Annotated in this window: 46 protein-coding genes and 6 pseudogenes (1 of these 52 only partly in view); 30 read left to right on the top strand and 22 right to left on the bottom strand. The window is 70.6% G+C overall.

Going from position 1 to position 57,552, the window contains the following annotated elements; all coding sequences use genetic code 11:
- From ACH4KB_RS31630 to ACH4KB_RS31605, 6 genes and pseudogenes are all read left to right on the top strand, one after another.
- Positions 1–363: the final stretch of a tyrosine-type recombinase/integrase gene (locus ACH4KB_RS31630; protein ID WP_398069442.1), read on the top strand. The gene continues 690 nt to the left of window position 1, outside the view; only the last 363 of its 1,053 coding nucleotides appear in the window; its start codon lies beyond the left edge, outside the window; its stop codon occupies positions 361–363.
- A pseudogene (locus tag ACH4KB_RS31625) lies at positions 360–684 on the top strand (helix-turn-helix domain-containing protein). Before ACH4KB_RS31630 ends, ACH4KB_RS31625 begins: the two are co-directional and overlap by 4 nt.
- Complete coding sequence (locus ACH4KB_RS31620) at positions 681–1,289, top strand: hypothetical protein (RefSeq protein ID WP_398069440.1); 609 nt, start codon at positions 681–683, stop codon at positions 1,287–1,289. Before ACH4KB_RS31625 ends, ACH4KB_RS31620 begins: the two are co-directional and overlap by 4 nt.
- Positions 1,290–1,673: 384 nt before the next feature.
- Positions 1,674–3,017, top strand: a complete 1,344-nt coding sequence (locus tag ACH4KB_RS31615) for a hypothetical protein (protein ID WP_398069438.1) — start codon at positions 1,674–1,676, stop codon at positions 3,015–3,017.
- A 168-nt stretch (positions 3,018–3,185) separates the two neighbouring features.
- Positions 3,186–3,932: a hypothetical protein gene (locus ACH4KB_RS31610; RefSeq protein WP_398069436.1), complete on the top strand. Its 747-nt coding sequence runs from the start codon at positions 3,186–3,188 to the stop codon at positions 3,930–3,932.
- Positions 3,933–4,109: 177 nt separating this feature from the next.
- Complete coding sequence (locus ACH4KB_RS31605) at positions 4,110–4,652, top strand: hypothetical protein (protein ID WP_398069434.1); 543 nt, start codon at positions 4,110–4,112, stop codon at positions 4,650–4,652.
- Here the strand turns inward: ACH4KB_RS31605 and ACH4KB_RS31600 are convergent.
- The 3 genes from ACH4KB_RS31600 to ACH4KB_RS31590 form a co-directional block, all read right to left on the bottom strand.
- A complete protein-coding gene (locus ACH4KB_RS31600) occupies positions 4,649–5,839 on the bottom strand; it encodes a M15 family metallopeptidase (RefSeq protein ID WP_398069432.1) in 1,191 nt (396 codons plus the stop codon). The genes ACH4KB_RS31605 and ACH4KB_RS31600 overlap by 4 nt on opposite strands.
- Before the next feature lie 74 nt (positions 5,840–5,913).
- Positions 5,914–7,398: an NUDIX domain-containing protein gene (locus tag ACH4KB_RS31595; RefSeq protein ID WP_398069430.1), complete on the bottom strand. Its 1,485-nt coding sequence runs from the start codon at positions 7,396–7,398 to the stop codon at positions 5,914–5,916.
- 60 nt (positions 7,399–7,458) lie between these two features.
- Positions 7,459–7,926, bottom strand: a complete 468-nt coding sequence (locus tag ACH4KB_RS31590; protein WP_398069428.1) for an NUDIX domain-containing protein — start codon at positions 7,924–7,926, stop codon at positions 7,459–7,461.
- A 315-nt stretch (positions 7,927–8,241) separates the two neighbouring features.
- Here ACH4KB_RS31590 and ACH4KB_RS31585 point away from each other — a divergent pair.
- The 3 genes and pseudogenes from ACH4KB_RS31585 to ACH4KB_RS31575 form a co-directional block, all read left to right on the top strand.
- A pseudogene (locus ACH4KB_RS31585) lies at positions 8,242–8,658 on the top strand (ISAs1 family transposase); the annotation flags it as partial.
- 272 nt (positions 8,659–8,930) lie between these two features.
- Positions 8,931–9,380, top strand: coding sequence for a translationally-controlled tumor protein (locus ACH4KB_RS31580; RefSeq protein ID WP_398069426.1), 450 nt, complete (start codon positions 8,931–8,933; stop codon positions 9,378–9,380).
- A gap of 210 nt (positions 9,381–9,590) precedes the next feature.
- Positions 9,591–10,430, top strand: coding sequence for an IS5 family transposase (locus tag ACH4KB_RS31575; RefSeq protein WP_398069424.1), 840 nt, complete (start codon positions 9,591–9,593; stop codon positions 10,428–10,430).
- 26 nt (positions 10,431–10,456) lie between these two features.
- Here the strand turns inward: ACH4KB_RS31575 and ACH4KB_RS31570 are convergent, their stop codons facing one another.
- The 6 genes and pseudogenes from ACH4KB_RS31570 to ACH4KB_RS31545 all read right to left on the bottom strand — a co-directional run bounded on the left by ACH4KB_RS31570 (position 10,457) and on the right by ACH4KB_RS31545 (position 14,956).
- The gene (locus tag ACH4KB_RS31570) at positions 10,457–10,858 is read right to left on the bottom strand and encodes a hypothetical protein (protein ID WP_398069422.1); all 402 of its coding nucleotides are present in this window, start codon (positions 10,856–10,858) and stop codon (positions 10,457–10,459) included.
- A gap of 178 nt (positions 10,859–11,036) precedes the next feature.
- Positions 11,037–11,327 (bottom strand): annotated as a pseudogene (locus ACH4KB_RS31565) (HNH endonuclease); the annotation flags it as partial.
- Between the two features lie 889 nt (positions 11,328–12,216).
- Positions 12,217–13,323: an RICIN domain-containing protein gene (locus ACH4KB_RS31560; protein ID WP_398069420.1), complete on the bottom strand. Its 1,107-nt coding sequence runs from the start codon at positions 13,321–13,323 to the stop codon at positions 12,217–12,219.
- A 363-nt stretch (positions 13,324–13,686) separates the two neighbouring features.
- On the bottom strand, positions 13,687–14,001 hold the full coding sequence (locus ACH4KB_RS31555; protein WP_398069418.1) for a hypothetical protein: 315 nt from the start codon (positions 13,999–14,001) through the stop codon (positions 13,687–13,689).
- Between the two features lie 233 nt (positions 14,002–14,234).
- Positions 14,235–14,405, bottom strand: coding sequence for a hypothetical protein (locus ACH4KB_RS31550; protein WP_398069416.1), 171 nt, complete (start codon positions 14,403–14,405; stop codon positions 14,235–14,237).
- Complete coding sequence (locus ACH4KB_RS31545; RefSeq protein ID WP_398069414.1) at positions 14,402–14,956, bottom strand: recombinase family protein; 555 nt, start codon at positions 14,954–14,956, stop codon at positions 14,402–14,404. The genes ACH4KB_RS31550 and ACH4KB_RS31545 overlap by 4 nt, the downstream gene beginning before the upstream one ends.
- 533 nt (positions 14,957–15,489) lie before the next feature.
- Here ACH4KB_RS31545 and ACH4KB_RS31540 point away from each other — a divergent pair.
- Together ACH4KB_RS31540 and ACH4KB_RS31535 are read left to right on the top strand one after the other, a co-directional pair.
- A complete protein-coding gene (locus ACH4KB_RS31540; protein WP_398069413.1) occupies positions 15,490–15,927 on the top strand; it encodes a hypothetical protein in 438 nt (145 codons plus the stop codon).
- Positions 15,928–16,254: 327 nt separating this feature from the next.
- Positions 16,255–16,473, top strand: a complete 219-nt coding sequence (locus ACH4KB_RS31535; protein WP_398069411.1) for a hypothetical protein — start codon at positions 16,255–16,257, stop codon at positions 16,471–16,473.
- 76 nt (positions 16,474–16,549) lie between these two features.
- Here the strand turns inward: ACH4KB_RS31535 and ACH4KB_RS31530 are convergent.
- From ACH4KB_RS31530 to ACH4KB_RS31495, 8 genes and pseudogenes are all read right to left on the bottom strand, one after another.
- Positions 16,550–19,674: pseudogene (locus ACH4KB_RS31530) on the bottom strand (Tn3 family transposase).
- A gap of 352 nt (positions 19,675–20,026) precedes the next feature.
- A pseudogene (locus ACH4KB_RS31525) lies at positions 20,027–21,011 on the bottom strand (ISAs1 family transposase); the annotation flags it as partial.
- The gene (locus tag ACH4KB_RS31520) at positions 20,983–23,064 is read right to left on the bottom strand and encodes a hypothetical protein (protein ID WP_398069409.1); all 2,082 of its coding nucleotides are present in this window, start codon (positions 23,062–23,064) and stop codon (positions 20,983–20,985) included. The pseudogene ACH4KB_RS31525 and the gene ACH4KB_RS31520, both read right to left, overlap by 29 nt.
- Before the next feature lie 267 nt (positions 23,065–23,331).
- A complete protein-coding gene (locus ACH4KB_RS31515) occupies positions 23,332–23,676 on the bottom strand; it encodes a helix-turn-helix domain-containing protein (RefSeq protein ID WP_398069407.1) in 345 nt (114 codons plus the stop codon).
- Entirely contained in the window at positions 23,673–24,863 is a 1,191-nt protein-coding gene (locus ACH4KB_RS31510) for a site-specific integrase (RefSeq protein ID WP_398069405.1), read from the bottom strand. The genes ACH4KB_RS31515 and ACH4KB_RS31510 overlap by 4 nt, the downstream gene beginning before the upstream one ends.
- 127 nt (positions 24,864–24,990) lie before the next feature.
- A complete protein-coding gene (locus ACH4KB_RS31505) occupies positions 24,991–25,692 on the bottom strand; it encodes an NUDIX domain-containing protein (protein WP_398069403.1) in 702 nt (233 codons plus the stop codon).
- A 403-nt stretch (positions 25,693–26,095) separates the two neighbouring features.
- Positions 26,096–27,865: an ATP-binding cassette domain-containing protein gene (locus ACH4KB_RS31500; protein WP_398069596.1), complete on the bottom strand. Its 1,770-nt coding sequence runs from the start codon at positions 27,863–27,865 to the stop codon at positions 26,096–26,098.
- A gap of 821 nt (positions 27,866–28,686) precedes the next feature.
- Positions 28,687–29,430: a hypothetical protein gene (locus ACH4KB_RS31495; RefSeq protein ID WP_215104228.1), complete on the bottom strand. Its 744-nt coding sequence runs from the start codon at positions 29,428–29,430 to the stop codon at positions 28,687–28,689.
- 106 nt (positions 29,431–29,536) lie between these two features.
- Here ACH4KB_RS31495 and ggt point away from each other — a divergent pair, with 106 nt between their 5' ends.
- Complete coding sequence (gene ggt / locus ACH4KB_RS31490; protein WP_398069401.1) at positions 29,537–31,354, top strand: gamma-glutamyltransferase; 1,818 nt, start codon at positions 29,537–29,539, stop codon at positions 31,352–31,354.
- Positions 31,355–31,490: 136 nt separating this feature from the next.
- Positions 31,491–32,234: a glycoside hydrolase family 75 protein gene (locus ACH4KB_RS31485; RefSeq protein WP_398069399.1), complete on the top strand. Its 744-nt coding sequence runs from the start codon at positions 31,491–31,493 to the stop codon at positions 32,232–32,234.
- A 21-nt stretch (positions 32,235–32,255) separates the two neighbouring features.
- On the opposite strand, the gene map is transcribed toward ACH4KB_RS31485, so the two are convergent.
- Positions 32,256–33,023: a type I methionyl aminopeptidase gene (map, locus tag ACH4KB_RS31480; protein WP_398069397.1), complete on the bottom strand. Its 768-nt coding sequence runs from the start codon at positions 33,021–33,023 to the stop codon at positions 32,256–32,258.
- 73 nt (positions 33,024–33,096) lie between these two features.
- Here map and ACH4KB_RS31475 point away from each other — a divergent pair, with 73 nt between their 5' ends.
- The 7 genes from ACH4KB_RS31475 (at position 33,097) to ACH4KB_RS31445 (ending at position 40,360) form a co-directional block, all read left to right on the top strand.
- Positions 33,097–33,366 (top strand): helix-turn-helix domain-containing protein, encoded by a 270-nt coding sequence (locus ACH4KB_RS31475; protein WP_018961443.1) that lies wholly within the window; start codon positions 33,097–33,099, stop codon positions 33,364–33,366.
- A 54-nt stretch (positions 33,367–33,420) separates the two neighbouring features.
- The gene (locus ACH4KB_RS31470) at positions 33,421–33,801 is read left to right on the top strand and encodes a PPOX class F420-dependent oxidoreductase (RefSeq protein WP_398069395.1); all 381 of its coding nucleotides are present in this window, start codon (positions 33,421–33,423) and stop codon (positions 33,799–33,801) included.
- Between the two features lie 127 nt (positions 33,802–33,928).
- Positions 33,929–35,488 (top strand): hypothetical protein, encoded by a 1,560-nt coding sequence (locus tag ACH4KB_RS31465; RefSeq protein ID WP_398069393.1) that lies wholly within the window; start codon positions 33,929–33,931, stop codon positions 35,486–35,488.
- Positions 35,489–35,711: 223 nt separating this feature from the next.
- Positions 35,712–36,554 carry a nitrilase-related carbon-nitrogen hydrolase gene (locus ACH4KB_RS31460; RefSeq protein WP_398069391.1) on the top strand — a complete coding sequence of 281 codons (843 nt, stop codon included), beginning with the start codon at positions 35,712–35,714 and terminating at the stop codon, positions 36,552–36,554.
- Entirely contained in the window at positions 36,551–37,834 is a 1,284-nt protein-coding gene (locus ACH4KB_RS31455) for an aspartate aminotransferase family protein (RefSeq protein WP_398069389.1), read from the top strand. The genes ACH4KB_RS31460 and ACH4KB_RS31455 overlap by 4 nt, the downstream gene beginning before the upstream one ends.
- 100 nt (positions 37,835–37,934) lie before the next feature.
- Positions 37,935–39,335 carry a dihydropyrimidinase gene (hydA, locus tag ACH4KB_RS31450; RefSeq protein ID WP_398069387.1) on the top strand — a complete coding sequence of 467 codons (1,401 nt, stop codon included), beginning with the start codon at positions 37,935–37,937 and terminating at the stop codon, positions 39,333–39,335.
- 11 nt (positions 39,336–39,346) lie between these two features.
- Positions 39,347–40,360, top strand: a complete 1,014-nt coding sequence (locus ACH4KB_RS31445; protein ID WP_398069385.1) for a TIGR03842 family LLM class F420-dependent oxidoreductase — start codon at positions 39,347–39,349, stop codon at positions 40,358–40,360.
- A gap of 91 nt (positions 40,361–40,451) precedes the next feature.
- Here the strand turns inward: ACH4KB_RS31445 and ACH4KB_RS31440 are convergent, their stop codons facing one another.
- Positions 40,452–41,213, bottom strand: a complete 762-nt coding sequence (locus tag ACH4KB_RS31440) for a hypothetical protein (RefSeq protein ID WP_398069383.1) — start codon at positions 41,211–41,213, stop codon at positions 40,452–40,454.
- A 221-nt stretch (positions 41,214–41,434) separates the two neighbouring features.
- Here ACH4KB_RS31440 and ACH4KB_RS31435 point away from each other — a divergent pair, with 221 nt between their 5' ends.
- Together ACH4KB_RS31435 and ACH4KB_RS31430 are read left to right on the top strand one after the other, a co-directional pair.
- Positions 41,435–41,812, top strand: a complete 378-nt coding sequence (locus ACH4KB_RS31435) for a hypothetical protein (protein WP_398069381.1) — start codon at positions 41,435–41,437, stop codon at positions 41,810–41,812.
- A gap of 140 nt (positions 41,813–41,952) precedes the next feature.
- Entirely contained in the window at positions 41,953–43,464 is a 1,512-nt protein-coding gene (locus ACH4KB_RS31430; protein ID WP_398069379.1) for an amidase, read from the top strand.
- A 10-nt stretch (positions 43,465–43,474) separates the two neighbouring features.
- Here the strand turns inward: ACH4KB_RS31430 and ACH4KB_RS31425 are convergent, their stop codons facing one another.
- On the bottom strand, positions 43,475–44,446 hold the full coding sequence (locus ACH4KB_RS31425; protein WP_398069377.1) for a carboxymuconolactone decarboxylase family protein: 972 nt from the start codon (positions 44,444–44,446) through the stop codon (positions 43,475–43,477).
- A gap of 167 nt (positions 44,447–44,613) precedes the next feature.
- Here ACH4KB_RS31425 and ACH4KB_RS31420 point away from each other — a divergent pair, with 167 nt between their 5' ends.
- The 4 genes from ACH4KB_RS31420 to ACH4KB_RS31405 all read left to right on the top strand — a co-directional run bounded on the left by ACH4KB_RS31420 (position 44,614) and on the right by ACH4KB_RS31405 (position 50,548).
- Positions 44,614–45,777, top strand: a complete 1,164-nt coding sequence (locus ACH4KB_RS31420; RefSeq protein WP_398069375.1) for a sensor histidine kinase — start codon at positions 44,614–44,616, stop codon at positions 45,775–45,777.
- Entirely contained in the window at positions 45,774–46,496 is a 723-nt protein-coding gene (locus ACH4KB_RS31415) for a response regulator (protein ID WP_398069373.1), read from the top strand. The genes ACH4KB_RS31420 and ACH4KB_RS31415 overlap by 4 nt, the downstream gene beginning before the upstream one ends.
- An 86-nt stretch (positions 46,497–46,582) precedes the next feature.
- Entirely contained in the window at positions 46,583–48,805 is a 2,223-nt protein-coding gene (locus ACH4KB_RS31410) for an NADP-dependent isocitrate dehydrogenase (RefSeq protein ID WP_398069371.1), read from the top strand.
- Between the two features lie 123 nt (positions 48,806–48,928).
- Positions 48,929–50,548 carry a molybdopterin-dependent oxidoreductase gene (locus ACH4KB_RS31405; protein WP_398069369.1) on the top strand — a complete coding sequence of 540 codons (1,620 nt, stop codon included), beginning with the start codon at positions 48,929–48,931 and terminating at the stop codon, positions 50,546–50,548.
- A gap of 48 nt (positions 50,549–50,596) precedes the next feature.
- On the opposite strand, the gene ACH4KB_RS31400 is transcribed toward ACH4KB_RS31405, so the two are convergent.
- Positions 50,597–51,661, bottom strand: a complete 1,065-nt coding sequence (locus tag ACH4KB_RS31400) for a biotin/lipoate A/B protein ligase family protein (RefSeq protein WP_398069594.1) — start codon at positions 51,659–51,661, stop codon at positions 50,597–50,599.
- Between the two features lie 111 nt (positions 51,662–51,772).
- Here ACH4KB_RS31400 and cobF point away from each other — a divergent pair, with 111 nt between their 5' ends.
- Positions 51,773–52,561, top strand: a complete 789-nt coding sequence (cobF, locus tag ACH4KB_RS31395) for a precorrin-6A synthase (deacetylating) (protein ID WP_398069367.1) — start codon at positions 51,773–51,775, stop codon at positions 52,559–52,561.
- 89 nt (positions 52,562–52,650) lie between these two features.
- Here the strand turns inward: cobF and ACH4KB_RS31390 are convergent, their stop codons facing one another.
- Positions 52,651–52,848, bottom strand: a complete 198-nt coding sequence (locus ACH4KB_RS31390) for a hypothetical protein (protein ID WP_398069365.1) — start codon at positions 52,846–52,848, stop codon at positions 52,651–52,653.
- 556 nt (positions 52,849–53,404) lie between these two features.
- Here ACH4KB_RS31390 and ACH4KB_RS31385 point away from each other — a divergent pair.
- The 3 genes and pseudogenes from ACH4KB_RS31385 to ACH4KB_RS31375 all read left to right on the top strand — a co-directional run.
- Positions 53,405–53,965, top strand: a pseudogene (locus tag ACH4KB_RS31385) (5-methyltetrahydropteroyltriglutamate--homocysteine S-methyltransferase); the annotation flags it as partial.
- Between the two features lie 436 nt (positions 53,966–54,401).
- Entirely contained in the window at positions 54,402–55,940 is a 1,539-nt protein-coding gene (locus ACH4KB_RS31380; RefSeq protein WP_398069363.1) for a pyridoxal phosphate-dependent decarboxylase family protein, read from the top strand.
- A 61-nt stretch (positions 55,941–56,001) separates the two neighbouring features.
- On the top strand, positions 56,002–57,393 hold the full coding sequence (locus ACH4KB_RS31375) for a lysine N(6)-hydroxylase/L-ornithine N(5)-oxygenase family protein (RefSeq protein ID WP_398069361.1): 1,392 nt from the start codon (positions 56,002–56,004) through the stop codon (positions 57,391–57,393).
- The last annotated feature ends 159 nt before the right edge of the window (positions 57,394–57,552 follow it).

Below are 57,552 nucleotides of genomic sequence, written 5' to 3'. Positions count from 1 at the left end.
ACCGACACGTGGGACTACTGGCTGACGGAGCTGCGCCCCCTGTTCACGCCCGGCCGGCATCCGGCGATATGGGTCAACGAGCGGGCAGGGCGCTTGTCGCCGCGGTCCATCAATGAGGCGTTCACCCGGGCACGGGATGACGCGGGCCTGGAGCCGTCCCTTGACCTGCACTGTCCTCGCTACTCCTACATCACGCATCTGATCGAGTTCGGGTATCCGACGCAGTTCGTGCAGGAACAGGTCGGGCACTCCCACGGTTCGACCACGGCGATCTACACGGCGGTGTCGAATGACTACCGCAACACGTTGTTGGAGGCGGCGATGAGGAAACGGCTGGGCGGCGACTGGGACGTGACGACATGATCAAGAAGATGGGGTATCGCTGGTTGCTGCGGCAGGTGATGGCCCAGCAGGAGATGTTCCAGACGTCGGACCTGGTCCCGTTGCTCGCGGAGCGCGGAGTCACCCTTTCGCGTGAGCAGGTGTACAGGCTCGTGACGCAGGCTCCGCAGCGGCTGAGCATGGACACCCTGGCCGCGCTGTGCGACATCCTCCAGTGCACCCCCAAATGACCTCATCAAACCCGAGGTCGCCAACGCCCAGGTCCGCCGCACCGCCGGCGAACCTGCCGGGCCTACGCCCCCGTCGCCGCGGCGCACTGTCGTGCGGCGCCCCTCGACATGACCCCGTCCCGCAGGCGCGGCGCCGCCCGGCAGCACGCCCTCGCCGAGTCCCGGACCTGGCTGGTCGCCTTCCTCCAGCAGTCCCTGGGGCCGGAGGTCGGGGAGGTACGGGCGCGCGATCTGCTGCAGCAGGCAGAAGCCTGGGAGAGCATTCCGGTCGTCTACGCCCTGGCCGCGCACGTCCAGTCCCGCCCCCAAGCCCTGACTTCTCCTTCCCCGCAGGCTCCCCTCGCGTTGCTGCGGCTCCTTCGCGTACTGGATGCCGCCGAGTACGGGGCCCAGATCACGCACCTGGGCTGTGCGGTCTGCGGTCGGACCGATGTCCTGCTGCGGGTCAACTCCGCGGCGGGACGGTGCTGCCCGACGTGCGCGGCCAGAGGTCGGCTCAAGGAATGCTCGCGCTGCGGCCGCATCCAACGCATCGTCACCCGCGACGCCGTGTGCCGGCGCTGCTACCTGGCGGACACCGACAGGTGGGAGACCTGCGCCTACTGCGGGCGCAGCCGGCCCGTCCACACCCGCCGCGGCGACGGGTCCGTCCTGTGTGAACGCTGCGCCCCGAGGCCGGAGCGGGCCTGCGTGCACTGCGGCAGAGTCTCGAAATGAGCCAGGGTCCAGCAGGGGGTCGGGGCGGTGTGCCGCCCCTGCTACGCCGCCCGTCACGCCCCACGGCGGGCCTGCGGCCGCTGCGGGAAGATCCGCCCTGTGCATGCTCGCGCCCTTAATGGCGAGAGCGACCTCTGTGCCGACTGCTACCAGCAGGCCCACGTCGGCTGGTGCCACCTGTGCGGGCGGCACCGAGCGGGTTACGGCCAGGGAGCGATGTTCCGCTGCAACGCCTGCCGGCCCCGCCGCCGAGCGCTGTGCGCCGACTGCGGCCGCGACCGCCCCGTCGAAGCCACCTACCCCGTCGGCCTCTTGTGCGGAGGCTGCCACCAGCACCGCCGCCGGCACCCGATACCGTGCGAGACCTGCGGAACCACCCGCATCATGGCCGGCCGTCTGCCCGACGGCACCGACCAGTGCGGTCCCTGCTCCGGAGTGGACTCCATCGACTTTCGATGCCGTCGCTGCGGCTACCCCGGCGACATCTACACCGACAAGTCCTGCAGCCGGTGCGTTGCCCGTGACCGCGTCACTCACCTCCTCTCCGGCCCCGACGGCACTGTCCCCGAACAGCTGCAGCCGCTGGCCGAAGCCCTCGGCAACGCAGAAGACCCCTGGTCGGTCCTCGCCTGGATCCGCGCCCGGGGTGGGCGCCTCCTGGCCCAGCTCGCCGCGCAGGGCCACGAGATCAGCCAGCACACCCTCGACGCGCTTCCGCCCACCGGGGCCGTCCAGCGGGTCAGGGCAGTCCTCGTCTCCACCGGCGCACTTCCCTGGAGAAACGAGAACCTGGCCGGCCTGAGCCTGTGGTGCGCCCGCACCACCAGCCAACTGGCCCCGCACCACGCCCAGGTGATCAAGCCGTTCGCCGAATGGCAGATCATCCGCGATGCCCGTCGACGTGCCGCCCGAGGCCGCTACAGCGCCGGCGCCGCACACGCCGACCGCAGAGACATCAAGGCATCCATCCTCTACCTGACCTGGCTCGACGCACAGGGACGGACCCTGCGTACCGCGACCCAACACGACCTGGACCTCTTCTTGGCCACCCATCCGCCCAAGCGCCGCACCCTGGGCCCCTTCGTGCGCTGGGCGATCGCCCGACGGCTGACCGCCCCCAGGCTCACCGCACCGAAGAAGCCCTGGAGCCGGCCCTCCCGCTTCCTGACCGAGCAGCAGCAACTCGACCAGCTGCGCCGATGCCTCAGCGACGACACGCTCCCCCTGGAGGTCCGCATCATCGGAGCGTTCGTCCGGCTGTACGCGCAGCAGGTCACCCGCGTCGTCAACTTCACCACCGACCGCTACAGCACCCACGACGGCCGGGCCTACTTCACCTTCGCCGCACACCCAGTCCTGCTGCCTCCCACCCTGGCCACCCTGGTGCAACGGCAGATCGCCGCGCCGCGGCTCAGCGACATCCTCGCCCCGGTGTCCGACCGCACGTTCCTCTTCCCCGGCCGCCCACCGAGCAGACCACGCACCGCAGCGTCGGTCCTGACCCTGATGCGCGCCCACCACCTGCCGATCCTCAGCGCACGGAACACCGCCATGATCGAGGCGGTCACCGAACTGCCGCCTGTCGTAGTGAGCGACCTCTTCGGCATCACCGCCTCCACCGCGGCCCGCTGGGGTCACCTGGCGAGCGCCAGCTGGGCCGCATACCTGGCCGCCCGAGAGACGGAGTCGCCAGAACAACCGGATGTGACCTGCGAAGACGAGGCATAGGCACATCTCGGCACGGATGGCGCGGCGGTGCCGTTCAGCAGGAGGCGGCAAACGCTGCGTGGTGCTGCGGGTGAGGCAGTCGTCCGGAGAAGTTCTGAAAGACCAGTGAACGGGACCATCCGGAGAAACAGTGCGACACCTCGAGCTGGTAGGCCGGACAATCGTTCGATGACTGCCAGGAAGCGTTGCCTCACCCTCCATATTGTCGTTCCTGACCCTCCGCAGAGGGGCGCAAGCGTGGAGGTCCGACCGCTGGTCGACAGCGAGGACATCTTGGCTGATGTATTCGCAGAAGGGCCGGGCGAAGATCCCGGGTACCTCTTGCTGCCGGACGGCCCTCTCACGGCTGGCCCTGAGCCGCACGAGGTGCGGCTGGCCGAGGCAACGTGCACCGAAGGGTGCTGCGGCGCTCTCTATGTGACCATCCGGCGCGACGGCGACCACGTGGTCTGGAGCGAGTGGCGCAACCCTGATGAGGACAACGTCGACCTGCCTGAGTTCTGGTTCGATGCTCGGGAGTACCAGACAGAGGTAGAGCGAGCCGTTGCGGACCACAGCTGGGAGTGGCCAGCACGGACCGTTGCCCGACTGCTGGAGCTGGACCTCAGAGAGCACGCCGGCTGGCTTGCACGATGGGAATGTGAACTCGGCGGTGTGTCCGCCTGGCTTTGGGAGCCCGACCAGATCAACCTCTTCCTCTTCCATCCGGGCCGCTCGGCCATCGGAGAAGACCGCCCATGGCTGCAGTTCCGCATGGTGCTTCACGTCTCCAGTGACGACCCTGAAAGTCAGGCCGCGAGACTTGCAGAGCAACTCGTGGCGGGTGACCCACGTCAGACAGCCGAAGTCTGCGGCGGATCTACGGAGTACGCCAGGCAGCTTGGTTATCCGTGGCCGCAGGGCCGGGGGGCCTGAACGCGAGGAACACCGCATGCAGGGAGGAACAGTGCAGGGTTGGAACACTGCCTCTTCACCAGTCGGCCGGTCGTGCTCGTCGCGGATGTACAGGCAGCCGTACACCGTGTGGTGGGGGACGGTCTGCGCGTACGCCTGGGGCGTCATCGGCATGGGGCGGCCGGGCCGTGCGGGGCGGTGACTGAAGGCGACGGCGAGAACGCCGAGGGCTTCCCTGTCCGGCGGGTAGATGCCGCGGAGGACGGCGAGCAGCTCTCCGGGCGGCGCGTCCGGGTCGATGCGCGCAGGGTTCTCCGAGCTGAGCAGGTCCTCGAAGGAGCGGTAGGGGGCGATCCGCTGCACGATGACATCGAGTTCCCGCCCGGTGTCCCGATCCCGGAAGACGACCGTGTCACCGACCGCGACGGCGTGCTTCCGCGGAGCGGCCACCATCACCTCGACCGTCTTGCGGCCTGCTTCCACTTGGCGGTAGTAGCGCCCGAGCAGGTGGATGTGGTGTTCGTGTGGTTCGTCTCCGGCCGCCGGGCTCGGGACAGCTGGATTCGCTTGCTGGGTGTCGTCGGGCACGCGTGCCTCCCTTCGATGTGGTCCGTCCGTTGCGGTCCTGGGATCACTACCGGGTCGGGGGTGTGGTGGCCACGCTCCTGCGTTGCCGGATCGGCGTGGGCGGCGTGGAAGGTGGGCGGCGTGGAAGCGGACGAGAATGTCGACAGCCTTTAGGGAAGTTCGATCGCTCCGTAGAGCGCATGCGGCTCTTGCCGCATGAGCGCGTCATACCGGTCCGCTGCCGAGAAGTGCCAGAACTCGGTCGCATAGTTGGTAAAACCTGCGCCCTCCATGGCGTTGAGCAGCAGCGTGCGGTGGTAATGCGCGCGATCGCTGAGGTTCGGGGCGTGGGTGAAGCAGGCACCGTCGCTCTCCTCGGGGGAGGCATTGACACGGGTACCGAGGTCGAGTTCGTGGCCGTCCTGGTCGACGAGGGTCACGTCCACGGCCGCGCCCGCGGAGTGGGGCGCGATCTCCGGTGGTGACACGTACCGGCTGGCGGCGTGGTGCAGTTGTTCAGCCCCCCAGTCGGGGTGAGCGACGGCCAGCTCGTCCCGGTACGAGGTGAAGTAGCGCTGCTGGAGGGCCAGTGGCCGGTAGCCCTCGATGAACAGCAGGTCGGTGCCTGCGGGCAGGAGCGAGCGGGCGTGCTCCAGCCGGGCCAGGACGCCCTCGCGGACGTGGGTGAACGCGCTCAGCCGGTCCTGCTTGCGGGGATCGACGCGGAATCCGTGATCACGCACGTCGACGAGCGGCTCCCCGCACTCGCGCACCGGGATCGCGGCGACCCGCGGATCGGACATCAGCACCAGACTGTTCATTGAGTCTCCCTGCGACGGTTTGCACGGCGGCGGCGGTATGGACGAGGCAGACGCCAGGCCGGTTTCGCGCAGAATTCGCGCGATGGTGTCCCGCAGGGTGCTGTCGGCCGCGAGCACGGTTTCCAGACCGTCGGGCAGCAGATCCAGCTCGCGGTACCAGGAGGCGAGGTGGCTGTCGGTGACTTGCTCCAGATAAGCGGCATCAGCCTTCGACGCGTGTCGGGCAAACGTCGTCTCCAACGGCACGTCCAGGTAGTAGCAGCTGGAGACGCCGCGGTGGTCCCGTACCAGCGACGTGATCATCTGGCTGTAGCGGTCGGCGTACAGGATCCCTTCGAGCACCACGTGAAAGCCGGCGTTCAAGGCTTCGCGTGCGATGCTGCCCAGCACGGCGATGTTGGCGCCGCGAGCGGTGTCGTGTTCCCTGAGTACGTTCCGGCGGATCACGTCCTGGCTCACGATCGCGATTCCGCGGCCGTGGTGATCTCGCAGGCCATGGGCCACGCTCGACTTGCCTGACGCCGAGTTGCCTCGGATCACTACGAGACGAGTGTCCGGACGGCCGGCCGCAGCCGCAGTGGACACGCGACGGTGTGCGCGGCCCGGTGTGCCGGTCACGCGGGCCAGCCCGTCTCGCTGTACAGCTCCCCGTTCTGGATCTTCCCGATGGCCACCCTGGTGTAGGGGACGAGGTCGTCGGGGAGCGCGTCCGGGTCCCAGAACGCCCACTGAGTGCACTTGTCCGGCTCCCGTAGCTCCGGCTCGCCGCTCCAGACGCGGGCACGGAAGAACAGGCCCATGCGGGGCCGGTCCCCGGCCTGGTCGATGTGGTGGACGACGTGGACGAGTTCGACGTCCTGGCGCTCGATGTCGAGGCCGGCCTCCTCCCGTGCCTCTCTGATCAGGCAGGTGACGGCGTTCTCCTGCTCGCAGTGGCCGGCCAGGACGTGCCAGGTGGACGGCGCGAACGGAGAGTCGGGGTGGCGCAGCCCGAGCAGCACGGTTCCGTCGGGCCGTTCCAGGTAGAGATGGACACCGATGACGTTGAGGACCGTGCCGTGCGGTGAAGCGTAACGACGCTTCTCCTGCGGTGCGAGTCCGCGCTGGGACGCGGTGCTGGTCGGGCGGCTGGCGGAGTGGCGTCGCACGAGGCCGCTGGTGGTGTCCGTGATGCGGAGGCGGTGGAGATCCTCCGGGGCGAACCAGGCGAGCATCACCCCTTCCGTCACACGGAGTTCGCGGGGGTCACCGTTCCAGTGGCCGGCGTAGATGGCGATGGGCACGGTTCCGCCGGCGGCGTCGGAGGCGTACTCGGTGCCGAACGGGGTCAGATCGGCGATGCCGAGGCCGGCTTCCTCAGCCAGCTCACGCCGCGCGGTGTGTTCCAGGGTGGCGTCCTGGGATTCTCGTCCGCCACCCAGCAGGGACCACATGCCCGGCTCCCGGATCAGGCCGGGGAAGTAGTCGCGCAGGTGGAGCAGGTACTCGCCGCGGTCGTTGAAGATCAGAACGGAGGCGTTGGCCGTCGCCGGCTCCGCTGCCGGCGGGACCTTGAGCAGCTTCTCCCGCAGGGAGGGGGAGATCACCCTGTCCACGGACCGCCACTCGATGCCGCCGACCTGGTCCTCCTGCAGCACGACCGCCGGCGCGGTCGCGGTGTGCAGGCGGAAGAGAAACCGGAGGTCGAAGTGCTGGTGGCCGGGTTCCCCTTTGCCCGGGCGGGCGTCCATGTCGTGGATGTCGATGTCGAGCGGCACCGTCTCGTAGCCGGGCCACGGCGTGACGGCCTGAGGCGGAATCCCTGTCTCCTCGTGCAGTTCCCGCAGGGCCGTTGCTGCCAGGGACTCATCGGAAGGCTCGCTGTGTCCGCCAGGGGGGAGGACCTTGCCGCTTGCCAGGTGCAGCACGTGCAGAACGCGGCCGAGCGGATCGACGACGATCGCGCCGCAAGTGACGTGCCCGGTGAAGGTGGACCGGCTGGCGATGTCGGTGGGACGTTCGAGGGCGTCCAAGAGGGCGCCGAGCTGCTCGCGCTCGTGAGGGTGGTGCGCGAGGTAGGTCTCGACGGTGGTGCGGATGTGGTCGTGCGACAGCGGCATGGGGCTACCTCGGAGGTACATGGAGCGGGATGAGGCGGGCGGGCGTGCGATCAGCTCAGCTCAGCTCAGCCGCATCCCCTCCGCAGGAATCTCCTCGATGGCGGCGGTACGAGCGGCGGGTAGGCCCCATCGCTCGCGCGCCGTCTCCGCGGCGAGCCGGGCCTGCCGCTCTCCGGGCGGGCCCCATCCCAGCAGGGCGGCTGCCTGGGCGGGGGTGGCGAGCATGCGGGCGAAGGGGCGGCCTGTGGCGGGATCGACGGCGGTCGGCCCGATGGCGGCGATCCGGGCGGCGAGGCGGAGCCGGGCGTTGGGCCCCACCCCGCCGTAGACCTCGCCGGTCTCGTCCAGCACCCAGCCCAGCCGCACCGGATCGGTCAGGGTGAGCTGGGCCTCCTCGGCGGCTTCGCGGTGGAGGGTGGCCTCGGGCGTGGTGTCCGTCTTCTCCACGGTGCCGCCGGGCGAAGCGAGCGGGTTCGTCGGAAACTGGAGCGTGAATGCGCGGAACCCGCGCGGTAGTGGCGGCACCATCGGGAAAAGTATGGCGGGTTTGCCGAATCGCCAGGGGCGCAACGCTCAACCTGGGACACCGCTTTGATGAAGCATTCGCCATCTGCTCCGGACGAGGAATGTTTCTGCGGGCGAGGCATCCCACACTTGGAGGGAGGGGAACGGCAGGGCCCCGGCGAGTGCCTGGATCATCCCGGTCTGGGGTGTTGATCTCGGTGGTGGGCCCCGGAAGCAGGTGAACACGGCACCTGTGGATCATGGAGTTCTCTACGCTGCAAGATCCACGAGGGTGCCGTGTTCGATCCTCCATCATCCCCTGTCGCTGTCCCCGTACCTCATGCCACCTACCTGCACGAACGCGGTGCCCACTACCTGCTGACGATCAAGAACAACCAGCGCGGCCAGGCCCGTCACCTCCATGCCATGCCCTGGAAGGACATCCCCGTGATCCACCGCGACGACGCCCGGGGCCACGGCCGTCACGAGCAGCGGCTCGTGCAGGTTGTCACCGTCGAGGGCCTGCTCTTCCCGCACGCGGCCCAGGTCCTGCGGATCCAGCGCCGTCGCCGTCTCTACGGGGCGAAAGAATGGTCCAGCGAGACTGTCTACGCCATCACCGACCTGCCCGCCGAGGAAGCGAACGCAGCCGAGATCGCATCCTGGACTCGCGGGTACTGGACCGTGGAAAACACCGTCCACTGGTGCCGAGACGTCACCTTCAACGAGGACAAGTCCCAGGTCAGGACCCACAACCGCGCTGCGGGCGGCAAGTGCCGCGCCTGCCGAGGCAACCCTGCCCGTCCCGCGCCCACCCTCCCCGAACAACAGGCCCGCGCGCACGCCCGAGCGGTACGAGCGGGCCTGCTCCCGAAGTCGGACCGCCCCAAGCGCTGACGGCCCTGCCGTGCTTCCCGCATCGCCATCGATAGCGCTGCGTCATGTAATAATGACGCAGCGTCACACCATGTTGGACCCACGCGAAGTTGGGCCGGTGGCGCGGACTCATGGACCGAGAGGAATGCGGAGTGCTTCTCTACAGCGACATCATCACTGGCGACCACATCGTCAGCGACGGCTTCCCGATGCAACTCGTGGATGACGTCGTCTTCCAGGTCGGCTGCATGTCGGACGAGGACGAGGACGGGGACGGGGCGGTGGACAGCTTCGTGCACCACTTCAGGCTGCAGCCGGTCACCTTCGACAAGTCGGGCTACCAGTCGCAACTCAGTGGCTACATGAAGGCGGTGAAGCTGTATCTCACGGCATCCGGCGCCGGCGCGCACGAAGTGACCGCGTTCGAGAAGGGCGCCTCGGCCTACGCCAAGAAGATCTCCGCCAACTTCGGCTCGTACGAGTTCTACACGGGTGCGAGCAGGAGCCCGGACGGCATGGTGGGTCTGCTGAGCCACCATTCGGACGGCGTCACCCCGTACTTCACGTTCTGGAAGCACGGGTTGAGGGCGGAACAGGTCTAGGGGCTGTACCGGAGCTTGGGCGCCCGGGGCCAGAGGGGTGCGGCCGACCTGGCCGCCCGCTCGACCTCCGCACGGTAACGGCCCCGGGGAACATCGGTACAGCGGTTGGCGCTGAGAACGATCATGGTCGACGCCTGGGTATGTCCCGTGCTTCGGCGCGACAAGATGCACGCCTGGGCGCACGCCCCCTGGCGGCGGTATGACCGGGCTATGACGGAACGTCGCGCGTATCCAAGTGATCTGTCTGATGCCCGCTGGGAGTTGATCGAGCCGGTGCTGGCCGCCTGGCGCTTCGAACGTCGCGGCCGGGCCCTGGATTTTGGCCGACCACCACGGCATGATCTGCGCGAGATCATGAACGCGATCTTGTATGTGGACCGCACGGGCTGCCAGTGGGCGTACCTCCCGCACGACTTCCCGCCGCATCAAAGCGTTTACGGCTACTTCGCCAAGTGGCAGAAGGACGGTGTATTCGCCCAGCTGAACGGTCTCCTCAGGGAGCTGGTGCGACGGCAGGAGGGCCGCAAAGCCGCTCCGTCCGCCGGCGTGATCGACGCGCAGAGCGTCAAGACCTCCACGAGTGTCCCCGCTAGGGGCCAGGGCATCGACGCGGGCAAGAAGATCGTTGGCCGCAAGCGCAGCATCCTCACCGACACCCTCGGCCTGCTGCTGGCGGTGCTGGTCACCGCGGCTGGCGTCCAAGACTCCACCGCCGACCGTACTCTCCTGGAGCAGGCTGCTGCCGACCACCCGGGCCTGCGCAAGGTCTGGGTGGATGGCGGCTACCGCAAGCAGTTCGTCGAGCACGCTGCCACCTTCGGCGTCGACGCCGAGATCGTCCAACGCACACCCGGGACCAGGGGATTTACCCCTATTCCGAAGCGCTGGGCGGTGGAGCGCACCTACGGCTGGCTGATGCTGCACCGCCGCCTGGCCCGCGACTATGAAACCCACCCACACCGCTCCGAAGCCATGATCAACATAGCGATGATCGACCTCATGAGCCGCAGACTCACCCGCGAATCAACTCACAACTGGCGCGACAGCTGAACACCCGCAGAGCCGGCTCCTGTGAATCACAGCAGGTAGGGCCACAGGCTGACGCTGTTCCGCTCCACACTGATCTCGACCCACGTTCCATCGACAGCAGTCGACGGACGCGGGTCGGCGAGGTCGAACAGGATATGGGTTCCAGCTACTTCCAACGTAGCTCCGCCATCGCCCGTCAGGCCCAGCCGCCCCCGAAAGACGATCCGACCGCCTTCCTCCTCATCCACCCCGGGTGAAAATGAAGTGGCCGGTCGAGTGTTGCCGCCCCAGGACACGTCCTCTTCAACAGTCCACTCCACGTGATGTTCGCGGCCCACTCCCGTCGGACCGCCGCACCACACCGCCGCGACGGCACCCACCTCCGAGCGGACCCGAACGGTCGCGCGCCCGTCTGCGATCTGCCCCACCGCTTCCACCTGGACCAACACCCCGCAATCATCCACGACAGCACTGCGTTCCCAAACACTCCCGCCAGGACAAAACGCTCTTTAAGCGCGTCGTGCACGGTGGAGACCGAGGTGGAGCAGTCCTCCGCGATCTGCTCGGGGTCGACCTCCACCGTGCTGAAGAGGGCGCCGTTCTGGGTGAGCCATTCCAGGGTGGCGCGCCGCCGGTCAACTTGCATCCGGCCTCCACCGTCGGCGCCACAACCGCCTCGGCGATGAGGACCTCTGCGCGGGTGTTGCACCCGTCGCCTGAGTCGTCGCTGCCGTTCCAGTGCTTGAACTTGCTGCGGGTGTAGCCGGTGCGGTCCTCCTCGGTGACCTTCACCAGGCCGACCGCGTCGGCCAGCGTTGTCACCTCGGCAGCAGTGGTGGCCTGCGCGGCGGGGGCGGAGAGGAGAGGCACGAGAGCGAGGGAAAGGGCGCTGAATCCGCGCACGATGTTCTTGATCACCAGGGCGTTCTACCGGCCGCACCCCGTCCCCGGTGAAACCCTGCGCCCCGTGCTCACCCGCCCGGGGGACAAGGTGCACCGCAGAAACGCTCCGCCGCAGTCCGCCACCCAGCGGGACGTCGCGGTGCCCGGGGCCGGGGGCAAGGGCCGCCGCCAGCCCCGGGGGTCCGAGCCGTACTCCAGGAGACCCGGGCCTCACCCGCGTACCCATACGGCACAGGCTGACCCGCCCCTATCCGGCGCGGCCGCGCGCGCAACGGCCGGCTCAGGGCGTGACGGGAGGTGCTCGACAGGGTGGCGTCCTTGAAGCCCGCGCACACCGGCGCAGGCGGACCCAGCCCTACAAACTGACGGCCCCTGTCGGACCTGCAGGTTTCAGCAGGTCCGACAGGGGCCGTCGTGGTGCGGGGCGGCCGAGACGGGCTACGCCGAGAACGCTTCCGCGCCGCCCACGGGCGCGAGGACCCCGGCTCCGACCTCCGCCAGGGGCGCAAGGCAGAGGGGGTCGGCGTAGACCGTTACTGTGCTGGTCGTGAAGTTCCCCAGCTCATATGCGGACGCCGGCAACTTATGGCAACCCACCGGGTTCTCGTGCAACTCGCTTTCCCCCGCACCAAAATTGACCACGACGTAACCCGACGCGGCCTGTGTAGATCCCGCCAGGCCCAACACGGAAACGGTCGCACACAGGGAAACGAGAACTGCCTTTGCTCGCACGCTCATCCTCCACCACAAATCTTCCCGCATCACCGCAGGCTCACCTCACAGGTACTACGCCTGCACGTTCAAGATCCATCCGATCCGCCCAGCCTCACCTGATCAGCGCAGACGTCTGTACCCACGACGTGGATCCACCCCCGCGCTCCCAGGCCAGGATGCTGCTGGTCTGCTAACCCTGGGCCGGGTAGGCGTCGGTGATGGAGGTGTTGGGCTCGCGGGTGGTCCAGTCAATGACCACAGACCCGTCGAGGCGCTCCAGGACGTACTTGTCACTGCGAAACCAGATCGCTTCGGTGACCCGCTTCCCGGCCTCGTAGGTCCGTTTGTACTCCTCGGTCTTGGAGTGGGTCTTGACCTCCTCGTGGGTGGTGGTGACCTTCAGTTCGTGGCTGATGGTCGAACTCAGGGACGCGCTACCGTTCACGCCTCCGGCTGGGCCGGCGCTGAAGCCGAGCTCGGCCTTGGATGTGACCGAGATGCCGGTGGTCTTCTGCACGGCCTGGGAGTCGGTTCTCGTCAGACCCACGGTCGTCGAATCGGTGTGGGTGTAGTTCGAGGCTCCGCTGTGCTCGTAGGAGTAAACCCGCTCCCAGAAGCTGAACCGGCGCAGAATGTAGTAGGGGTTCTCCCGGGCCTGGCGGCGACGGTCGTTGGCAGGGTCGCGGACCAGCGGGAACGGGTAGGCCATCGCCCCGACCTGAACCGGCTCGGTCTTGTCGGACGGCGTCGGCTGGTAACTGGTCATCCGATGGATCTGACCGGGACCCACGGCACCGAGGTCGGCGAGAGCAAGTACGGGCTTGTACTCGTCCTCGACCTCGAAGAACCACCGCTGCGACCCGATCATGGGGCCGGTAGTGCGCGTGTACTGCTCAACGACGACCGAGGGGGCAGTACTCCATTCGGAGACGTTCAACACCAGCTGGCTTCGGTCGTTGACGACCTCGAAGGCTCCCTCAGGCTTGCTGTTCAGCATCCAATGCTGCGCGGGATTCGCGTTGGGCGCCTGAAACCGGAACTGCTCCACGACCGTCGACGGGGCGGTGCTGTTGTACTTGACGTTCATCACGAGGCCGCTGGACTTATTGGCAAACAGATACTTGCCGTAGTCGAGCGGGAACACGTGCCAGATCTGACTCGCCCGGTTGTTGCCGGTCTGCAGCCGATACTGCTCAACATACGCGGACTCATCGGGGCTGAATCCACTGACGTTCAGATACAGGTTGCTGCGCTGGTTCCTGATCCGGTAGGACCTGCCAGCCGGGATGCCGGACATCGCGGCCCCCCTTTCATGTGTGGACAACTCGGCACCACACGCGCGGGACGGCCCGCCCAGAACGGCTGGCGCGCAACCGCCCGTGGATGATCACGATGAGTCATCATGCCATTACTTGGAGTGCGATTGTCCAGGCCCGTGAGGTCCAGGGCGCGCTCGCGGTCGCGCTCGCGCACCCGCAGATGAGGTCCCCGGGTTTCGGGTATCGCCATCCCGAGGGCGATCGCGACCGACCGCAAGCCTGGAAGGGCTCGGGCAATCGGAGTCAGATCGAGGAACCTGGCCATAGAGCGCTGTTGATGGCCGCGACTGTGGCCTGGAGGCGCCTGCGTCCAAGGGTCCCCATATCCGAGGGGGGATTCTTCAGTCCTCGATCTCCTCCCGCCCCTCCTCGCTCATGACGGCAAAGCCGGGCTGGGTTTCCCCGACGGGGCCCAGCACGCCCGAGCTGGGGGTCGGGAGGTCGGCGACGGTGTCCCTGACCACGTCGAAGGGACTATGGATGTCCACCTGGTCCTGATTAACGTCGTTCAGGATCACCGGCTGGCGCTCGCCGCCGTCTTCGTGGTCGACCACGGCGGGTTCCTTTCCGGTGTCGGCCACGGCGGGCGCGGCAACGGCAAGGGCGGCGCCCGCAACGGCCGCGACGCCCAGGAATCGACTGAAGATCTTGTTCATGCCCGGACAACGACCTTGCACACCATCGGACACGAAACATCAGCGATCAGCGGCGCGTTGAGAAACAAGCACTACGGCCACGACCTCATCGTGGGGGATACCCGCACGCAGGGTGGCCCCTCAGAAGGCGAGAAGCGCGTCGAGCGGTTCCTGAACGGCGGATAGGCGTAGAGCTGGTAGTCCCAGTCGTACGGCGCCCGTCGGCCTCAAGGTGGCGGTGAGAACGATCATGGTCAGGGCAGGGTGATGGCGGTGACCCGGTTCTCGTACTCTCGGCGGGCCTTGCGCTGGGCCGGGACGCCGTGGCCGCCGTTGAGCGGCTGGCAGTGGGCGAGGAGCGCGAGGTGCACGGCGGGGAGGGCGCTGACGCGCAGGGTGTAGCCCTGGCCGCGTCGTACAGTCACCCCCCCCGGTCGAGCGCTTCGTGCTCGGCGGGCTCCAGTTCGGCGGCGCGCAGGTAGTCGGCGACTTTGCCGGGCATGTCGAGGGTGACCGGCAGCTCCGGTGCCGGGACGTCGTCCTCGGCGGCGGTGTCGTCGGGCATGAGGTCGGCGACGGCGGTGCGGATCGCGCCGCGGCTGACGTCGTGGTCGCGGGCGAGGGCGGCGATCGAGCGGCCTTCCAGGTACGCGGCACGGACGCTGCTGGTCTTCGCGGCCGCCACGGCGGGGCGGCGGCCGCCCTTGTTGCCCTTGGCCTCGGCGGCGCGCAGCCCGTCGTAGGTCAGCTCGCGCTGGAGGTCGCGCTGGAGCTCGCCGGCGGCGGCGAGGGTCTGCACCATGAACTTCACGGTGGACAGCAGCTCGCCGGTGCGCGGGTGGCGGGCGGTGAGGTCCATAGCGGAGAACGCGCCGTCGTGGATACGCAGTGCCACCTGGTCGTGGTGGAGGACGTCGAGCACGTCGAGGATGTGCCCGGTGCCGCGTACGAGGCGGAACATCTCGGAGATGTGCACAGTGTCGCCCGGCCGCGCGTATGCCAGCAGCTCGCCGAACTTCGGCCGCTGGAGGGGATGGAGGCGGCTGGAGGTGCCCGGGTGCTGGAGGTGCCCGGGTCCTCCTCGAAGACGACCGGGTCCTCGATTCCGGCCTCGGCCAGGACGAGGTTCTGCCGGGCCGTCGACTGCCGGTCGGTCGAGACCCGCTTGTAGACCAGGTTCACCATCGAAGGGTCCCTTCCGTACGGAGGATCGAACCGTATCTGTCGTCAAACCCTGTCAGAAATCCCCATCGGATCTGATTGGATTCGTGCCGCCTCGAACCCCCTGATTTAACGGGTTCATTGGACGCCGCGGCTGCCTGTCGTCATTCGATCCTTTGAAGACAGGCGCGGGAGGCGATTCCTTCTCGATAGGTGTTCTTCAACCGGGATTCGGCCCCCTGCCAGGCGGCGGGCAGCCGTCCGGGTGAATCGGGCCGTGGTGATCGGGACTGGATGCGGGGCGGCGGTTAGCTAGTCCTATACGCCACGTAATCAAGGAGAATCCGAATGCTCGGCAAGACCATGCTCGCCGCTTTCGCGCTCGCGGCCGCCGCGCTCACCGTTCCGGTAGCGCTCCCTGATGCCCAAGCGGTCTCGGAGCTCCCTCAGCCCGTGCATCTGTCCAACGATGACGCTGGGAAGACCTTTGACGTCACCGTCGGCGATCAGGTGACCGTCAAGCTCCAGCCGGTCGTGAGGGACGGCCTGGAGTTCACGTGGGAGGCACCCATGAGTTCTGACGAGGCAGTGCTGGCATCGCGCAAGCCGGATGAGGATGACGAATCCGGAACCAGCAACTTCGAGGCTGTCGCAGAAGGCACGGCCGACCTCATTGCAGTCGTCTCGTGCAAACCGGTCGACGCAGACCATGTTTGCCCTGAGGACGTTGACCCGTGGAAGGCCACCGTCACCGTCACCGCGAAGGAGCCTGCCCCGGAAGGCTGACAGCCCGACGACGGTGGGTGGGTGCGTCGCCACTGCTGACGGTCGGCGATGAGGTCACGAGGGCCGCGTGGCACGCACCGTGCGGCCCTCGTTGTTCCGCCTACCGCAGCCCGTCCGCCATCGAGCCGGGACCAAGATCAAATTCTGGCGGCTTCTGGGCTTACCTCGGCGCTACCCCGTTGTGGCTTGAGGGCGTTGACGCGGTTGGGGGGTGGGGTGCCGTACCTGGACAGCATCACCACCTATAGTGATCACCCGGCTGCATGCAGTCATCGCGGGTGCGGAGTTTCCCAATCAGCCGAGAACACATCACACAGGAGAACGATGATGGCCGACAAATCCAATGCCTCCACGCCGGGCCGGGCGCAGTCCGACGGTGACATGTCACTGAGCAAGCGGCTGGACGCCCTCTTGCAGGACGTCGAGTCCGCGGAAGAAGCCGACCTCCTGCTCACGCAGATGAAGAAGTACATCAACCTGCACTTCAGCAACGAAGTGGGCGCTCCAACCGAGGGACCGTCCAGCCTCAACATCACGACGCACTGAGCCGGTCTGCACCGTGGCTTCGCACATGGGGCCCATCCCACGGCGGATTTCTGTCGTATCTGGGTCATGCCCCTAGTCAGTCGGCGGCGGACTCGTCTTCGTCCTCGTCCAGCTCGGGCGCGTCCGGGTCGCGTAGCGGGCGCAGGGCGCCGGCGGCCGGGGTGGAGGCGGTGAAGCTGTAGCGGCCGAGCAGGTTCAGGTTGCGGTGCTTGAGCGGGGACAGGCGGGCGACATCCTCGGCCCGGATCTCGTGGCCCTCGGCGCGGAGCTGTTCGACGGCGGCGTCGATGTACTCCGTCGTCCACAGCACGATGGCGTTGAGAACCAGGCCGAGTGCGCCAAGCTGGTCCTCCATCCCGTCGCGGTACGCCTGGTGGATGGTGCCGCGCTTGCCGTGGCACACGTCCCGGGCCAGTTTGTGACGCGATTCCTGCACGGTGAGCTGCCGGTTCATCTGGCGGCGGTAGGTGTCGTCGACTGGGTCGACCACCGCAGCAGGTGCTCGGTCTTCGCGATCCGCCCGTACTCGGCGAACGCCGCGCCCAGCGGGGTTGGGCGGCCGTCGCGTCCGAACATGCGCAGCAGGTCGTAGGCGCGGACCTCGTTGGTGACCAGGGAACCGGCGACCTTCAGCATGTCCGGCCAGTGCGTGATCACCTTGTTCAGGTTCACGCGGTTGCGGGCCAGGTCCTCCACCGCGCCGTACGTTCCGGTCTCGACGCCGGGCATCGTGGCCCGCCAGAACCGTTGGTCGTCCAGGTCACGGAACCGCGGGCTGAAGTTGTAGCCGAGGATCTTGAACAGGCCGAACACCATGTCGGAGTACGAGGCGTTGTCGGTGGCCACCATCTCCGGCTTCACGCCGCCGTCCAGGTTCAACAGGGCGTCCAGGATGTGCAGGGAGTCGCGCGGTGTGCCCGGCACGACCATCTGCCCGATGCCCGCCACCTGGTCGTTGACGGCGTTGAGCCAGGTGATGCCCCGTTTGAATCCGAAGTACTTCGGCGACGGAGCGGCGTTGATGGTGCGCACCGGCACTTGGAAGCGCAGCCCGTCCACGGAGGCGAGCAGCCCGTCGCCCCAGTAGCGCACGATCGGGATGCCGGCCTGGGCGGTGATGAGCCGCGCGTTCGCCGCGGCGATGGTGTCGGCGCGCAGGTAGTACTGGTCAACGTGCACGAGCCGGGCCCGGGTCAGAGCCTCGTAGCCGGGGTTGACCACCGGGGTAAGGCCGATGTTGCACGCCTCGGAGACCAGCAGCGCGACCACCGAGGTGGGCAGGTCCTTCATCCGGGTCGTGCCGTCCCCGAGGTGCACGAAGGCGTCGAGGAAACCGGTCCAGGCGTTCACCTCGAACAACAGGTCCGGCAGGTCGATCTTCGGGAGCATCTTCTCGACCCGCCCCCGCAGCCAGGTCAGGGACTTCGGCTCGCCGAGCGCACCGAGCTTGTCCGCGTTCAGCTTCACCCGCCCGTCGTCCTGCACCTCGATGGAGACCTTCGCCGCCGGCCCCGCCTCTTGAAGGCGTTCGGCGAGCTGCTTCCATCCGGCGTCCAAGCCCCGCACCAGCTCCGCCAGGTGCTCGGTGACGGGCATGTCCAGGCTCAGGGCCGCCAGGACGTCCTCCTCGACCGCATCCCAGTCGGGCCCGTCCAGCAGGCGGGCCCGCGGGTTGGACCAGCGGTGCGACGGGGAGGCGAAGACATCGCGGTTGTTCAGGGCCCGGTGAAGCTGCTCCAGCACGCACACCACGTACGCGTCCCGGTCCACCGCGCCCTGCGGCAGGTCGGGGTTGGCGTACACCGCCTTGCGCCACGCCGGCGGCACGAGCTTGTCGTCCACCTCGCGCGGCAGCAACGGCTTGACCCCCACCTTCCGCCGCGCCAGCGCCGGCAGGCCCCGGACCCCGGCCAGGACCCGCTTTCCGGCACTCGCCGCGTCCAGCGCCTTCGACTCGCCCAGGAGCGAGAGGAACGGGCGCACCGTGGCGTACCGGTTCGCGAGCGCAGCCCGCATGGCGACCTCGGTCGAGTTCTCGTCCTCGGGCACCAGCGCGACCACCGTGGCCGCCGCGCTCATCACCGCCGCGCGCGGGGCGACCTCCTCCACCGCCGCCACGTCCATGTCCCCCTCCTGCTCCTCAACCAGCTCCAGCTCCTCGAACAGCACCTTCGCCGCCCGCGCGAGTACCCGTGACGCCTTCTCCAGCTGCGGCAGCGTGGACAGCCGCTCCTTCTCCGTCTTCCGCTTCGCCGCGTTCAGCAGGCGGGTGGCCATCAGGACCTGGAACAGGTCCAGGGCCTCGTCGATCGCCTTCGCCTCCAAGTGCCGCATCACCGCGGTAAGCATCGCCGTGCGCTTCGGCTCCGCCGCCCGCTCCAGCAGCGGCGCCTTCGACCCCAGCGCGTACCGGGCCAGCGCCGCCATCCGGTTCGGCGGGATCTGCGACAACTTCAACCTGCCGAGCTGGAACGCGCCGATCTCGTCCACCCGCTCCAGCGCACGGGCGAACGCCGTACCGGTGGTCCGCGTCGGCGGCCGGCGCAACCGCTCCAACTCCGAGAACCTCGAGCCCTCCGGCGCCTTCAGCGTCGCCACCAAATCTCCAGGCAACGCCGGGTCCGCGCGGCGGGCAGCGCCCGCGACCGTGGCGTGCAGCCGCTTGTCCGCGACCTTCCGCACCTCCGACACCTGCCGAGCCAGGACCGAGACGCCCGGCAGCAGGACCCGGTTGCGGCGCAGCCAGCCCACCGCGTGGTCGAACAGCGCCTTCGGGCCCTCGGCGTGCGTCCACGCCCGCCCGTGCAGGAAGGTGCGGAACCGCCGGGACCACTCCGCGTCGTCGTAGTCGTGGTACTCGTAGGCGTCCCGGATCTCCCACGCGTGTTCGTACGCCGTCTTCGGCCGCTCGGTGTACCGCTTCACCACCGACGGGTCCTCGATACCGAGCTGCGCGGCCAGGTGCTCGACCACCGGCCACGGCGCCTCCAGCGGGTCGTCCGGGAGGAAACGGCCGATGTAGCGCACCGTGCACATCTGGAGCGCGAAGCCGAGCTGGTGGTGCGCAGAGCGCCGCAGCGCGATCAGATCCCGGTCGACGTCGTCCAGGAAGAAGAACCGCTCCAGCTCAGGGCGGGTCGGCTCCTCGGCGAACTTCCCGTACGCCTCGGCCTGCTCATCAGTCAGAAACTCCACCGGCACGAGCGGACCGTAACCAGCCCCAGCACCCACCCGGCGATCTTTCCACGAACCCCAGCGGAGCCCTCAGACGGTGTGCTAGCCGACCATGATCAATCTCAGCGCCAACCGCTGTGCCGATGTTCCCCGAGGCCGGGTAAGCCGCACGGCCCCGTCGTCCCCGCGCTCCTCGTGTTCGGCCCGCAGCATCGGCGGCGCCGTAACCGTTGCGGTGCCGAGCGTCGGCGCCGCCATCACGGGGCGGCGAGTGCGGGCGGCACGTAAGCCGGGGGCACGACCGCAGGTGAGCAGAATCCTCGTCGCAGCGCTGTATCACATCCAGGGCCCCGGCGAGTGCCCGGATCATCCGGTTTGATCATGTGATGCCGCAGAAGGCGAGGACGCGGGGGCGTTCGGTGTGGGCTCGTCCGGCGGCGTCGGCGAGCTTGAGCGCGCTGCGGATCAGGTCGCGGAGGGCGGCGAGTACGGCGGGCGCGTTGTGGGTCCTGACCTGGGACTTGTCCCCGTTGAAGGTGACGTCTCGGCACCAGTGGACGGTGTTTTTTACGGTCCAGTACCCGCGAGTCCAGGATGCGATCTCGGCTGCGTTCGCTTCCTCGGCGGGCAGGTCGGTGATGGCGTAGACAGTCTCGCTGGACCATTCTTTCGCCCCGTAGAGACGGCGACGGCGCTGGATCCGCAGGACCCGGGCCGCGTGCGGGAAGAGCAGGCCCTCGACGGTGACAACCTGCACGAGCCGCTGCTCGTGACGGCCGTGGCCCCGGGCGTCGTCGCGGTGGATCACGGGGATGTCCTTCCAGGGCAGGGCATGGAGGTGACGGGCCTGGCCGCGCTGGTTGTTCTTGATCGACAGCAGGTAGTGGGACCGCGTTCGTGCAGGTAGGTGGCGTGGTCGCGTTGGGCGTGGAGGGCATCGGCTGTCACGACCGTCCCCGCGAGGCCCGCGTCGTCGATCTGGTCGAGAATAGGTGAGAACTCGGGGATCTCGTTGGCCTTCGCGCCGATCTCGCGGGTGGCGAGCGTGACACCGTCGCCGTGACGGACGGCGGACAGGACGAAGACCCGGCTGCCGTCCGGTCGGCGGCGCCGCGCAGGCACTTGCCGTCGACCGCGATCGCCCGCCGCCGGATTCGTACCGGCTCGGCACGGGCGGCCTCCCGGTGGGCCCGTCGCTGTTCACGCTCGGTGCCGCCGTCGGGCATCACCGGCTCCAGGCGGCGGGACGGTGCGGACAGCAGCGGCCGAAGGTAGTCGTAACAGGCCGCACCGATCCCCTCGGGATCCAGCCGCCCCAGGACGCTGTGCAGGGTCTCACCGGGGGATGTTGCTCGCCCGGTGAGGGTGAGCGGTGTTCACGTACTTCATCGCCGTCGATATGGAGATACCGAAGACGCGGACGAGGTGGACGGGGTCGGCGGTGTCGCGGGCCTCGTCGAGAATGCGGTCGGTGCGCAGGCCGTTGAGGGTCAGGCCGAGCCGCTGGAAGGTAGCGGGGAAGTAGTTCGCGCTGGCGGGGCCGGTGTGGATGACGGTCTGGCGGGTGACGAAGAGGTGCGGGTTGACGGTGCGGGGCCAGCGCCGATGGCGGTAGCGGAGCCAGGTGTGCAGGAACCGGAGGGTGACCTCGTCGAGGTGGATGGTGTGGCGGCCGTGCGGTCGGCGGACGAGGAGCTGGGCGCGGGCTGAGATCACGTCGCCCAGGGTGAGGCGGGCGAGGTCGGTGCCGTTCAGAGCGTGCACGGTGACCAGGGCGAGGGCCAATCGGATCGCGGGCCGGTCGGTGATGTCGAGGAGTCCGGCGAGACGGTCAGGGGGCAGTGCTACGGGTGGGGGTTCGCTGCGGGTGACGCGCACACCGCGGGTCGGGTCGGTGAAGATGAGCTTTGCCCGTTTCAGGGCGCGAAAGATCGAGCGCAGGGCGACCGCGCGTTCGTGGGCGCGGTCGCCCTTGACCGCGGTGACGGCAGAGCGAATGTCGTCGGCGGTGACCTGGCGCAAGGTCTGGTAGCGACGGGCCCAGTCGGCGAGCGGCCCCTTGACGTAGAAGAGGTACCGACGCAGGGTGCGCCAGTCGGTGGGCGGCCGGTCGGGGCGGCTGCGCAACCGTCGTACCCAGGAGTCGAGTTCATCGGCTATCCGGGGCTGATAGCCGTCAATTACCTGTTTTACAAAGGTTTCGGTGCTGCTCGTGGCCGGCCGGGGCTGCGGGAGCAGCAGGCCGCGTTCGGCGAGGAAGGCGTTTAGCGCGAGAGGGCGGCACTGGCTGCCGCGGCCTGTGGCGGCACTGATCGCGCGGAGATCGGATTCAGCGAAGGGAACACTGGTGCCGAGCCAGGTGGCCGCGATCCGCAGAACGTGGGCGGCGGCCTTGCGGGCGCCATCCGTCCAGGCATGGGCCCGGGCGTGGGCGTCGAAGACGGTCAGCAGCCGGGCGGCCTCCGGCCGTGGCTCCGGAAAAGCGGCCCTGCGCAGAGCGGACCAGTCGCGTTCAGCGGGAAACAGCTCTCGCTGACCGTGCGGCACAGGATCGGGCGCCAGGGCCTGGCGCCGATGGGTCTCCGTGCCCACCTCGACGGCCCGTTTGGCAGGCTTGCCCCCGGTTGGGAGTGGGTTGGTCCGCGCGACGGGCCAGTCCAACGCGTTCTCGGTGAAACGCAGTTGCCGCCAGGGAACGTGGTCGTATTCGGGGCCGAGGAAGGCGCGGTGGCGCAGACATCCGTAACACCAGCCCTCCCGCAACGGCACAGGACCCGCGCCGCAGCGCACACAGTCCCCGACGGGGCGAGACCGAGCCCCCCAGTTGCGGCACCCCCGGCAGAGCCCACCATATCCGCGGCCCCATGCCTGGCACCCCGTGCACGAGATCGGGGCGCGAGTGCGCGCCCGGCGACGCTCGGCCGACTCCAGCGCGTACGTGCCGGCCCTTTCGGCCAAGAGTCCCGCACGGTCGAGGGCCGCGGTCACGATGGGCCGGGATCCCGGCAGCGCCTTGATCAGACGATCGTCGATCGGCCCGCCGCCGGCCGCACAGCGGGCCGCCAGAGCCAGACGCAGCACCCGCAGTGCCAGTCTGCGCGAGGCCGCCGAATACGCGCGCTCGTCAATAAGGGAGCTGAGTGTCCCGTACGCCGTCTTTAGGTCCGGGAGGTCGTGCTCGGGCCGGTCCAGAATGGCGGCGGCGTGCTCAGGACGCATCCGGTACGGCGGCACAAACAGGGACAGTTGGCCGGGCACGGTAGGCGGGCAGATCCGCGGATCGTCGCGCACCGGATCAGGGCGTTGGGCACGAGCCCAGGCCGGCGGATGGTAACGGCCATCGCTGCGCAGCCGATAGGTGCCGAACGGAGCGGCAGTCAGCGTGATGCCCGGCACGATCAAGGCGAGTTGCGTCACGACCCGGAGCTTGGCCGCGGCCACGGGGTCGTAGTACCAGGCGGCGTCGTGGCCGGTGATGGCCAGGACGCATGCGCGGCAGAACCCGTCGACGTTGACACGCCAGTCACGTCCGCAGCGGCGGCAGACGGCTGCGGGGTTGTACCGCTTCGAGCGCCATTGGTGGCAGGGCGAACAGTACGGCGGCTGCGCCAGCCGGCCCCATCCGTTGCAGCCTACGCACTCATCCGTCCGTGGATTCGGTTTGCCACCCATCTGCGTGACGGCTCAGTTCGGTGGTAGCGACCGCGGCCGCCCCGCCCCGCGTCGCGGCACGGGACGAGGTCCCGAGCTCCCCGGGCCGCTGTCCCCGACCGCCCGCTCCTGCGACTGCTCCGCGCTCGGCATGATCCGCTCGACGGGATCGGCCTCCATCAGATCGCCTACCGTGCAATCCAGTGCGGCGCACATCTTGTCGAGGTCGTCGAGACGCACGGTGACCGGGATGCCCGACCACAGCGCCGACACCTTCGACAACGACGGCGTGAACCCGTACTCCGCGAACCGCGGCAGGAGCTCGCTGGGCCGCCAGATGTTCTGCTTGGCGGCGGCCCACCGCAGATTCCACTTCACGACAGACTCCCCGCGTCTACCCTCAAACGTTGCGTGGCCCGCGCCGACGACTGCCGACTGGCGACCTCCGGGTCACCCTGGGCAGACAAAATGTAGCGAACCGTTGTCGTGGTCCACTCATGCCCCAGCAACTTCTGCACCTCCCACAGACTCATCCCCTTCTCGTAGCGATGCGTGGCGCACGCATGCCGCAACAGATGCGGAAACAACTGCCTTACCGGGCCATGCAGGTAGGCGGCCGAGGCCCGCTTCAGCGCCTTGCGCAGCGTGGAGGACGTCACCGCCGGCGCCACCGGCATGTTCAGGTCCTCGATGCTCTTGGGCAGGCGCTCGGAAGGCCACACCGGAGCTTCGGGGTGTTCGGGGTCGTCCGCGAACAGACCGCGGATCTCGGAGACGTACCACCACATCAACGCCCGCCCCTCGGCGAACATGTACGCCTCCCGTGGCCTCGGCCCCGAACCGCGAGCACCCTTCCCCTGCACCAGGAACCGGCCGAACTCCCCTGACTCCCAGTGCAGATCGCACATCTTCATCCCACACAGCTCGGCCGCCCGCACTCCCGAGATGTAGATCATCTTCGACATCACGTAATCGCGGCAGGCCACCACCTCCTTGCGGGCGTTCGGTAGATCCGACCGCCACGAGGCAAAGAACTCCCCGGTCGCCCGGGCCGACGGTGGCACCCGCAGCCCGAAGTCCCCACGATGCGCCTGCCGGTTGAACGGATCGATGGGGGACTCGACCACTGCCCCGAACTGCTGGAAAATCTCGTGGGCGTAGCGCTGCTCCAAGAACGCGAAGAAGTGGTCGATCTTGTTCAGCTTGGAACGGATCGTCGGCGCCTGACGTTTGCCCGGCCCCGCGAAGTACGCGTCCACGTGCCGCGGGGTCAACCGCCACGGCATCAGCTGATAGTAGTCACAGACCTCGATGACCGGCTTCGTCAGCGCATCCAGGGTCGAGGAGGCCAGCCCCGCCACGTCCCGGGCCCACTGGTACTCCACCAGCGTGTCCATGAAGAACGCCTGTTCGTCCTCCAACGACGCGCCACCGGCGTACCGGCGCTGCAAGGAGAGCACGTCGACCAGCCTCTGATCCCCGCCCCGCACAACCGAAGGCTCATCCAGTGCCTCGCTAGCAAGGGGCGGCACCAGGGACAGCGCGCGAGTCCCGGAATCCGTCACGATCCACGAGGTTACAGGAGCAACTCTCGGATTCTGGTAGTTAGACCAAAAAACTGAATCGCGAGGCCACAGGTCTTCCACTCCCCGTTGACCTGCCGACACGCATCAACTGTCCGCCTCCGGCTGCTCAGGAACCCGCGCGCACTCCAGTTAGCATCGGCAGGGCGCCCCGAGGAGCCAGGTCGGCGACGAGGACGATCCTTCCGTCGGGAACGAAGCACCACGACCAGGCTTGCTGCACGGGGAGCCGCTCGGGGACAGGGGCTCGGTTGAGCGGGCTGTCCCACATGGGGCGGTAGCGGACGTGGACGTCATGGCGATCCAGCGGCGGGACGTCGAGGACGTGCCGGCCGTCGGCGAGATGGGCGGTGGCGGTGCCCCCGAGCCGGGCGCGGTAGGCGGCGAGCATGATCCGCCCGTCCACGGGGCGCAGCCGCCGCACCGCGTCCCGGGTCTCCAGAAAGCCGAACTCGGACAGCTCCTCCCGGGGCAGGCGGATTGCCTTCGTCTGGTCAGGGGTGAGGGTTCCGCCGTCGAAGACGTACCGGATCTCTCCGGGGAAGGGCGTGCCGGGCCTGGTGTCCGGGCGGTGTTGTGAGAGGGAGTGGACGGCGAGCACGCGCGACAGGGGCAGGTCCGTCAGGCCCAGTTCTTCGGTGATCTCGCGCCGGCAGGCGTCGTGTGGGTGTTCGCCGGCTTCGACGACTCCGCCCGGCAGCAGCCACCGGTCGTCCTCGCGGTAGGTGGGGTGGACCAGCAGGACGCGACCGATCTGGTCGGTGATGATCGCGGCGGCACCGAGCCACACCGCGTGGCGGGCACCGGTCATGAGGCGATTCCGGCGCCGCAGCTCCCACAAGGACGAGAGGAGCTGGAGTCGCCGCCCAAGGGCTGTCCCGCAATTCCCGGCGGGCGCGCGACGACAGCTACGGCACCTTGCCGCGTTGTCGGGACATCCCCGTACATCCGGTATGCGGACGTCCCTCCGCCTTGCGACGCACCGCAGCTGACGCCGCGCGCTGATCCACCGGGAATTGCGGGACAGCCCTTGGCTCCGTGTGACGGAGCCGCGCCGGTCAGGCTGGGAGGCTGGTGATGTGCAGTGCACCTCGCGCTCGGGTGCAGGGCAGCCTGGGGGCGGGTGGTGCGGCCGTCGCCGGCGGCGACGAGGGGCAGCATGGGTCCTCCTTGGTGTGGGCTCCTCCCGCCGTACGGCGGGAGGAGCGAGGTGATCAGCGGTCCTGGGAGAGTTCCAGAAGCTCCGCAAATGTCCCGCCGCCGTGTACGAGGTCGTCATACCGGCCCTGTTCGGTGATCCGGCCGTGCTCCATCACGACGATGTGGTCGGCGATCTTGGTGTTCTCCAGGCGGTGGGTGACCACGATGGTGATCCGGTCGGCGGCGATGGCCTTGATCTGCTCGAAGATCTGATGCTCACCGCGCGGGTCCATCTGCGAGGTCGGCTCATCCAGGATCAGCAGTTCGGGTTTGCGATAGAGGGCTCTGGAGGCGGCAATGCGCTGCCACTGCCCGCCGGAGAACTCGGAGCCGCCGAAGATGTCCCGGGCGAGGAGGGTGTCGAGGCCGGAGGGGAGGTCGTCGATGGCTTCACGCAGCCCGACCGCGTCGATGGCGTCCCACACCGGTCCGTCGTCGTGGGTGCGGGGCTGGCCGAGGGTGACGTTCTCGCGGACCCGCAGTGGCCACTGGGCGAAGATCTGCGGCACCAGGCCGGTGCACTGCCAGACGGCCGTGGGGTCGGCATCGGCGAGGTCGGTGCCGTTCCATGTCACTCTGCCCTTGTCGGGGAGGTAGATACCGGTGAGCAGCCGGGTCAGAGTGGATTTGCCCGATCCGTTCGCTCCGACGATCGCGAGGATCTGGCCGCGCTTGAGGGTGAGGGAGACGCCGCCAACGGCCGGCTTGTCCTTCCCGGGGTACTGGTAAGCGACCTCGTCGAGCTTGATCTCGTCGACCGGGGCGGTGAGTTGGTGGTGGCCGCGCTTCGGCGCGCGGGCGGTGGCGTCGTCGAGGAAATTCTGCATGTCGCCCAGGTAGAGGCTGGTGTGGAAGACGGCGGCCCCGTTGATCACGAGGTTGGAGAGGGCGGCGAGCGTGGTCTGGACGGCGATGAAGGCCGTGGCAGTGATGGCGGGTTCGATCCGGCCGAGGGCCGTGAGCCACGCGAGGGCGCCCCAGGTCGCGAGGAGGAAGACACCGCCGGCCAGTGAGCAGAGCAGGGCGATGCGCAGGGTCCGCGGGGCTGCGGCCAGGGTCCGCCGGTCGCACCGCTCGGACAGGGCCCGGTACCAGTAGACGAGGTAGTCGGTCATCGAGTTGGCGCGGACCTCGTCGCCGTACCGTGACGTGGTCGCCCACCAGCGCATCATGCCGCGTACGTTGCGGTCGCTGATGTTGGAGTAGTGGATCTCGTAGTCGACCCGGGCGTTCAGCAGGGCGCCGATGCCCGCGGGGAGAACGGCGAGCAGGAGTAGCGGCAGCAGCATCACGTGCAGCACCGACAGGACGCCGGCGGCGGTGACCATGCGGATCAGCGCGGACATGAAGCGCTGGGCGTCGGTGACCATGACGTGGGTGCGGGTCACCCCCATCTCCGCCGCCTCTTGCCGGTCGGAGAATCCGTCCTGAGCGTAGGCCGCGGCCTCGACCCTGCAGACTGCCTCGACCAGTGCGACGTCCATCTGCGAGGTGAGCAGGGGAGTGACCCGCCGTTCCGCGTAGGTGGCCACCGCACTCGCGGTACGGCCCAGGGCAGCTGCCAACGCCACCACGAGGAGCGCCGGCAGAGCTGTGTGCAGCCCGTCGGCGAAGGGCTCGGGGCCGAGAATGGGGCCCATGGCCCGGGCGGTCGCGGTCAGCAGGACGGCCGCCGAAACACCCGTGAGTACCTGGCACCCGACCAGGAGCTGCACGGCCCGGTGGTCGGTCCGCCACGACAACCGGGCGATCCTCCCCAGCACGGCCGGGATCTGCGCACACATCCGCCGGAACGACGCCTTGGCGAGCGGGTTCACGGAGTACTGGCCGCTGTAGGTGATCTCCGCTGGTGGCGGTGGGGGAGGAGGCGGGAAGGTCTGACTTTTGTGAGCATCGGCCACAGCTACTGGTCCCCCTGGATCGTCGGTCGGACGCTGTCGGGAGTTCAACGACTGCGCGGAAATTTCGAACGCACGTGTTTGAGACGAGCTGGATTCCGCATAGCTGCGGGCGGTATGACGAGTGCGCGATGCACCGACCCGTGCCCCGCACGGATGCGGCATGAATCCCGGATGGCCGAAATGCCGTCGGTCATCGCAACCTCGGCCGGAGGAGCGCGCGCCGCAGTGCCGAGACCTCGGCAGGAGCGGTCGGACGCGGTCCCGGCCGCACGTCCGTCGCCGGGCAGCACGCCCACCAGCGCTGGTACACCGTCCTCAGCAACGGCGGGTGGCAGCAGAGCGAGAACGACCTCGCCCGCGACGAGGCCGCCGCCGCGTTCGCCGCCGCCCGTTTCGCGCCCGGCGTGGGCCGCGCGGTCCGGTGCCCCTGCCAGCCGGTGGGCGGCGCGGTCCGCGTCCCGACCAGCCGGTAGGGGCGCGGTCCGCCGGTCCGCGTCCCTGCCGGCTGATGGTCACCGGCGAGCAGGCGTTCCTCCGCGGCTGCGAGACAGCGGCCGACCCCGCCGTCCGCACCCCCGGCCTGGTCGAGCGTCTCAACACCGGCCCGACCGCCCTTTCCGACGACCCGCAGATGATCGCCGCGATCCGCGCCCTCGGCGTCGCCGGTGGCCTGAGCGCGGCTGCGCCGCTGACGGCGGGTCCGGTCAGCCGCCGGCCCGGTGGGATGCGGGCGTGCTGGGCACGGGGGCCTGGGCCTCGCGCGTCACATCGCCGACCAGCTCGACCACATCGGGGCCGTACGCACCGGAGTTGACGACTCTCAGCAGCAGGCAGAACGACTTGGCCCCGTGCTTTCGGCGCAGCTTCTCGTAGTTGCGCGCGACGTAGCGGGTGGCCGCCTGGTTGGTGATGGCCCGCTGACCGCAGAACAGGAAGACCGGGCGGGCCTCCTGGCTCCCCGTCAGACGTGCGAGCAGGACGTACTCGGAGGTCCCCGGCTCCAGCCGGTAGCGCTCCGAGCCGATCTGGAACGCCACCCGGTCGGGGCCCGGGTCCTGCTCGACGTTGATCCGCACCCCGGGGAGCAGGGTCCGCAGATGCGCGGCCATCCGCTGATTGGACGTCGGGCCGCCGACACAGAACTCCGTGCGCTCCCCGAACCCCTGCTGGGCCGTGTCGTGCGTGACGATCTGCGCGTGTGCCGCACAGTCCTTGATGAGGGCGGAGAGTTCGAGCAGGGCGAACGCGTCGTGACGGTGCACCGACCCTTCGGCGCCCGCGTAGCGGTTGACGACGAGCAGGCATTCGGAGTTCGCCGGCAGTCCGAAGAAGGCCTGTTTGCGGCGGAGTCCCCGCCGCCAGAGGTAGGTCCGGGCGAGCCAGCCCAGCGAGGCGCTGATCCCGGCGGCTATCACGCCCAGCACGATGTTGCGCACGTCGTCCGTCATGGGCGCGCATGGTATCGGTCATTCGGGTAACCGTTCGAGGCGGTCCTGACGATCCGGCTCCTCCAGGGCTACCCTGCGGCGGGAGATCCGTTGACTGGAGGTACGTATGCGCCGTTCCGTCGGTCGGAACACGTCGCTGTTGGCCGTCCTCGCCGTGGTCGCGTCGGTGGGAGCCGCCGCCCCGGTGGCCTCGGCGCCGTCCGCCGCCCCGCGTCCCGCGCCGCTTAAGTCCCCGGTGGCGGTGGGCCACGGGGGAGCGGTGGCGAGCGTCGACCCGGACGCGTCGGCCGCCGGGATCGAGGTGCTGCGCAAGGGTGGCAACGCGGTGGACGCGGCTGTCGCCACGGCCGCCGCGCTCGGCGTGACCGAGCCGTACTCGGCGGGCATCGGCGGCGGTGGCTACTTCGTCCACTACGACGCGAAGAAGCGCACCGTGCGGACGATCGACGGCCGCGAGACCGCGCCCCGCAGTGCGGACTCCTCCCTCTTCCTGGAGAACGGCAAGCCGATCCCCTTCGAGGAGGGCGTGACCAGCGGTCTCGGCGTCGGCACCCCCGGCACCCCGGCCACCTGGGAGCGGGCCCTGGACGCGTGGGGCTCCAAGTCCCTTCGTACGCTGCTGAAACCGGCCGAACGTCTGGCCCGGGACGGCTTCGTCGTGGACGGCACCTTCCGCTCGCAGACGGCCGCCAACCAGGCCCGGTTCGCCGACTTCCCGGCCTCCGCCGAGCTGTTCCTGCCGGGCGGTGAACTCCCCGCCGTCGGCTCCGTGTTCAAGAACCCCGACCTGGCCCGTACGTACGAGAAGCTCGGCCGCAAGGGCGTCGGGGAGCTGTACCGGGGCGAGTTGGCCGACGACATCGTCCGTACGGTGCGCAGGCCGCCCGTCGACCCGGACGCCACCCGGGTGGTGCGGCCCGGCGAACTGACCCGTGAGGACCTCGCCGCCTACCGGACCCTGCGCAAGGACCCCACGAAGGTGAACTACCGGGGCCTGGACGTCTACGGCATGGCACCCTCCTCGTCCGGCGGCACCAGCGTCGGCGAGGCCCTCAACATCCTGGAGTCCACCGACCTTTCGCGCGCCGACCGGGTGCAGTACCTCCACCGCCTGATCGAGGCGAGCCGGATCGCGTTCGCCGACCGGGGACGCTGGGTCGGCGACCCCGCGTTCGAGGACGTTCCCACGAAGGAACTGCTGAGTCAGCGGTTCGCCGACGCGCGGGAGTGTTTGATTCGGGACGACCAGGCGCTGACCAGCCCCCTGGCGCCGGGCGACCCGCGCGACCCCGTGCGGTGCGGCAGCGGCGGCACGGCCGCGCCCACCACGTTCGAGGGCGAGAACACCACCCACCTGACGACGGCCGACAAGTGGGGCAACGTCGTCGCCTACACCCTGACCATCGAGTCCACCGGGGGCAGCGCCATCACCGTGCCCGGCCGCGGCTTCCTGCTCAACAACGAACTGACCGACTTCTCCTTCGCGCCCGCCAATCCCGCGGTGCACGACCCGAACCTCCCGGGACCGGGCAAGCGGCCGCGCTCGTCGATCTCCCCGACCATCGTGCTGAAGCACGGCAAGCCGGTGCTCGCCCTCGGCTCGCCGGGCGGGGCGACGATCATCACGACCGTGCTCCAGTCGCTCACCGGACACCTGGACCGAGGACTCCCGCTGGTCGACGCGATCGCCGCGCCGCGCGCCAGTCAGCGCAACGCGCCGACGACGGAGATCGAGCCGGACCTGTGGAACAGCCCGGTCCGGGCGGAGTTGGAGAAGCTCGGTCACGCCTTCAGGCAGAACCCGGAGATCGGGGCCGTAACCGGCGTGCAGCGGCTGCCCGACGGCCGCTGGCTGGCGGCGGCGGAAAAGGTGCGCCGCGGCGGCGGCTCGGCCATGGTGGTGCATCCGGGCGGCGGTCACTGAGCCGACCGGACCAAGCAGGGGCCCCGGGGCCGGTATCACGCGACACAGCGCGCGGTGCCGGCCCCGCGGTCTTGGCGTGCCCGCGAGGGGACCCGTACCGGGGCCCCTCGGTCTACGGAAAGGGTCCTTCCGCACCATGCGTACCCGCATGCTCGCCCTGACATCCGCCGCCTGCGGCGCCGCGCTCCTCGGAGCGGCGGCCCTGCCCGCGTCCGCCACCGGCCCAAGGGCCGGTGACGGACGCGGGCAGGAGCCGGAAGCGGCCGGCACGTCCGCCGTCGAAGGGGACACGACCGCCGCGACCGCCGCCGAACTGCTGGCCGAGATCAGCGCCTGCACCCGGATCTCGAAAGGCGCCTATCGCACGGACAGCGGCAGCCCCAAGGCGACGGTGCCCGTCTGCGGCACCAAGGACGCCGTCTTCTGGAAGGCGGACATGGACATCGACTGCGACGGCCGGAAGACGAAGGCCTGCAACCGGAAGACCGATCCCCATTTCCTGCCGGAGACCGCGTTCCAGAGCTCCCGCGGCGAACCCCTGGACTCGGCCGCGCTCCCCCATGTGGTCGTACCGGGCCCGAGCAAGGTGTGGGACTACCGGAAGTCGGGGCTCACCGGCGGCAGCGTCGTGGCGGTCGTGTACCGGGACCGGGTGCGGTACGGCGTGATCGGCGACACCGGCCCCACGGGCATCATCGGGGAGGCGTCGTACGCCATGGCGAAGACCCTGGGCATCGATCCCGACCCGTCGACCGGAGGCGTCGGGTCGGGGGTCGCCTACATCGCGTTCAAGAACTCCCGTGTCTCCCCGATCGAGAGCCGCGCACGGGCGCGGAACCGGGGAGCGGAACTGGCCCGGAAGTTCGTCGGGCGCTCATAGGAGGGCTGTCCGTAGAGGGGCTCACAGCGCGGTCAGGACGCGCGGGCCGTCGTTTGTGATCGCCACCGTGTGCTCGGCGTGCGACGCACGGCTGCCGTCGGTGGTCCGCAGCGTCCAGCCGTCCTCGTCGTGGCGGAACTCGTCGCCGCCACCGCCGATCAGCATGGGCTCGATGGCCAGGACCATGCCGTGCCGCAGCACCATGCCGCGCCCCGGCCGTCCCTCGTTCGGCACGGACGGGTCCTCGTGCATGGTCCGGCCGATCCCGTGGCCGCCGTACCCGTCCAGGATGCCGTAGCCCGCCTTCCGGCAGACCGTGCCGATCGCGTGGGCGATGTCGCCGATCCGGTTGCCGGCCACGGCCGCGCCGATCCCGGCGGCCAGGGCCTCGTTCGCCGTGTCGATGAGCCGGGTGTCGGCGGGGCGGGCCTCGCCCACGGTGAAGCTGATCGCCGAGTCACCGGCCCAGCCGCCGAGGAGGGCCCCCGCGTCAACGCTGACCAGGTCCCCGTCGCGCAGGGGATCGGCCGAGGGGATGCCGTGTACGACCGCGTCGTTGACCGAGACGCAGATGACGGCCGGGAACGGGGTGGGCGCGAAGTGCGGCTTGTAGTTCAGGAAGGGCGAGGAGGCCCCGGCCGCGCTCAGCACCTCGCGGGCCGCCTCGTCCAGTCGGCGGGGGGTCACGCCGACCGCCGCCACCTCCCGCGCCCGGGTCAGCATCTGCGCGACGACCCGGCCGGCCTCGCGCATCGCTGCGATGTCTGTGTCCGTCTTGATGTGCACCATGCCCATTACTATACCGGTCGAACCGGTATAGTAATGACGGTATAGAAATGGCATTCCGTAGTACGATGGGCGCATGGTCCGCACCCCTCTGACACCCGAAGAGCGCCTGCGCGGCGAACGGCTAGGCGCGTTGCTCCGCGCGGCGCGCGGGGAGCGCAGCATGGCGGCCGTCGCCGCGAGCGCCGGAATCTCCGCGGAGACCCTCCGGAAGATCGAGACCGGCCGGGCGCCCACGCCCGCCTTCTTCACCGTGGCCGCCCTTGCCGGCGCGCTGGGCCTCTCCATGGACGAGATCCTCGGCCGCTGCGCGCCGGAACCGGCCGCCGTCCCGCTGATCGCGTAGTCCGGGCCGTGCCCTGACCGGCGGGTCGCCCCTCGGGGCGCGTAGGGTCGCGCCGTGACTCTCCAGGACTTCGCGCGCAGCGAGTACGTCAGCCTGACCACGTACCGGAAGAACGGCACACCCGTAGCCACGCCCGTCTGGGCCGCCGCCGAGGGCGATGTGCTGTACGTCTGGACCCGCTCCGACTCGTGGAAGGTCAAGCGGCTGCGCAACAACGGCGAAGTCGTCGTCACCGTCTGCGACCTGCGCGGCAGGATCGCCGAAGGGGCCCCCAGCGCGGAGGGCACGGCGAAGCTCCTCGACGAGGACGGCACCCGCGCGGCGCGCAAGCTGCTGGCGCGCAAGTACACCTGGAAGTTCTGGCTCGTCGACTGGCCCGCGACGGTCGCCCGGCTCGGCAAGCGCCCGCACACCGGGATCGCCATCACCTTCTGAGCCCCTTCGGGCCCCTCGTGCTCCCGCCGCATCGTGCCCGAAAGCCGCGCGTAGCCGACCCGTAACACGCCTGCGGTCGAATGCCTCCGGACTGGAAGGCTCCAGTCGACGGTCGGCGAGGGCGACGATGACGGTGCATCAGCAGGCTTACGAAGTAGGAGCGTTCGCGCAGTACCTGCGAGAACTGGTGGCACGGCTGGACCCCGGACGCGGCTGGTACGGGGTCTTCACCCGGCGCGACCCGGTCGGCATGCGGTCCTGCCTGGACGGTTCGGAGATCCCGCCCTGGGACGTGGTGGAGTCGTTGCTCGCGGACCTCGCCGCCCTGCGCGGCGCCCGGTTCGCCGAGCAGGTCTCGGTCCGGGCCGCCGCGCTCTACTCCGCGTCCGCGGCCGCCCACGACCGGCGGCCCGGCGGGCGCCAGGAGCTCGCCCACCGGCTGGAGTTGATGGTCCGCGAGCAGCACCGGGCGGCGGAACGACTGCGCCGGACCGGGCCCGGCGGTCCGGTCCCGGCCGAACCGGAAGCGCTGGCCTGGGCCCGCGACGACCACGAACGCGCCACCGCCCGCCGCGCCGAGCTGCGGGGGCGGCTGGCGGCCGTGACGGCCTCCGTGGGCCCCGAGGGCTGGTTCCGGGCGGAGGACTCCGACGGACGGGGGACGGGGCCCGTCGCCGCTCCCGGACCGGCAGGGGCCGTCGACCTGCCCGCAGGGACCGTCGCCGCTCCCGGACGGGCAGGGGCCGTCGGCCTGCCCGCAGGGGCCGTCGGCCTGCCCGCAGGGGCCGCCGAGTCGCCTGCCGGGCCTGCCTGGTCCCTCAGGGACCCCGAGCCGCGTGCCGAGGCTCCGGGCGCGGTGGCCGGGCATCCGCGTACCGGAGGGGCCGGAAGCCGGGACGGGGCCCGGGCCGACGCCCGCGCACCCGCTCCCCGGCGCAGCAAGCCGCGCGGAGCCCGGTTCGCCGGCCTGGAGGTCGATGAGGAGTCGGAGGGGGCCGGCTACGCGCCCTCGCCGCAGCCAGGCCCGCCCGCACCCTCGCACTCGGGTCAACCCGCCCCGCGCGGCGCCCGCTTCGGCGGTGGCGCGGGACAGGAGGGGCGCGAGGGCCGGGGCGCTGCCGGGCGGGACCGTGCGCCGGACGCCCTGCCGCATCCGGCCGCCGGGCAGGCCGTCGCCGAGGCCGTCGCCCGGCTGATCCGGCTGCGTGCCGAGGGCCGCGGCGGCGAGGCGCACGTGGTGCTCTGCGAGGTCGCGGCCTGGCCCGCGCCCCGGCTGCCGGCGCTCGCGGTGGCCCTGTACCGGGCCGGGCTCGCCGCCGACTGGACGACTCTGCTCTGGGAGGTCTCCTCGCTGCCGCCCGCCGGATTCGCCGCCGCGGCGGGCGCGCTGGCCGTCGCCGGGCGTGAGGCGGACTGCGGGCTCCTGCTGCGCCAGGGCGTCGCCCGGCCCGCAGCCGAGGTGGCGGAGGCGGTGCTCGCCCTGGACGGCGCCGGCCGGGAGCGGGAGGCGCGGGACCTGCTCGGCGCCTTCGTCCGCGTACGCACTCCGCAGGAGGCCGCCGAGCTGGCCGGGACCGGCGCGACCCGGCTGCTGCCCCTGCTCCTGGCGGCGGCCCGCGAGGTGTCGGTGGAACGGGAGCGGGACCTGGTGCGCGCGCTGCGGGTGGCGGGCGTGCCGGGCCTCTGAGGCTCCCGGGCGTGTCGACGTCCCGGGGGGCCTTGAACGCCACTGGGGACCGGGACCGTGCGCGCTGTGGACCGGTCGGGTGCGAAACATGATCGACTCCGCCGGTTCACGGCGATGGTCTTGCCCCGCCGGACGGACGGGCTTACGTTCTCCATCCATGCACCGATCTACGTGCGTAGAGAAAGCGTGCAGGCTCTCTGACGCCGCGTCGAAGGAGCAGCTCATGTCCCACGTCGTACGCGCCGCACTCGTCCAGGCGACCTGGACCGGCGACACCGAATCCATGATTGCCAAGCACGAGGAACACGCGCGCGAGGCCGCCCGGCAGGGCGCGAAGATCATCGGTTTCCAGGAGGTGTTCAACGCCCCCTACTTCTGCCAGGTCCAGGAGCCCGAGCACTACCGCTGGGCCGAGCCGGTCCCCGACGGCCCGACCGTCCGGCGCATGCGGGACCTGGCCCGCGAGACCGGCATGGTGATCGTCGTACCGGTCTTCGAGATCGAGCAGTCCGGTTTCTACTACAACACAGCGGCCGTGATCGATGCCGACGGCTCGTACCTCGGCAAGTACCGCAAGCACCACATCCCGCAGGTCAAGGGGTTCTGGGAGAAGTACTACTTCAAGCCCGGCAACGCCGGCTGGCCGGTCTTCGACACCGCCGTCGGCAAGGTCGGGGTGTACATCTGCTACGACCGGCACTTCCCCGAGGGCTGGCGTCAACTCGGACTCGGCGGAGCTCAGTTGGTGTACAACCCGTCGGCCACCTCACGCGGACTCTCCAGCCACCTCTGGCAGTTGGAGCAGCCGGCCTCCGCCGTCGCCAACGAGTACTTCGTCGCCGCGATCAACCGGGTCGGCCAGGAGGAGTACGGCGACAACGACTTCTACGGCACCAGCTACTTCGTCGACCCGCGCGGCCAGTTCGTCGGAGACGTGGCCAGCGACAAGGAGGAGGAACTCCTCGTCCGCGACCTGGACTTCGACCTGATCGAGGAGGTCCGCACCCAGTGGGCCTTCTACCGGGACCGACGACCCGACGCCTACGACGGGCTGGTGGAGCCGTGAGCGGACTGTACGAGCGCCATCTCGCCGTCAGCCCCGAGTGGCTGGCCCTCTACTACCGCCACCCCCTGGAACTCACCCACGGCGAGGGCCGCCACGTCTGGGACGCGAACGGCAACCGCTACCTGGACTTCTTCGGCGGCATCCTCACCACGATGACCGCCCACGCCCTGCCCGAGGTGACCAAGGCGGTCGCCGAGCAGGCCGGGCGGATCATCCACTCCTCCACCCTCTACCTCAACCGCCCCATGGTGGAGATGGCCGAACGGGTCGCCGCCCTCTCCGGAATCCCCGACGCCCGGGTCTTCTTCACCACCTCCGGCACCGAGGCCAACGACACCGCCCTGCTGCTCGCCACGGCGTACCGCCGCTCCAACCAGATCCTCGCGATGCGCAACAGCTACCACGGCCGGTCGTTCTCCACGGTCTCCATCACCGGCAACCAGGCCTGGTCGCCCACGAGTCTGTCCCCGCTCCAGACCCTGTACGTCCACGGCGGCGTCCGCACCCGGGGCCCGTACGCCGAGTTGAGCGACGAGCGGTTCATCGAGGCGTGCGTCGCCGACCTGGAGGACCTCCTCGGGCACACCCGCCGGCCCGCGGCCCTGATCGCCGAACCCGTCCAGGGCGTCGGCGGCTTCACCTCCCCGCCCGACGGCCTGTTCGCCGCGTTCCGGGAGGTTCTGGACCGGCACGGGGTGCTGTGGATCTCGGACGAGGTGCAGACCGGCTGGGGCCGTACCGGTGACCACTTCTGGGGCTGGCAGGCGCATGCCGAGAACGGGCCGCCGGACATCCTCACCTTCGCCAAGGGCATCGGCAACGGCATGTCGGTCGGGGGAGTGGTGGCCCGGGCCGAGGTGATGAACTGCCTCGACGCCAACTCCATCTCCACCTTCGGCGGTTCACCGGTCACCATGGCCGCGTCGCTCGCCAACCTCTCGTACCTCCTGGAGCGCGACCTCCAGGGCAACGCGCGGCGCGTCGGCGGGCTCCTCATCGAACGGCTGCGGTCCATCGCCGCCGCATCGCCCGCCGTGCGCGAGGTGCGCGGCCGGGGCCTGATGATCGGCATCGAACTGGTGAGGCCCGGCACCGACGAGGCCGACCCGGAGGCCGCCGCGGCCGTCCTCGAAGCGGCCCGCGCGGGCGGACTGCTGATCGGCAAGGGCGGCGGCCACAGCACCAGCGTCCTCAGGATCGCCCCCCCGCTGACCCTGACCGTCGCCGAGGCCGAGGAAGGCGCGGCGATCCTCGCGGACGCCCTGCACGCGGCGGGCTGAGCCCCGCCCGGCGGAGTCCGTACGTATACGAACCGCGCGGGGCGGCCCCGGCCGTACGCCCAGAGGGTCGGCGGGGGCGCCCCGAGTCAAGGAGACACCCATGAGCCGCACCGTCATCCACGGTGGTCTGGTCATCACCGCGTCCGACGAGATCCACGCCGACGTGCTCGTCGAGGGCGGCCGGATCGCCGCCCTCGCCGCCCACGGAACCGACGCCGCCGCGAGCTGGAGCGCCGACCGGCGGATCGACGCGACGGGCAAGTACGTCATCCCGGGCGGCGTCGACGGGCACACCCACATGGAGATGCCGTTCGGCGGGACATACGCCGCCGACACCTTCGAGACCGGCACCCGGGCCGCAGCCTGGGGCGGCACCACCACCATCGTCGACTTCGCGATCCAGAGCGTGGGCCGATCGCTGCGCGAAGGGCTCGACACCTGGTACGCCAAGGCCGACGGCAACTGCGCCATCGACTACGCCTTCCACATGATCCTCGCGGACGTGAACCCCTCCTCGCTCCAGGAGATGGACCTCCTCGTCTCCGAAGGGGTCACCTCCTTCAAGCTGTTCATGGCCTACCCCGGCGTCTTCTACAGCGACGACGGCCAGATCCTGCGCGCCATGCAAAGGGCCTCCGGCAACGGCGGACTGATCATGATGCACGCCGAGAACGGCATCGCCATCGACGTCCTCGTCGAGCAGGCCCTCGCCGCCGGCCACACCGACCCCCGCTACCACGGGGACGTCCGCAAGGTCGCCCTGGAGGCCGAGGCCACCCACCGCGCCGTGCAGCTCGCCCGGGTCGCCGGATCCCCCCTCTACGTCGTCCACGTCTCCGCCGACGAGGCTGTCGCCGAGATCGCCGCCGCCCGCCACAAGGGTCTCCCCGTCTTCGGCGAGACCTGCCCGCAGTATCTGTTCCTCTCCACCGACAACCTCGCCGAGCCCGACTTCGAGGGCGCCAAGTACGTCTGTTCCACCCCGCTGCGCCCCAAGGAACACCAGGAAGCCCTGTGGCGGGGCCTGCGCAACAACGAACTCCAGGTCGTCTCCACCGACCACTGCCCGTTCTGCTTCTCGGGCCAGAAGGAGATGGGCCGGGGCGACTTCTCCAAGATCCCCAACGGCATGCCGGGCGTCGAGCACCGTATGGACCTGCTGCACCAGGCCGTCGTGGACGGGCACATCACCCGCCGCCGCTGGATCGAGATCGCCTGCGCCTCCCCGGCCCGGATGTTCGGCCTCTACCCGAAGAAGGGCACCATCGCCCCGGGCGCCGACGCCGACATCGTCATCTACGACCCGGCCGCCGAACAGACCCTCTCCGCCGAGACCCACCACATGAACGTCGACTACTCGGCGTACGAGGGCAAACGCATCACCGGACAGGTCGAGACCGTGCTCTCGCGCGGCGAACCCGTCATCGAGGGACGGAAGTTCACCGGTCGCGCCGGACACGGCATGTACACCCCCCGAGCCACCTGTCAGTACCTGGACTAGGAGAACCCGTCATGGACTTCGGACTCGTCCTCCAGACCGACCCGCCCGCCTCCGCCGTCGTCGGCCTGATGCGCCGCGCCGAGCGCAACGGCTTCCGTTACGGGTGGACCTTCGACTCGGCGGTGCTCTGGCAGGAGCCGTTCGTCATCTACAGCCGCATCCTGGAGCACACGGAGAAGCTGACCGTGGGCCCGATGGTCACCAATCCCGGCACCCGCACCTGGGAGGTGACCGCCTCCACCTTCGCCACCCTCAACGACATGTACGGCAACCGCACCGTCTGCGGCATCGGGCGCGGCGACTCCGCCATGCGCGTCGCGGGCCGCGCTCCCAACACCCTGGCCCGTCTCGGCGAGGCGATCGACGCGATCCGGGACCTCGCGGAGGGCCGGGAGGCGACGGTCGAGGGGCAGCCGCTCCGGATCCCCTGGGTGAAGGACGGGAAGCTGCCGGTGTGGATGGCGGCGTACGGGCCCAAGGCCCTGGCCCTGGCCGGGCAGAAGGCCGACGGCTTCATCCTCCAGCTCGCCGACCCGTTCCTCACCGAGTGGATGATCAAGGCCGTCCGGCAGGCCGCCACCGACGCGGGCCGCGATCCGGATGCGCTGACGATCTGCGTCGCCGCCCCCGCGTACGTCACCGCGGACAACTCCCCGCAGGCCCTGGCTCATGCCCGGGACCAGTGCCGCTGGTTCGGCGGCATGGTCGGCAACCACGTCGCCGACCTCGTCTCCAAGTACGGCGAACACTCCTCGATGGTCCCCGCGGAGCTGACGGCGTACATCAAGGACCGGCAGGGTTACGACTACGGCCACCACGGCCGTGCCGACAACCCCGACACCGCCTTCGTCCCCGACGAGATCGTGGACCGCTTCTGCCTCCTGGGCCCCGCCGAGGCTCATGTCGAGAAGCTGCACCGCCTGCGCGAGCTCGGCGTGGACCAGTTCGCCGTCTACGACATGCACGACAACCGCGAGGGCACCATCGACGCGTACGGCTCCGACATCATTCCGTCGTTCCGCTGAGCGGTGGTCGAGCGGTGGTCGAGCGGTGGTCGAGCGCCGTTGAGGCGGCCCGGCGGCAGGTACGGGTACCGGAGCGGTTCTGGACGTTGCCTCAGACGGGTTTGATGCTGCGGCCCAGCAGGGCCGTGACATCCACCGTCTCGTCCGCCGAGGGAGTGGCCGTGGGCACGGGCCGGTCGAATCCGGAGAAGTCCACGGTCCCTGCCTCGTCGGCGCTGCGCACGGTGATCCGCACCGGGTACGGCGTGCCCTCGGCGGCCACGTAGGCCGTCAGGCGCTCGTCGCCCTCGGCTCGGGTCACCGGAACGACGGGCGCACCGTTCACCTCGGTCCTCTCGCCCTTCGTCAGGGTGCCCCGGCCGGCGGTGTCGGCGTTGTCCGTGATCAGCTCGCGGAAGGTGTCGAGATCGCAGATCTCGGTCACGCTCAGCAGCCGGGGGTCTTCGGCCTCGGCCTTCATATAGCGGCCGTCGAGGATCGCGTCGAAGGTGGAGCCGCCGATCGGCACCTGGTTCTTCCAGAAGGCGGCGTCCGGCTTCAGCCAGACGTCGTCGCCCCGCTTGACGATCTCCACCGAACCGTCGTCGCCCATGTCGACCCCGCCCGCGCAGTTCCCCTCGCGGTCCAGCGTGAGGTCCAGGCGCATATCCGGCCCGGCCCCGTCGATGCTGCCGCGTGCGCTCAGATGCAGGGAGTCCACATCGAGCAGGGCGTCGCGCGAGCGGTCGGCGATCTCCTCGGCGGAGAGCGAGTCGATGTCGTCATCGGCCTGCGCGACCACGCCACTCGTCAGGGTGAGGGCAACGGTCGCGGCCCCTGCCGCCGCACGTGCGGCCCAACGGTGTGCGCTCACAGCGCCTCCTCGAAAACGCCCCGGTCAGGGGGTGCGCTCCATGGGAACCGGCACATTCGAGCGTACGCCGCGAGCGGGGGAGCCGCCCGGCGCGCGCACGGAGCGTGAGAAGTGAACGCGTTTCTCGTTACGGAGGGTGGGCAGAGCTGTGGTGATCCCGCCCGGGATCACCGTAAGAACGCATCACGTCACGCATCACGTCACGCACGTCAGGGAGAACCATGAAGTTGTTCACGGGGAAGAGGCCGTTCACGGGGAGCGACCGGTTCCGGTCCGCTCGGCGGGCCGTCGCCGCAGCCTCCATGGCGGCAGCGCTGGCGGTTCCGGTCACCGCGTCGACCGCGACCGCCGCCCCGGCCGCGATCCCGCCCGGCCTCTCCTGCGACACCGGCAAGCACGCCATCGACGACTACACGGGCTTCGCGCTCTGCCGCAACAACGGCAGCCAGACGCAGATCTTCTGGGTCCACCTCGTCTGCGGCTGGTCCCCGGACGTCGACGGCGAGCACGTCACCCTCAGGCCCGGTGAGTCCGGCCAGTCCACCGCCCACTGCGGGAGCCTGGGCACCGGCATCGGCGAGATCCACGTCCGTCCGTGACCTCGGGGCGACAGCCGCGGGTCCCCCGTTCCGGCCGGAACGGTTGAGCGCGCCGCCTCCTCTCGTTACCCTCCAGTAAGTAGGTGTGGGCGCAGCCGGGACGACCGGTCGGCCCGCACCACGAGGGAGGCGGCGCGCCCATGTCCTCAGCGGAGCCCACCGAAGCCAAGCCCACCGAGCAGACCGGTCCGGCCGTACGGGAACCCGGACGCGGCCCCCGCCCCACCGCCTCCGTTCCGCCGCCGGGGCCGGGGCCGGGGCCGGGGCCCGGACTCGCGGAGAGCGCCCGCCGACTCGCCGACGCCGCCACCACCTCCACCGCACTCGTGGCCGACGCCCTCGCCCGCATCGAGGCGACGCAGCCCACGCTCAACGCCTTCCGCCACCTGCGCACCGAGGCGGCTCTCGCCGACGCCGCGGAGGCCGACCGGCGGCTCGCGGCGGGGGAGCGGCTGCCGCTCCTCGGCGTGCCGGTCGCCGTCAAGGACGACACCGATGTGGCGGGCCTGCCCACCCACTTCGGCTGCGACGGGGAGCGCCCCCCGGCCGCCTCCGACAGCGAGGCGGTCCGTCGACTGCGCGCCGCCGGAGCCGTCGTCGTCGGCAAGACCAACTCCTGCGAACTGGGCCAGTGGCCCTTCACCGAAGGCCCCGCCTTCGGCGCCACCCGCAACCCCTGGAACACCGCGCACACCCCGGGCGGCTCCTCCGGCGGATCGGCCGCGGCCGTCGCCGCCGGACTCGTCCCCGCCGCCCTCGGCTCGGACGGCGCCGGATCCGTGCGCATCCCCGCCGCGTGGACGCACCTCGTCGGCATCAAACCGCAGCGTGGGCGCATCTCGGTCCACCCGTACAGCGACGCCTTCCAGGGCCTCACCGTGAACGGCACCCTGGCCCGTACGGTCGCCGACGCGGCGCTGCTCCTGGACGCCGTCGCCGGAGCGCACCCCGAGGACTGGCACCGACCGCCCGCCGTGCGTGCCGCCGATGCCGCCCGCCGTGACCCGGGCCGCCTCCGCATCGCCCTCGCCTGGCGTCCCCCGCTCACGCTCACCGGCGCCGGACCGGACCCGGAGGTGCGCCGGGCCGTCACCGCGCTCGCCGAGACCCTCGCCCGGCTCGGCCACCACGTCGAGGAGGCCCGCCCCCGGTACGGGCTGATCGGCCTCGCCTTCGTCCCCCGCGCCACCGCCGGCATCGCCGAATTCGCCGCCCGCCACCCCGAACCGGCCCTGCTCGACCCGCGCACCCGCAGCGCCCTGCGGACCGGGACGCGGCTGGGCGGGCGGGTGGTGCGGGCCGCCCGCGCCCGTGAAGTGCGCCAGCACCGCAGGATCGGCGCCCTCTTCGACGCCTCCGGCTTCGACGTGCTGCTCACCCCGACCACGGCCGCGCCGCCGCCCCGGATCGGTGCCTTCGACCGCCTCAGCGCCTGGCGCACCGACCTCACGATGGCGGCCGCCTGCCCCTACGCCTGGCCGTGGAACGTCCTCGGCTGGCCCGGGGTGAACGTCCCGGCCGGCTTCACCCGGTCCGGGCTCCCCGTCGGCGCCCAGCTCCTGGGTCCCTCCCGCAGTGAGGAGCGGCTGATCGCGCTCGCCGCCCAACTGGAGGACGACCTGCGCTGGTACGAGCACCGCCCGCCGGCCTGACGGCCCGAGCTCACCCCTGGGACGCCAGCCCCGCCTCCACCCGTTCCACGGCCAGCATCGCGCCGAAGGCGACCAGGTGGACCAGACAGTGATCGGTGAACGGCGGTACCCGCCAGGCCTTCACGTCCTCGGTCGTCATCCGGTACGGGGCCCGCGCCGCGAGCAGCGCCAGCCTGGCCCCCGGCCGCTCCGCCCGGTCCGGCAGCCCGTCATCCGTCAGCGGCAGCGGCGTGAACCCGTCCCAGGCCGCCACCGATTCCCGTACGTAAGCGGCGTCCGGCTCGTCCAGCAGCCCGGCGCCCGCGTGGGCCGCCGCCCGCAGGGCGCCGAAGGCCGCACCCACGGGGGTGCCCGCGGCCCAGGACGGCTGCGGGCTCCCGGTCCCCAGCAGCGGAAGGCTCAGCCCCGGCTCCGGGCGGGCACGAACCGCACGGACCAGGGCGTGCCCCGCCTCGGTGTCCAGCAGTTCGGCCGGGTCAGCGCCGCCGGACGCCGCCTCCTCGTCGACGAGGGCGGAGACGATCCGGTTGATGAAGTGGAACGCCAGCGCGGAGCCCACGAACTCCGGTGCGTCGTCGGCGGCGAAGGGCCACGGCCCCCGCATGTCAGCTCCCCAGGCCAGCAGTCGAGCGTGGACCGGGTCCGCCGGCCGCTCGCCCCGGGCCAGTGAACCGGCCAGTTGCCGGTCGCCGCCCGCGTACAGCAGCAGGGTGTGCGCGCCCACGCAGAACGGGCAGCGATTGGCCAGCGACACCCCGTACGTCACCAACTCCTTCTCCGTTCGCGAGGCGTGGCCAGACAGCAGGGACTCCCGCATCAGGGCCCAGGCTCCCGCCATCAGATCGGGCGCGGCGGACAGCGCGACGAACGGCAGAGCGCCTTCGATACCGAAGTCGCGGGTCAGCTGGGCGTGGACTGCGGCGGCCGTTCCCGTCGTCCTGTCGGCGGGTTCGGGTGAGGTGAAGCGGAAAGGTGAGGTCATGCCCCGGATACTGGCGGTCGTGAGCGCTTCGGTGCGTCGTACGGGGGAAGGCAGTCGGGGCTGTTCCGCACGGGCCGGCCGGACGCCCGGCTACTTCCCCGGGAGTAGTCCCGGGCCCCTCTCCGAGGAGGACGCGGCCGCCACCGTACCGGCGTTAGGCTCCGCACATGCAGGGGGACAGCGCACGACGGGCGTATCTGCTGGACGGGGCGCTCGCCGCCGCCATCACCGCGGCGGTCGCCGCGGCGGCCTGGGCGGCCTCCTCGCCGAGCGCCCTCGACCTGCTGCTCATCGGGACCGGTTCGCTCGCCCTGGCCGGACACCGGCGCGCCCCGCGGGCGGTCCTCGCGGTGACGGCCCTGTGCCTCTTCGGGTACGTCGTCCATGCCCAGCCCGGCAGTTGGGCGGCCTTCCCGGTCGTCGTCGCCGTCCACGCCGCCGCCCGCAGCGGACACCGGGCGTACGGCATCGGGGCCGGGGCGGCCTTCCTCGCCGGATACGCCGGTGTCCTGTCCGTCTCCGGGCCCGGCGCGGAGGAGACCGTCGAGCGGGCGCTGCTCCTGCTCGGCTGGTTCCTCTGCGCCTCGGTCACCGGACTGATCGACAAGAACTGGCAGGCCTATCTGCACCAGACGGAGCAGCGGGCGCTGGACGCCGAACGTACCCGCGAGGAGACGGCGTTGCGTCGAGCGGGAGAGGAACGCCTGCGCATCGCCCGCGAGTTGCACGACTCGCTCACCCACTCCATCTCGATCGTGAAGCTCCAGGCGGGCGTCGCCGTCCACCTCGCCCGCAAGCGCGGGGCCACCGTCGACCCCGCCCTGCTCGCCATCCAGGAGGCGGGCGGCGAGGCCATGCGCGAACTGCGCGCCACGCTGGAGGTCCTGCGCACGGACGGGCCGGAGGAGCCCCTGTCCACGGGCGCGGGACTGGCGCGGATCGGGGAGCTGACCGAACGCGCCCGGGCGGCCGGGATCACGCTGTCCGTCCGTACCGACGGCGACGCGCGCACCCTGCCCGAGGACGTCGACCGCACCGCGTACCGCATCGTCCAGGAAGCCCTGACCAACGTCGCCCGGCACGCGGGCCGGGCGAGGACCGCCGTGCGGATCGGCTACGCGGAGCGGATCCTCACCGTCGCGGTCCTCGACGAGGGCCCGTGCGCGCCCGGCTCCGCCATCACCCCGGGCACCGGGCTCACCGGCATGCGCGAACGCGTCGCGGCGCTCGGCGGCACCCTGGTCGCGGCCCCTCGACCGGACGGCGGATTCGCCGTCCACGCGGAACTTCCACTCACCCTTCCGCTGCCCGGCACCGTGAGCGCCCGGTGAGCGCGCGCGGCCCCCTGCGCGTCGCGATCATCGACGACCAGGCACTGATGCGCGCCGGATTCCGGGCCCTGCTGGACGCCGAGGAGGACATCGAGGTCGTCGGGGAGGCCGCGGACGGCCGCGCCGGGCTCGACCTCGTCCGCGAGCAGACGCCCGATGTGGCGCTCCTGGACATCACCATGCCCGTGATGACCGGGATCGAGGCCACCCGCGCGATCACCGCCGATCCCCTCCTGGCCCCGGTGCGGGTCGTCATCCTCACCAACTACGGACTGGACGCCTACGTCTTCGAGGCGCTGCGTGCCGGAGCCGCGGGCTTCCTCCTGAAGGACACCGAGCCCGCCGAACTGCTCCGGGCGATCAGGGTCGCCGCCGCAGGCGACGCCCTCCTCTCGCCCGCGATCACCCGCAGGCTGATCGGCGAGTTCGTCGCCCGCCCTCCGGACCGCTCCACCGCCCCCGGACTGGAGTCCCTCACCCGACGTGAGCGGGAGGTCACCGCGTTGGCCGCCCGGGGCCTCAGCAATGACGAGATCGCCGTCCACATGGTGGTCAGTCCCTTCACCGCCAAGACCCATGTGAGCCGCGCGATGATCAAGCTCGGCGCCCGCGACCGGGCCCAGCTCGTGGTCTTCGCCTATGAGTCCGGGCTGGTGGAGCCCCGGTCGCGGACCGACGAGGGCCCGACCTCGGCACCCGGACGCGCCCACGGTGTGTGAAGCCGCGCGGGGGCCTTGTGGAGCCTGGCACGTTGAAGAGATATCTTGATGTCAAGCAATGTTGCAGACGTGGAGCGGAGCACCCGGTGACTGACTCGACCATCATCTATACGCACACCGACGAGGCCCCTGCCCTGGCGACCTACTCGTTCCTGCCCGTCGTCGAGGCCTACGCCTCGACCGCAGGCGTCACGGTCGAGCGCCGTGACATCTCCCTCGCGGGCCGGATCATCGCCAGTTTCCCGGAGCACCTCAAGGCCGAGCAGCGTATCGATGACGCTCTCGCCGAGCTCGGCGAGCTGGCCAGGACGCCCGGCGCGAACATCATCAAGCTGCCGAACATCTCGGCGTCGATCCCGCAGCTCAAGGCCGCGATCGCCGAGCTCCAGGGGCAGGGCTACGCGCTTCCGGACTACCCGGACGACCCGCGGACGGACGAGGCCAAGGACGTTCGCGCCCGGTACGACAAGGTCAAGGGCAGCGCCGTGAACCCGGTGCTGCGCGAGGGCAACTCCGACCGCCGCGCCCCCGCCTCCGTCAAGAACTACGCCAAGGCCCACCCGCACCGCATGGGCGCCTGGAGCGCCGACTCGAAGACGAACGTCGCCACGATGGGCGTCGACGACTTCCGCTCCACCGAGAAGTCCGCGGTCATCGCCGAGGACGGCTCGCTCCGCATCGAGCTGCACGGTGACGACGGCGTCACCACCGTGCTCCGGGAGTCCGTGCCCGTCCTCAAGGGCGAGGTCGTCGACGCGGCCGTCATGCGCGTCGCCGCGCTGCGCGAGTTCTTCACCGCGCAGGTCGCCCGCGCCAAGGCGGAGGGCGTGCTGTTCTCCGTGCACCTCAAGGCCACCATGATGAAGGTCTCCGACCCGATCATCTTCGGCCACGCGGTCCGCGCCTTCTTCCCGAACACCTTCGCCAAGTACGGTGACCAGCTCGCCGCGGCGGGCCTCACCCCCAACGACGGCCTGGGCGGCATCCTCAAGGGCCTGGAATCGCTGCCGGACGTCGGCGCCGAGATCCAGGCGTCCTTCGAGGCCGAGCTCGCCGAGGGCCCCGCCCTCGCGATGGTCGACTCCGACAAGGGCATCACCAACCTGCACGTCCCCAGCGACGTCATCGTCGACGCCTCGATGCCCGCCATGATCCGCACCTCGGGTCACATGTGGGGTCCGGACGGCGACGAGGCCGACACCATCGCCGTCCTCCCGGACAGCAGCTACGCCGGTGTCTACCAGGTCGTCATCGACGACTGCCGCGCCAACGGCGCCTTCGACCCGTCGACCATGGGCTCCGTGCCCAACGTCGGTCTGATGGCGCAGAAGGCCGAGGAGTACGGCAGCCACGACAAGACCTTCGAGATCCCCGCCACCGGCACCGTGCGCGTCGTCGACGCGAGCGGCGCGGTCGTGCTGGAGCAGGCCGTCGGCGCCGGCGACATCTTCCGGATGTGCCAGACCAAGGACCTGCCGATCCAGGACTGGGTCAAGCTCGCCGTCACCCGCGCCCGTGCCACCGGCAACCCGGCCGTGTTCTGGCTGGACGAGACCCGCGCGCACGACGCCAACCTGATCGCCAAGGTGAAGACGTACCTCGCCGACCACGACACCGACGGCCTGGACATCTCCATCAAGACCCCGGAGGAGGCCACCGCCTTCTCCCTGGAGCGCATCCGCCGCGGCGAGGACACCATCTCCGTCACCGGCAACGTACTCCGCGACTACCTCACGGACCTCTTCCCGATCCTGGAGCTCGGCACCAGCGCGAAGATGCTCTCCGTCGTCCCGCTGATGAACGGCGGCGGTCTCTTCGAGACCGGTGCGGGCGGCTCGGCCCCCAAGCACGTCCAGCAGCTCGTCAAGGAGAACTACCTGCGCTGGGACAGCCTGGGCGAGTTCCTGGCCCTCGCGGTCAGCTTCGAGCACCTGGCGACCACCACGGACAACGCGCGGGCGCAGGTCCTCGCCGACACCCTGGACCGGGCGACGGGCACCTTCCTCAACGAGGACAAGTCCCCGAGCCGTCGCCTCGGCGGCATCGACAACCGCGGCAGCCACTTCTACCTGGCCCTGTTCTGGGCCCAGGAGCTGGCGCGGCAGACCGACGACGCGAAGCTCGCCGAGGCGTTCGCGCCGCTCGCCAAGACGCTGGCCGAGCAGGAGGAGACCATCGTCGCCGAGCTGATCGCGGTGCAGGGCTCCCCGGCCGAGATCGGCGGCTACTTCCAGCCCGACCCGGCCAAGGCCGAGGCGGTCATGCGCCCGTCCGCCACGTTCAACCAGGCCATCGCGACCCTCGCCTGACCTGATGCGAGGCGGAGCCGTCCGCCTCACCGAACCGCCCCGGCAGGCCCTGCGCCCGCCGGGGCGGTTCGCGTTCGGAGACCGTACGGGTGAAGGACCAATCCGCAGGGGACGGGGCTCCGAATGACGACCGTGAGTATCAGCCGGAAAGCCCTGACCCGCGGCGCCCTCGCCGCCCTGAGCGGACTGCTCGCGGGATTCGCCTCGCTGGCCGTCGCCGAGCTCGTCTCGGCGGCCGTCAGGCCCGAGGCGAGTCCCGTGACAGCGGTCGGCGGAGCGGCCATCGACCGGACGCCCGCCGGGGTGAAGGACTGGGCGATCCGGAACTTCGGCGAGGACGACAAGCTCGTCCTGCAACTCGGCATCGTCGTCACGCTCGCCCTGCTCGCCCTGGCCGTAGGCCTGTTGGCGCTGCGGCACCGGCGGGCCGGCTCCGCAGCCGTCCTGCTCTTCGGTGTGGTCGGCGCGGCGGCCGCCGTCGGCAGGCCGGACTCCACAGGGCTCGTGGACGGGCTGCCGTCCCTGCTGGGGGCGGTCGTCGGGGCCGTGTTGCTGTACGTCCTCATCGGCCGGCTCACCCGCCCGCACCGGTCCACCGGTCAGGAGCGGGGGCGGGAGAGCGGACAGGACGACGTGCAGGAGCACGAGGCCGGCTGGGACCGGCGGGGCTTCGTGATCGCCGCCACCGCCGCGGCCGCCGCGTCCACGGCGGCCGGCGCCCTCGGCCGGGCGCTGAACAGCCGCAGCAGCCAGAACGCCGTCGCCTCCCGCGAGGCCGTGACGCTGCCGAAGCCGGCCTCGCCCGCGCAGCCGATCCCGGCGGGCGCACAGCTGAGGGTCCGCGGCATCAGCCCCTTCACCACCCCGAACGACTCCTTCTACCGGGTCGACACCGCCCTCGTGGTTCCCAAGGTCGACGCGGACTCCTGGCGGCTCCGCATCCACGGCAAGGGCGTACGCCGGGACCTGGAGTTCACCTACCAGGATCTGCTGGCACGCCCTCTGATCGAACGCGAGATCACCCTCTGCTGCGTCTCCAACGAGGTCGGCGGACCCTACATCGGTCACGCCAGGTGGATCGGCGTGCGCCTGGCCGACCTGCTGAAGGAGGCGGGCGTCAAACCGCCGTCCCGAGGCGGCGAGGCCGACCAGATCGTCGCCCGCTCGGTGGACGGCATGACGCTCGGCACCCCCGTCGAGGACGTCATGGACGGCCGGGACGCGATGCTCGCCGTCGGCATGAACGGCGAACCGCTGCCCTTCGTCAACGGGTTCCCGGTCCGGATGCTCGTCCCCGGCCTGTACGGGTACGTCTCCGCCTGCAAGTGGATCGAGGACATCGAGCTCACCACGTTCGACGACTACGACGCCTACTGGGGGAAGCGCGACTGGGCGCGCGAGGCCCCGATCAAGACCCAGTCCCGGATCGACACCCCCAAGCCCTTCGGGCGTCCGGAGGCCGGCACGGTGATGGTGGCGGGAGTGGCCTGGGCCCAGCACCGCGGCATCGAGAAGGTCGAGGTCCGGGTGGACGACGGTCCCTGGCGGCCGGCGCAACTCGCCGAACAGAGCACCGTCGACACCTGGCGCCAGTGGTCCTACCCTTGGAAGGCGACCCCCGGTGGTCACACCCTGACCGTCCGCGCCACCGACGGCACCGGCGAGCTCCAGACCGAGGAGCGCACCAAGACGGTCCCCGACGGTGCGAGCGGCTGGCACTCCGTCGTGGTGACCGTCGACTGACCGCCCGGGCGCATCCGGGACGTTTCCACGGCACCCCGGGCCACCCTCCTACGGCACCCGGGCGGTCCACTCCGGCGTACCGAACTTGGTGCGTACGAGCTCCTCGGCGCGCGCCAGCTCGGCGTCCGTCACGCTGCCCGCAGTGAGCCCATGGCGCTTGCGGAACGACTCGATCATGCGCTCGATGACGGTCTGGCGGGGGAGCCCGGTCTGCCGCCGCAGCGGGTCGACGCGCTTCTTCGCGGACCGGGTGCCCTTGTCGGACATCTTCTCCTTGCCGATCCGCAGGACCTCCAGCATCTTGTCGGCGTCGATGTCGTACGCCATGGTCACGTGGTGCAGCACGGCTCCCGGCCCGCCGTCCGGCCCGACCATCCGCTTCTGCGCGGCCCCGGCGATCTTGCCGACCTCGGTGGCGATGTCGTTGAGCGGCTGGTACCAGGCCTTGATGCCCATGTCCGCGAGGGCTTCCAGGACCCAGTCGTCCAGATAGGCGTAGCTGTCGGCGAACGACAGACCGGAGACCAGGGACTGCGGCACGGCCAGCGAGTAGGTGATGGTGGAGCTGGGCTCGGCGAACATCGCGCCGCCGCCGGAGATCCGGCGTACGACGTCCACGCCGTGCCGCTCGACGCCCGCCGGGTCCACCTCGTTGCGCAGCGACTGGAAGCTGCCGATGATCACGGCGGGGGAGTCCCACTCCCAGACCCGCAGCGTCGGCGGTCGCAGCCCCGCCGCGACCTCGGCGGTGATGACCTCGTCCAGCGCCATGTGCAGCGCGGGCGACTGCGGGGCCTCGTGGATCAGCTGCCAGTCGTAGTCGCTCCACTCCGTGGCCTGCGCGAGCGCCCGGCGTACGGCGACGGCGACGCCCTCCGCGCTCAGTCCGAGCATCACCGTGGAGTCGGGCAGCGCCGCCTCGATCCGGGCCGCGAGCCCGGCCGTGTCGGTGTTGGCCGGGGCGCCCTCCAGGGCCGCGTCGATCGCGAGGATCGCCTCGTCGGGTTCGAGGAAGAAGTCCCCGGCGACGCGGACGTTCCGCAACGCCCCGCCCGCTACCTCCAGGTCCACCACGACCAGCTTGCCGCCGGGAACCTTGTACTCACCGTGCACAGCCATGCCTCCGCCCTAGGGGCCCGGCCACCGTTGTGAGCCGGACACAAACGTCTACAACGCATGCGCGGGACCGGTTCATCCCGCCCGCCCCTGGCATGATCGGCCGGCATGAGCGACGCACCCCGCCACATCCTCGTCATCGGCATGGGCGCCGGCGACCCCGACCATCTGACGCTCGCCGCGGTGAAGGCCATGCGCCGGGCCGACGTCTTCTTCGTGCTGGGAAAGGGCAAGGAGAAGGACGCGCTGACCCGGCTGCGGCGGGAGATCCTCGACGAACACCTGACCGGTCCCTACCGCGTCGTCGAGGCCGAGGACCCGTGGCGCGACCGCACCCAGCAGGACACCGGGCCCTACACCTCGGCGGTGCACGACTGGCGCCACCGCCGCGCCGACATCTGTGAACGCCTGATCGCCCAGGAGCTCGCACCGGGGCAGTGCGGAGCCTTCCTCGTGTGGGGCGACCCGTCCCTGTACGACAGCACTCTCGCGATCCTCGACGACATCCGGGGCCGCGGAACGGTGGAATTCAGCCACGAGGTGATCCCCGGCATCAGCAGTGTCTCCGCCCTCGCCGCCCGGCACCGCGTCACCCTGAACCGGGTCGGCCGCCCCGTCCACATCACCCCCGGACGACGTCTCGCCCAGGGATTCCCCGAGGACTGCGACCTTGTCGTGATGCTCGACGGCCACGAGAGCTTCACGCAGCTGACGGGCAGGGGATGGTGGATCCACTGGGGCGCCTACATCGGGACCCCCCAGGAGATCCTGGTCTCCGGCCCGCTCGACGAGATGGCCGGCCGGATCAGCAGGCTGCGTGCGGAGGCCCGCGAACGGCATGGCTGGATCATGGACACCTACCTGCTGAGCCGACCGCCCGGCGCGGGCGGCGACTGACGGCCGATGACTGACGGGCCCACGTCGAGGCGCGGGCGGGGAGGGCCTCCGCACCTCGTCGTCGGACCGACAGCGGGTGTCAGGGTTGTTCAGCGCCGGGTCTCGTGCGCCCTGATCATGCCGAGCCCGTGCCCCAGGCTCGGGCATTCGGCGGTGAGGTCGTCGCCCCGCACCAGGTAGTTGTGCACCCGGCCGTCCGCCGGTCGTTCGATCGCGCGATACAGCGTGCCGTTCACGGTGATCGTCCAGTCGTCGCCGTCCTGGGCCCACCCGACTGTCTTCTTCATCTGGCGTTTTCCGTTTCCTCGGTCGGCCTCGCCGCGGGTCGGCGGCCGTGTAGTGGGAAGAAGAACGGCTTGTGACGCTCGGTGGTTCCGCAGTCGCTACGCCATTCGGTTACATCTGTGTCACTGTCACGTCCAGTGAACGCGCCCGAGCTGACTGGCGGTCAGCACGCGCCTGACGAACGGCCGAACGGGCGGAGAACGGGCGTGGCCCGTCGCGGTGTCCCGCCGCGACGGAGTCCGACCCGAGTCGGGGGCAGTCCGCCGACCCGTTCCCCACGTCACCATCCGCAGCACTGGGCCCGGCCGGGTCTGGGAAGCGACGGTCATTGGGTGTCTGCCCCGGCAGACGTGCCCGCGAGTCCGAAGACCTGCCCGTTTCCCGCACGCGACCCGTTCGCGTGCGGAGATCTCGGTGACCTCGTGGGCGGGTCGGCGTAACCATCGGGCGGACGGACACGGTTCCACGTGTCCCGGTCTCCGCCCGATGCGTCATCCGTCCGCGTCCGCGTCCCGTCCCGGGGTCTGTCCCGCAGACACGCTCGCGAAGGAGAGTCACGTGACGGCGAAGCCCGCAGCCGCGGCAGCACAGGCCACCGTGTACGGCTACCCCCGCCAGGGCCGGAACCGTGAACTGAAGAAGGTCATCGAGGGTTACGGGAAGGGCCGCGTCGACGCTGACGCCCTCCGGGAGACCGCCGCCGAGCTGCGCCGGGGAACCTGGCAGCAGCTCGCCGAGGCTGGAGCCCCCGAGGTGCCGACCGGTGATTTCGCGTACTACGACCATGTCCTGGACACCAGCGTCATGGTCGGCGCCGTCCCCGAGCGGCACCGCGAGGCCGTCGGCGCCGACGCCCTCGACGGCTACTTCGCCATGGCCCGGGGCACACAGGACGTCGCCCCGCTGGAGATGACGAAGTGATTCGACACCAACTACCACTATTTGGTGCCGGAGTTGGGGCCGGACGCGGTGTTCGCCGCCGCCCGCGCCTACCGCGAGCTCGGCGGCCACGCCGACCGGCCCCGACTGCTGGTCGCCTCCTACTTCGGGCGGCTCGGCGAAGCGCTGGCGGTCCTGGCGAAGGCCACCGTCGACGGGCTGGCCCTGGACTTCACCGAGGAGCTGCCCACCGAAGCGGCGTGATCCGGGTCCGGTGCGGGAGCGGTCACCACCACTCCCGCACCGGGCCCTGGCCGTACGGCTCCGGAGAGGGCGTCCTCGGCCGGGGCCTGGCTCGACGCCGCGTCTGCGCAGGCCGGAGGAGGCGCCTGCGCTCATGCCGGCATGGGCTGTCGGCTCCGTCCCGACTACGCTCGGGGGAACGGTAGTTCGGACCACGGTGGATCGCCCCGTACGGCGGGAACGTATTCCTTCGCACGGCCGGAGTTAGGTTAGCCTAACCACCGAATACCCGGTTGTGGATCTTTCCGTGACCGGTGCCGCCCCGTGCGGGGCGGCACACCCGCACGACCCGCCGCGCACTCCGACCGAAGGGCTTCGCCATGTTGCGTGCTCAGGGCCTGCCGTCCTGCGAACTCCCCGTGGAGCGTGGGGTGTGAGCGACGGTACGCAGCCGGCTCCCGGCCCGGGAGGTCCGCGGGAGGGCCTCGTCGCGGGCGGCGCGCACGGGCCGGTCCGGCTACGGGCCCTCACCGCGATCGTCCTGGACGCGCTGGAGAAGGCCGCCCCGGCCCGGGGCGGCCCGCTGCCCGCCGGAGGGCCCGAGGCCGTGGCCCGGAACACCCTCGCCCTCTGCGCCCCGGTCCTGCCGGAGGAGGGCATCGGGCCCGAGGCCGCCCTCGGGGGCCTGGTCCGCGCGGTCGCGGAAGGGGCCGCCGATCCGGCCGACCCCGCCTGCGTCGCCCATCTGCACTGCCCGCCGCTCGCCGTCGCCGTCGCGGCGGACCTGGCCGGGGCGGCCCTCAACCCCTCCATGGACTCCTGGGACCAGGCGCCCGCCGCCGGGGTGATCGAAGAGCTGACCACGGCCGCACTGGCCCGCCTGGTCCACCCGGAGGCCCCCGCCCCCGACGCCCTCATCACCAGCGGCGGCACCGAGTCCAACCTGGTCGCCCTGCTCCTCGCCCGGGAGCGGGCAGCCTCCGGCACCCTCCGGGTGGTGACCGGAGCCAACGCCCACCACAGCGTCCACCGCGCCGCGTGGATGCTCGGTCTGCCCGCCCCCGTGGTCGTAGCCTGCCGCAACGGCCGGATCGACCCGGCTGCTCTGGACGACGCGCTGGCCGCCCTCGCCGGAGCGCCGCTGCTGGTCGTCGCCACCGCAGGCACCACCGACGAGGGGCGCATCGACCCACTGCCGGAGATCGCCCGCGTCGCCGAGCGGCACGCGGCCCAGCTCCACATCGATGCCGCCTACGGCGGTCCGCTGCTGTTCAGCGAGCGGCTGGCCCCGCTGCTCGCGGGCCTGGAGCACGCCGCCTCCGTAACGTTCGACCTGCACAAACTCGGCTGGCAGCCGGTCGCCGCCGGAGTGCTGGCCGTCGCGGACGCCGCGATGCTCGCGCCGCTGTCCCTGCGCGCCGACTACCTCAACGCCGACGACGACACCGAGGCCGGACTCCCGGACCTGCTGGGCCGCTCGATCCGCACCACCCGGCGCCCCGACGCCCTGAAGATGGCGGTCACCTTCCGGGCGCTCGGCCGCCGAGGGCTCGGCGAACTGGTGGAGCACTGCGTGCGTACGGCACAGGAGGTCGGCCGGGCCGTCGACGCCCGCCCCGCGTTGCGCCGCCGCCCCGGCGACATCGGGATCAGCACCGTGCTGTTCCGCCCCGCGGTGGCCGACGCGCTGCCGGACGAGGCGGGCGACGCCGTGGTCGCCGCTGTCCGCCGTGCTCTGCTCGCCGAGGGGCGCGCCGTCCTCGGCCGCGCGGTGGCGGAAGACGGCGACGGCCGGCGCCGCCTGTGGCTGAAGGCCACCCTGCTGCACCCGGACGTGGCCACCGCCGACCTGTTGCCCCTGCTCGACCTCGTCACGGCGGCGGCGGACCGTGCGGTGGCCGAAGCGGAGGCGGCCGAAGCGGAGGTGGCCGAAGACGCCGATGCCCCCGTGGCGGAAAGGCTGTCGCCATGACGCACAGGACGCGCCCGGGACGACCCCCCACCGATCCAGCGACCCCCGCCGGAGGAACCCGATGACGCCCGGACCGCGCACGCCGCCCCTCGACCTGCTGGGAGTGGGGGCGGGGCCCTTCAACCTCTCTCTCGCCGCGCTCGCCGACGGCGTCCCCGGGCTGCGCACCGTCTTCCACGAACAGCGCGCCGCCTTCCACTGGCACCCCGGGCTGCTGATCGAGGGCGCGACACTCCAAGTGCCCTTCCTGGCGGATCTGGTGAGCCTCGTCGAGCCCACCAGCCCCTGGTCCTACCTCAATTACCTCAAGGTCCGCCGCAGGCTCTTCCCGTTCTACTTCGCCGAGCAACTCCACATTCAGCGCTCTGAGTTCGACAACTATCTGCGCTGGGTGAGTACCGAGCTCCCCGCCACCCGCTTCGGCCACCGGGTCGACACGGTGGCCTGGGACCCCGGACAGGACGCGTTCGCCGTGGAGTTCACCAGGCTGGGACCCGACGGGGAAACGCTCACCACCGGGCTCGCCCACGCCCGCAACCTCGCCCTCGGCGTCGGCACGGCTCCTCACGTCCCCGAACCGCTGCGGGAGCTGGTCCAGGACCCGGCCGCCGTCGTACTGCACTCCGCCGACTACCTCTCCCAGCGGAACCGGCTGCTGGCCGCCCGCCACATCACCGTCGTCGGCTCGGGCCAGTCGGGCGCCGAGGTCCTGCTGGACCTGCTGCGCTCCCGCCCCGAGGGCGCGGAGGGGCTGACCTGGCTGGCCCGTACGCCCGCCTTCGCGCCCATGGAGTACAGCAAGATCGGCCTGGAGCAGTTCACCCCGGACTACACCCGCTACTTCCACGGACTTCCGCAGGCCGTCCGGGACCGGCTCCTGCCCCGCCAGTGGCAGCTGTACAAGGGCGTCAGCGCGGAGACGCTCGGGGACATCCACGACGAGCTGTACCGGCGCAGCCTCGGCGGAAGCTGGCCCGAGGTGACCCTCACCCCCGGCATAGAGGTCACCGACGCCACCGTCACCGAGGCAGGGCGCATCGAACTCGGTGTCGAACACGGCCAGCAGGAGGCGCGGGGCCGGCTCGTCACGGACGCCGTCGTCCTCGCCACCGGATACCGGGAACGCCCCGTCGACACGCTGCTCGCCGCTCTCGACCCGTACATCGTCCGCGACGAAGCCGGGCGTCCGCAGGTCGACGCGGCCCAACGGCTCGTTCTGGCACCGGAGACAGTTGGTTCCGTCTTCGTGCAGAACGCCGAACGGCACACGCACGGCGTCGGCGCACCGGACCTGGGCCTGGCCGCCTGGCGTTCGGCCGTCATCATCAACGCGCTGACGGGCAAGGAGTTCTACCCGCTGCCCGAACGCACCGCCTTCACCACGTTCGGCCTCGGCGCGCAGGACCGCGGCGACCGGGATCCCGCGTCACGTCCGGCCGAGGAACGGCGGTGACGACGGTGCCGGAACGGCCGCGGGCCGCGCGGTGGGGTTCACCGTGCGGCCCGGGGCGGGGTGTTCTCCGGAAGGGTCAGCCCTTGCGGGTGTTGATCTCCTCGGTGAGCTGGGGCACGACCGTGAAGAGGTCGCCGACGACGCCGTAGTCGACGAGTT

The organism is Streptomyces sp. NPDC017520 (assembly GCF_044329855.1).
Lineage (GTDB): Bacteria > Actinomycetota > Actinomycetes > Streptomycetales > Streptomycetaceae > Streptomyces.
This window is presented reverse-complemented; position numbering and strand designations above follow the sequence as displayed.

Bases quoted from the DNA above. Each gene is read 5' to 3' on its own strand.
- ACH4KB_RS31505 (WP_398069403.1), bottom strand. From the start codon at position 25,692: ATGACCGGTGCCCGCCACGCGGTGTGGCTCGGTGCCGCCGCGATCATC.
- map (WP_398069397.1), bottom strand. From the start codon at position 33,023: ATGGTGCACATCAAGACGGACACAGACATCGCAGCGATGCGCGAGGCC.
- ACH4KB_RS31610 (WP_398069436.1), top strand. From the start codon at position 3,186: ATGACTGCCAGGAAGCGTTGCCTCACCCTCCATATTGTCGTTCCTGAC.
- ACH4KB_RS31555 (WP_398069418.1), bottom strand. From the start codon at position 14,001: ATGAACAAGATCTTCAGTCGATTCCTGGGCGTCGCGGCCGTTGCGGGC.
- ACH4KB_RS31375 (WP_398069361.1), top strand. From the start codon at position 56,002: ATGACGCCCGGACCGCGCACGCCGCCCCTCGACCTGCTGGGAGTGGGG.
- ACH4KB_RS31445 (WP_398069385.1), top strand. From the start codon at position 39,347: ATGGACTTCGGACTCGTCCTCCAGACCGACCCGCCCGCCTCCGCCGTC.
- cobF (WP_398069367.1), top strand. From the start codon at position 51,773: ATGAGCGACGCACCCCGCCACATCCTCGTCATCGGCATGGGCGCCGGC.
- ACH4KB_RS31485 (WP_398069399.1), top strand. From the start codon at position 31,491: ATGCGTACCCGCATGCTCGCCCTGACATCCGCCGCCTGCGGCGCCGCG.
- ACH4KB_RS31575 (WP_398069424.1), top strand. From the start codon at position 9,591: ATGACGGAACGTCGCGCGTATCCAAGTGATCTGTCTGATGCCCGCTGG.
- ACH4KB_RS31535 (WP_398069411.1), top strand. From the start codon at position 16,255: ATGGCCGACAAATCCAATGCCTCCACGCCGGGCCGGGCGCAGTCCGAC.
- ACH4KB_RS31560 (WP_398069420.1), bottom strand. From the start codon at position 13,323: ATGTCCGGCATCCCGGCTGGCAGGTCCTACCGGATCAGGAACCAGCGC.
- ACH4KB_RS31390 (WP_398069365.1), bottom strand. From the start codon at position 52,848: ATGAAGAAGACAGTCGGGTGGGCCCAGGACGGCGACGACTGGACGATC.
- ACH4KB_RS31420 (WP_398069375.1), top strand. From the start codon at position 44,614: ATGCAGGGGGACAGCGCACGACGGGCGTATCTGCTGGACGGGGCGCTC.
- ggt (WP_398069401.1), top strand. From the start codon at position 29,537: ATGCGCCGTTCCGTCGGTCGGAACACGTCGCTGTTGGCCGTCCTCGCC.
- ACH4KB_RS31430 (WP_398069379.1), top strand. From the start codon at position 41,953: ATGTCCTCAGCGGAGCCCACCGAAGCCAAGCCCACCGAGCAGACCGGT.
- ACH4KB_RS31435 (WP_398069381.1), top strand. From the start codon at position 41,435: ATGAAGTTGTTCACGGGGAAGAGGCCGTTCACGGGGAGCGACCGGTTC.
- ACH4KB_RS31405 (WP_398069369.1), top strand. From the start codon at position 48,929: ATGACGACCGTGAGTATCAGCCGGAAAGCCCTGACCCGCGGCGCCCTC.
- ACH4KB_RS31540 (WP_398069413.1), top strand. From the start codon at position 15,490: ATGCTCGGCAAGACCATGCTCGCCGCTTTCGCGCTCGCGGCCGCCGCG.
- ACH4KB_RS31500 (WP_398069596.1), bottom strand. From the start codon at position 27,865: ATGTGTGCGCAGATCCCGGCCGTGCTGGGGAGGATCGCCCGGTTGTCG.
- ACH4KB_RS31465 (WP_398069393.1), top strand. From the start codon at position 33,929: ATGACGGTGCATCAGCAGGCTTACGAAGTAGGAGCGTTCGCGCAGTAC.
- ACH4KB_RS31620 (WP_398069440.1), top strand. From the start codon at position 681: ATGACCCCGTCCCGCAGGCGCGGCGCCGCCCGGCAGCACGCCCTCGCC.
- hydA (WP_398069387.1), top strand. From the start codon at position 37,935: ATGAGCCGCACCGTCATCCACGGTGGTCTGGTCATCACCGCGTCCGAC.
- ACH4KB_RS31475 (WP_018961443.1), top strand. From the start codon at position 33,097: ATGGTCCGCACCCCTCTGACACCCGAAGAGCGCCTGCGCGGCGAACGG.
- ACH4KB_RS31595 (WP_398069430.1), bottom strand. From the start codon at position 7,398: ATGCCGCTGTCGCACGACCACATCCGCACCACCGTCGAGACCTACCTC.
- ACH4KB_RS31615 (WP_398069438.1), top strand. From the start codon at position 1,674: ATGGCCGGCCGTCTGCCCGACGGCACCGACCAGTGCGGTCCCTGCTCC.
- ACH4KB_RS31425 (WP_398069377.1), bottom strand. From the start codon at position 44,446: ATGACCTCACCTTTCCGCTTCACCTCACCCGAACCCGCCGACAGGACG.
- ACH4KB_RS31590 (WP_398069428.1), bottom strand. From the start codon at position 7,926: ATGGTGCCGCCACTACCGCGCGGGTTCCGCGCATTCACGCTCCAGTTT.
- ACH4KB_RS31495 (WP_215104228.1), bottom strand. From the start codon at position 29,430: ATGACGGACGACGTGCGCAACATCGTGCTGGGCGTGATAGCCGCCGGG.
- ACH4KB_RS31460 (WP_398069391.1), top strand. From the start codon at position 35,712: ATGTCCCACGTCGTACGCGCCGCACTCGTCCAGGCGACCTGGACCGGC.